The 56779-nt window shown below is 46.1% G+C and carries 60 protein-coding genes and 1 tRNA gene (1 of these 61 cut by a window edge); 39 read left to right on the top strand and 22 right to left on the bottom strand.

The features are described 5' to 3' along the window. On the top strand, window positions 1-562 hold the 3' portion of the coding sequence (gene dsbD, locus ICN30_RS03005) for a protein-disulfide reductase DsbD (RefSeq protein WP_216273169.1). It extends 1112 nt beyond the left edge of the window; only the last 562 of its 1674 coding nucleotides appear in the window; the start codon falls outside the window, past its left edge; its stop codon occupies window positions 560-562. A gap of 52 nt (window positions 563-614) precedes the next feature. Here the strand turns inward: dsbD and hemB are convergent, their stop codons facing one another. Both hemB and yihA read right to left on the bottom strand, forming a co-directional pair. After that, window positions 615-1634, bottom strand: coding sequence for a porphobilinogen synthase (gene hemB / locus ICN30_RS03000; RefSeq protein ID WP_370626579.1), 1020 nt, complete (start codon window positions 1632-1634; stop codon window positions 615-617). Further along, window positions 1618-2283 carry a ribosome biogenesis GTP-binding protein YihA/YsxC gene (gene yihA / locus ICN30_RS02995; RefSeq protein WP_216273166.1) on the bottom strand — a complete coding sequence of 222 codons (666 nt, stop codon included), beginning with the start codon at window positions 2281-2283 and terminating at the stop codon, window positions 1618-1620. Before yihA ends, hemB begins: the two co-directional genes overlap by 17 nt. Before the next feature lie 186 nt (window positions 2284-2469). Here yihA and ICN30_RS02990 point away from each other — a divergent pair, with 186 nt between their 5' ends. Next, a complete protein-coding gene (locus ICN30_RS02990) occupies window positions 2470-3132 on the top strand; it encodes a cytochrome c (RefSeq protein WP_370626580.1) in 663 nt (220 codons plus the stop codon). Between the two features lie 90 nt (window positions 3133-3222). Here the strand turns inward: ICN30_RS02990 and lysA are convergent, their stop codons facing one another. Further along, window positions 3223-4521: a diaminopimelate decarboxylase gene (gene lysA / locus ICN30_RS02985; RefSeq protein ID WP_216273161.1), complete on the bottom strand. Its 1299-nt coding sequence runs from the start codon at window positions 4519-4521 to the stop codon at window positions 3223-3225. Further along, the gene (locus ICN30_RS02980; RefSeq protein WP_216273159.1) at window positions 4521-4709 is read right to left on the bottom strand and encodes a lipoprotein; all 189 of its coding nucleotides are present in this window, start codon (window positions 4707-4709) and stop codon (window positions 4521-4523) included. Before ICN30_RS02980 ends, lysA begins: the two co-directional genes overlap by 1 nt. 47 nt (window positions 4710-4756) lie before the next feature. Here ICN30_RS02980 and cyaY point away from each other — a divergent pair, with 47 nt between their 5' ends. Continuing rightward, window positions 4757-5140, top strand: a complete 384-nt coding sequence (gene cyaY, locus ICN30_RS02975; protein WP_216273157.1) for an iron donor protein CyaY — start codon at window positions 4757-4759, stop codon at window positions 5138-5140. Between the two features lie 14 nt (window positions 5141-5154). On the opposite strand, the gene aroB is transcribed toward cyaY, so the two are convergent. The 4 genes from aroB to ICN30_RS02955 are packed head-to-tail and all read right to left on the bottom strand — an operon-like array spanning window position 5155 to window position 8656. Further along, the gene (gene aroB, locus ICN30_RS02970) at window positions 5155-6237 is read right to left on the bottom strand and encodes a 3-dehydroquinate synthase (protein ID WP_216273154.1); all 1083 of its coding nucleotides are present in this window, start codon (window positions 6235-6237) and stop codon (window positions 5155-5157) included. Window positions 6238-6245: 8 nt separating this feature from the next. Next, window positions 6246-6770 (bottom strand): shikimate kinase, encoded by a 525-nt coding sequence (locus tag ICN30_RS02965; RefSeq protein ID WP_370626577.1) that lies wholly within the window; start codon window positions 6768-6770, stop codon window positions 6246-6248. A gap of 12 nt (window positions 6771-6782) precedes the next feature. Then, window positions 6783-7895, bottom strand: coding sequence for a secretin and TonB N-terminal domain-containing protein (locus ICN30_RS02960; RefSeq protein WP_255533072.1), 1113 nt, complete (start codon window positions 7893-7895; stop codon window positions 6783-6785). Between the two features lie 5 nt (window positions 7896-7900). Beyond that, window positions 7901-8656 carry a hypothetical protein gene (locus tag ICN30_RS02955; RefSeq protein WP_216273152.1) on the bottom strand — a complete coding sequence of 252 codons (756 nt, stop codon included), beginning with the start codon at window positions 8654-8656 and terminating at the stop codon, window positions 7901-7903. Between the two features lie 65 nt (window positions 8657-8721). On the opposite strand from ICN30_RS02955, the gene ICN30_RS02950 reads away from it, so the two are divergent. The 16 genes from ICN30_RS02950 to hisD all read left to right on the top strand — a co-directional run bounded on the left by ICN30_RS02950 (window position 8722) and on the right by hisD (window position 27298). Beyond that, window positions 8722-11058, top strand: coding sequence for a penicillin-binding protein 1A (locus ICN30_RS02950; protein ID WP_216273150.1), 2337 nt, complete (start codon window positions 8722-8724; stop codon window positions 11056-11058). Window positions 11059-11070: 12 nt separating this feature from the next. Next, a complete protein-coding gene (locus ICN30_RS02945) occupies window positions 11071-11775 on the top strand; it encodes a transposase (protein WP_216273148.1) in 705 nt (234 codons plus the stop codon). Between the two features lie 194 nt (window positions 11776-11969). After that, window positions 11970-16715, top strand: coding sequence for a glutamate synthase-related protein (locus ICN30_RS02940; RefSeq protein WP_216273146.1), 4746 nt, complete (start codon window positions 11970-11972; stop codon window positions 16713-16715). Between the two features lie 38 nt (window positions 16716-16753). After that, on the top strand, window positions 16754-18217 hold the full coding sequence (locus ICN30_RS02935) for a glutamate synthase subunit beta (RefSeq protein ID WP_216273144.1): 1464 nt from the start codon (window positions 16754-16756) through the stop codon (window positions 18215-18217). Window positions 18218-18227: 10 nt separating this feature from the next. After that, the gene (locus ICN30_RS02930; protein ID WP_216863380.1) at window positions 18228-19094 is read left to right on the top strand and encodes an ABC transporter ATP-binding protein; all 867 of its coding nucleotides are present in this window, start codon (window positions 18228-18230) and stop codon (window positions 19092-19094) included. Beyond that, on the top strand, window positions 19091-19888 hold the full coding sequence (mlaE, locus tag ICN30_RS02925) for a lipid asymmetry maintenance ABC transporter permease subunit MlaE (protein ID WP_216273142.1): 798 nt from the start codon (window positions 19091-19093) through the stop codon (window positions 19886-19888). The genes ICN30_RS02930 and mlaE overlap by 4 nt, the downstream gene beginning before the upstream one ends. 21 nt (window positions 19889-19909) lie before the next feature. Next, complete coding sequence (mlaD, locus tag ICN30_RS02920; protein ID WP_216273141.1) at window positions 19910-20392, top strand: outer membrane lipid asymmetry maintenance protein MlaD; 483 nt, start codon at window positions 19910-19912, stop codon at window positions 20390-20392. Then, a complete protein-coding gene (locus tag ICN30_RS02915) occupies window positions 20392-21138 on the top strand; it encodes a VacJ family lipoprotein (RefSeq protein ID WP_216273139.1) in 747 nt (248 codons plus the stop codon). The genes mlaD and ICN30_RS02915 overlap by 1 nt, the downstream gene beginning before the upstream one ends. Window positions 21139-21211: 73 nt before the next feature. Beyond that, complete coding sequence (locus ICN30_RS02910; protein ID WP_216273137.1) at window positions 21212-21859, top strand: phospholipid-binding protein MlaC; 648 nt, start codon at window positions 21212-21214, stop codon at window positions 21857-21859. 33 nt (window positions 21860-21892) lie between these two features. After that, window positions 21893-22153 (top strand): lipid asymmetry maintenance protein MlaB, encoded by a 261-nt coding sequence (locus tag ICN30_RS02905; protein WP_216273136.1) that lies wholly within the window; start codon window positions 21893-21895, stop codon window positions 22151-22153. 1 nt (window position 22154) lies between these two features. Continuing rightward, a complete protein-coding gene (locus ICN30_RS02900; RefSeq protein ID WP_216273135.1) occupies window positions 22155-22907 on the top strand; it encodes an ABC transporter ATP-binding protein in 753 nt (250 codons plus the stop codon). Then, on the top strand, window positions 22904-23692 hold the full coding sequence (locus tag ICN30_RS02895; protein ID WP_216273134.1) for an ABC transporter permease: 789 nt from the start codon (window positions 22904-22906) through the stop codon (window positions 23690-23692). The genes ICN30_RS02900 and ICN30_RS02895 overlap by 4 nt, the downstream gene beginning before the upstream one ends. Before the next feature lie 68 nt (window positions 23693-23760). Next, window positions 23761-24009 carry a BolA family protein gene (locus tag ICN30_RS02890; RefSeq protein WP_215334184.1) on the top strand — a complete coding sequence of 83 codons (249 nt, stop codon included), beginning with the start codon at window positions 23761-23763 and terminating at the stop codon, window positions 24007-24009. A gap of 33 nt (window positions 24010-24042) precedes the next feature. Continuing rightward, window positions 24043-25317, top strand: coding sequence for a UDP-N-acetylglucosamine 1-carboxyvinyltransferase (gene murA / locus ICN30_RS02885; RefSeq protein ID WP_216273133.1), 1275 nt, complete (start codon window positions 24043-24045; stop codon window positions 25315-25317). Window positions 25318-25337: 20 nt separating this feature from the next. After that, entirely contained in the window at window positions 25338-25964 is a 627-nt protein-coding gene (gene hisG, locus ICN30_RS02880) for an ATP phosphoribosyltransferase (protein WP_216273132.1), read from the top strand. Window positions 25965-25975: 11 nt separating this feature from the next. Then, a complete protein-coding gene (gene hisD / locus ICN30_RS02875; RefSeq protein WP_216273131.1) occupies window positions 25976-27298 on the top strand; it encodes a histidinol dehydrogenase in 1323 nt (440 codons plus the stop codon). A 38-nt stretch (window positions 27299-27336) separates the two neighbouring features. Here hisD and hisC read toward each other — a convergent pair whose 3' ends face one another. Then, on the bottom strand, window positions 27337-28410 hold the full coding sequence (hisC, locus tag ICN30_RS02870; protein WP_216273129.1) for a histidinol-phosphate transaminase: 1074 nt from the start codon (window positions 28408-28410) through the stop codon (window positions 27337-27339). 126 nt (window positions 28411-28536) lie between these two features. Between hisC and hisB the strand changes: the two genes are divergently transcribed. The 10 genes from hisB to tatC all read left to right on the top strand — a co-directional run bounded on the left by hisB (window position 28537) and on the right by tatC (window position 34289). Then, complete coding sequence (gene hisB / locus ICN30_RS02865; RefSeq protein WP_216229523.1) at window positions 28537-29124, top strand: imidazoleglycerol-phosphate dehydratase HisB; 588 nt, start codon at window positions 28537-28539, stop codon at window positions 29122-29124. A 62-nt stretch (window positions 29125-29186) separates the two neighbouring features. Beyond that, a complete protein-coding gene (gene hisH / locus ICN30_RS02860; RefSeq protein ID WP_216273126.1) occupies window positions 29187-29849 on the top strand; it encodes an imidazole glycerol phosphate synthase subunit HisH in 663 nt (220 codons plus the stop codon). A 20-nt stretch (window positions 29850-29869) separates the two neighbouring features. Beyond that, window positions 29870-30631: a 1-(5-phosphoribosyl)-5-[(5-phosphoribosylamino)methylideneamino]imidazole-4-carboxamide isomerase gene (gene hisA, locus ICN30_RS02855; protein WP_216273125.1), complete on the top strand. Its 762-nt coding sequence runs from the start codon at window positions 29870-29872 to the stop codon at window positions 30629-30631. Window positions 30632-30642: 11 nt separating this feature from the next. Continuing rightward, entirely contained in the window at window positions 30643-31401 is a 759-nt protein-coding gene (hisF, locus tag ICN30_RS02850) for an imidazole glycerol phosphate synthase subunit HisF (RefSeq protein WP_216273123.1), read from the top strand. Between the two features lie 34 nt (window positions 31402-31435). Continuing rightward, a complete protein-coding gene (gene hisI, locus ICN30_RS02845; protein WP_255533070.1) occupies window positions 31436-31846 on the top strand; it encodes a phosphoribosyl-AMP cyclohydrolase in 411 nt (136 codons plus the stop codon). Window positions 31847-31890: 44 nt separating this feature from the next. Beyond that, on the top strand, window positions 31891-32292 hold the full coding sequence (locus tag ICN30_RS02840; RefSeq protein WP_216273121.1) for a phosphoribosyl-ATP diphosphatase: 402 nt from the start codon (window positions 31891-31893) through the stop codon (window positions 32290-32292). Window positions 32293-32336: 44 nt separating this feature from the next. Continuing rightward, window positions 32337-32693: an HIT domain-containing protein gene (locus ICN30_RS02835; RefSeq protein ID WP_216273119.1), complete on the top strand. Its 357-nt coding sequence runs from the start codon at window positions 32337-32339 to the stop codon at window positions 32691-32693. Between the two features lie 16 nt (window positions 32694-32709). Then, window positions 32710-32943, top strand: coding sequence for a Sec-independent protein translocase subunit TatA (gene tatA, locus ICN30_RS02830; RefSeq protein WP_216273117.1), 234 nt, complete (start codon window positions 32710-32712; stop codon window positions 32941-32943). A 28-nt stretch (window positions 32944-32971) separates the two neighbouring features. Then, window positions 32972-33448 (top strand): Sec-independent protein translocase protein TatB, encoded by a 477-nt coding sequence (tatB, locus tag ICN30_RS02825; RefSeq protein ID WP_216273114.1) that lies wholly within the window; start codon window positions 32972-32974, stop codon window positions 33446-33448. A gap of 28 nt (window positions 33449-33476) precedes the next feature. Continuing rightward, window positions 33477-34289 (top strand): twin-arginine translocase subunit TatC, encoded by an 813-nt coding sequence (gene tatC, locus ICN30_RS02820; RefSeq protein ID WP_216273112.1) that lies wholly within the window; start codon window positions 33477-33479, stop codon window positions 34287-34289. Here tatC and ICN30_RS02815 read toward each other — a convergent pair. Then, window positions 34274-35746: a tetratricopeptide repeat protein gene (locus tag ICN30_RS02815; RefSeq protein WP_216273111.1), complete on the bottom strand. Its 1473-nt coding sequence runs from the start codon at window positions 35744-35746 to the stop codon at window positions 34274-34276. The two genes, tatC and ICN30_RS02815, sit on opposite strands and share 16 nt — an antisense overlap. Before the next feature lie 208 nt (window positions 35747-35954). On the opposite strand from ICN30_RS02815, the gene ICN30_RS02810 reads away from it, so the two are divergent. Next, on the top strand, window positions 35955-37238 hold the full coding sequence (locus ICN30_RS02810; protein WP_216273109.1) for a porin: 1284 nt from the start codon (window positions 35955-35957) through the stop codon (window positions 37236-37238). Between the two features lie 94 nt (window positions 37239-37332). Here the strand turns inward: ICN30_RS02810 and ICN30_RS02805 are convergent, their stop codons facing one another. Both ICN30_RS02805 and mscL read right to left on the bottom strand, forming a co-directional pair. Further along, window positions 37333-38973, bottom strand: a complete 1641-nt coding sequence (locus ICN30_RS02805; protein WP_255533083.1) for a hypothetical protein — start codon at window positions 38971-38973, stop codon at window positions 37333-37335. 583 nt (window positions 38974-39556) lie between these two features. Beyond that, window positions 39557-39979, bottom strand: a complete 423-nt coding sequence (gene mscL, locus ICN30_RS02800; protein WP_216273104.1) for a large conductance mechanosensitive channel protein MscL — start codon at window positions 39977-39979, stop codon at window positions 39557-39559. Window positions 39980-40116: 137 nt separating this feature from the next. Between mscL and petA the strand changes: the two genes are divergently transcribed. The 6 genes from petA (at window position 40117) to ICN30_RS02770 (ending at window position 44151) form a co-directional block, all read left to right on the top strand. After that, window positions 40117-40719, top strand: a complete 603-nt coding sequence (gene petA, locus ICN30_RS02795) for a ubiquinol-cytochrome c reductase iron-sulfur subunit (RefSeq protein WP_216273102.1) — start codon at window positions 40117-40119, stop codon at window positions 40717-40719. 10 nt (window positions 40720-40729) lie between these two features. After that, a complete protein-coding gene (locus ICN30_RS02790) occupies window positions 40730-42130 on the top strand; it encodes a cytochrome bc complex cytochrome b subunit (RefSeq protein WP_216273100.1) in 1401 nt (466 codons plus the stop codon). A 29-nt stretch (window positions 42131-42159) separates the two neighbouring features. Beyond that, complete coding sequence (locus tag ICN30_RS02785; RefSeq protein WP_216273098.1) at window positions 42160-42933, top strand: cytochrome c1; 774 nt, start codon at window positions 42160-42162, stop codon at window positions 42931-42933. Window positions 42934-43012: 79 nt separating this feature from the next. Next, a complete protein-coding gene (locus ICN30_RS02780) occupies window positions 43013-43624 on the top strand; it encodes a glutathione S-transferase N-terminal domain-containing protein (RefSeq protein ID WP_216225766.1) in 612 nt (203 codons plus the stop codon). Window positions 43625-43655: 31 nt separating this feature from the next. Then, the gene (locus ICN30_RS02775) at window positions 43656-44057 is read left to right on the top strand and encodes a ClpXP protease specificity-enhancing factor (protein WP_216273096.1); all 402 of its coding nucleotides are present in this window, start codon (window positions 43656-43658) and stop codon (window positions 44055-44057) included. 18 nt (window positions 44058-44075) lie between these two features. Next, window positions 44076-44151 (top strand) — tRNA-Thr (locus ICN30_RS02770). Between the two features lie 75 nt (window positions 44152-44226). On the opposite strand, the gene ICN30_RS02765 is transcribed toward ICN30_RS02770, so the two are convergent. The 6 genes from ICN30_RS02765 to hemA form a co-directional block, all read right to left on the bottom strand. Further along, window positions 44227-45534 carry an MFS transporter gene (locus tag ICN30_RS02765; protein WP_216273094.1) on the bottom strand — a complete coding sequence of 436 codons (1308 nt, stop codon included), beginning with the start codon at window positions 45532-45534 and terminating at the stop codon, window positions 44227-44229. 18 nt (window positions 45535-45552) lie between these two features. Continuing rightward, complete coding sequence (rmuC, locus tag ICN30_RS02760) at window positions 45553-46827, bottom strand: DNA recombination protein RmuC (RefSeq protein ID WP_216273091.1); 1275 nt, start codon at window positions 46825-46827, stop codon at window positions 45553-45555. Between the two features lie 28 nt (window positions 46828-46855). Then, complete coding sequence (grxD, locus tag ICN30_RS02755; RefSeq protein ID WP_216273089.1) at window positions 46856-47164, bottom strand: Grx4 family monothiol glutaredoxin; 309 nt, start codon at window positions 47162-47164, stop codon at window positions 46856-46858. Window positions 47165-47259: 95 nt separating this feature from the next. Continuing rightward, the gene (gene prmC / locus ICN30_RS02750) at window positions 47260-48117 is read right to left on the bottom strand and encodes a peptide chain release factor N(5)-glutamine methyltransferase (RefSeq protein WP_216273088.1); all 858 of its coding nucleotides are present in this window, start codon (window positions 48115-48117) and stop codon (window positions 47260-47262) included. Between the two features lie 11 nt (window positions 48118-48128). Then, window positions 48129-49208: a peptide chain release factor 1 gene (prfA, locus tag ICN30_RS02745; RefSeq protein WP_216178803.1), complete on the bottom strand. Its 1080-nt coding sequence runs from the start codon at window positions 49206-49208 to the stop codon at window positions 48129-48131. After that, a complete protein-coding gene (gene hemA / locus ICN30_RS02740; RefSeq protein WP_216273086.1) occupies window positions 49209-50525 on the bottom strand; it encodes a glutamyl-tRNA reductase in 1317 nt (438 codons plus the stop codon). It lies immediately after the preceding gene. Between the two features lie 43 nt (window positions 50526-50568). Here hemA and ICN30_RS02735 point away from each other — a divergent pair, with 43 nt between their 5' ends. After that, complete coding sequence (locus tag ICN30_RS02735) at window positions 50569-50826, top strand: hypothetical protein (protein ID WP_216273084.1); 258 nt, start codon at window positions 50569-50571, stop codon at window positions 50824-50826. On the opposite strand, the gene ICN30_RS02730 is transcribed toward ICN30_RS02735, so the two are convergent. The 4 genes from ICN30_RS02730 to ICN30_RS02715 are packed head-to-tail and all read right to left on the bottom strand — an operon-like array spanning window position 50823 to window position 55379. Continuing rightward, window positions 50823-51599 carry a uracil-DNA glycosylase gene (locus ICN30_RS02730; RefSeq protein ID WP_216273082.1) on the bottom strand — a complete coding sequence of 259 codons (777 nt, stop codon included), beginning with the start codon at window positions 51597-51599 and terminating at the stop codon, window positions 50823-50825. The two genes, ICN30_RS02735 and ICN30_RS02730, sit on opposite strands and share 4 nt — an antisense overlap. Continuing rightward, complete coding sequence (locus tag ICN30_RS02725; protein ID WP_216273080.1) at window positions 51599-53383, bottom strand: M61 family metallopeptidase; 1785 nt, start codon at window positions 53381-53383, stop codon at window positions 51599-51601. The genes ICN30_RS02730 and ICN30_RS02725 overlap by 1 nt, the downstream gene beginning before the upstream one ends. Window positions 53384-53395: 12 nt before the next feature. Further along, window positions 53396-54121 (bottom strand): DsbC family protein, encoded by a 726-nt coding sequence (locus ICN30_RS02720; protein WP_216273078.1) that lies wholly within the window; start codon window positions 54119-54121, stop codon window positions 53396-53398. Next, window positions 54105-55379, bottom strand: coding sequence for an FAD-dependent monooxygenase (locus ICN30_RS02715; RefSeq protein ID WP_216273076.1), 1275 nt, complete (start codon window positions 55377-55379; stop codon window positions 54105-54107). Before ICN30_RS02715 ends, ICN30_RS02720 begins: the two co-directional genes overlap by 17 nt. Before the next feature lie 39 nt (window positions 55380-55418). On the opposite strand from ICN30_RS02715, the gene ychF reads away from it, so the two are divergent. Next, window positions 55419-56513 carry a redox-regulated ATPase YchF gene (gene ychF / locus ICN30_RS02710; RefSeq protein ID WP_216273074.1) on the top strand — a complete coding sequence of 365 codons (1095 nt, stop codon included), beginning with the start codon at window positions 55419-55421 and terminating at the stop codon, window positions 56511-56513. A gap of 85 nt (window positions 56514-56598) precedes the next feature. Further along, on the top strand, window positions 56599-56779 hold a 181-nt coding region (locus tag ICN30_RS02705; RefSeq protein WP_216273070.1), incomplete at its 3' end, for a transposase.

Below are 56779 nucleotides of genomic sequence, written 5' to 3'. Positions count from 1 at the left end.
GCCACTTCTCTTTATTGCTATAGAAGCGCGCATATTAATTCCATCAACTGGCATTTGGATGGTTTGGTTGCAAAGAACATTGGGTGTTTTATTGGTTGCTACTGCGGCATGGATTGCTTCACCGCTTTTACAGAATGGCAGCAGCGGCGTGACTACTACCGCTGCCAATGGCCAGCGCCAACATCAGATTGGAAATGCGAGTTTTGCTGTAATTGAATCTAGTGCGCAGTTAGAGCAATTCTTAGCTCAAGCAAAAGAACAAAAGAAATTGGTGCTCTTAGATTTTTATGCAGACTGGTGCATTTCTTGTAAGGAGATGGAAGTCAATACTTTCGCAAATCCTGAAGTGAATCAAGAGCTGCAGAAGTTTGTTTTGCTGCAAGCTGACGTTACAAAGAATAGCCCCGACAATCAGGCTTTATTGAAGCGCTTTGGATTATTTGGCCCACCCGGAATTTTGATCTTTGATCTCAATTCTGAAGAGTTAAAAGATCAACGGGTAATTGGCTATATGCCGCCACAGCGTTTTGCCGAGCGCTTGAAAAAAGTACTAGCAAATTAAATTACTCGAGACTGAATAAGTTTTTTACTTATTCAGTCCTCACCATCAAAAGTTATTTACTTGCTTTGATAAGGCGTGCAGCCTCGAGTGCGAAGTAAGTCAATATGCCATCTGCGCCAGCACGTTTAAATGCAAGCAAAGATTCCATCATCACAGCGTCGTGATCAAGCCAGCCGTTTTGTGCTGCAGCTTTGAGCATGGCGTACTCACCACTGACTTGGTATGCATAAGTCGGGTAATTAAATTCATCGCGGACTCTGCGCACGATATCTAGGTAAGGCATGCCAGGTTTGACCATCACCATATCAGCACCTTCGCTGATATCGAGAGCAACCTCCCGCAAAGCCTCATCAGTATTGGCGCAATCCATTTGGTAGGTTTTCTTATCAGCTTTACCTAAATTTTTTGCTGAACCTACTGCATCACGAAATGGTCCATAAAAAGCAGAGGCATATTTCGCGGAGTAAGCCATGATGCGAGTGTGAATGAGCTTCTTCTCTTCTAGCGCTTCACGAATTTTTCCGATACGACCATCCATCATGTCTGATGGTGCAACGATATCAACACCAGCTTGCGCTTGAGCAATAGCTTGTTGCACCAAGATTGCCGTAGTCTCATCATTCAGAATGCGACCTTGCTCATCTAAGACACCATCTTGACCATGACTTGTGTAAGGATCAAGTGCGACATCTGTCATGATGCCCAAATTAGGAAAGCGTTTCTTGAGTTCGCGTACTGCGGCCGGAATTAATCCATTGGGATTAAAAGCTTCTTTGCCATCAGGTGTTTTCAGAGATGCATCAATCACCGGAAAGAGTGCCATCACAGGAATGCCTAATGCAACGCATTCTTCGGCTACGCCAAAAAGTAAATCTAATGAAACACGATTCACGCCAGGCATTGAGGCAACAGCTTCTGATTTACCTTGGCCTTCAAGTAGGAACACTGGGTAGATCAAGTCATTGGCAGAAACGCTGTTCTCTTGCATTAGGCGACGCGACCAATCATCGCGACGCATGCGACGTGGGCGGTGCGCCGGAAAGTTCAACAAAGAGTTAGCTTGTGATTTCATCTTCTTGAGTCTCTGCTTCAAATAACCATTTAATAACAATATTGTCGGCCTCTTCAAGACCAATGCGCTTGGTGCTTGAAAATAATTGTGCCGTAAGTTGCTTGGATTCTCCATTCCCGTCGGGAAGTGCAGGGTCGTATTGCTGTAATTGTTTGCGGACAGCCTCAAGCACATGTTTACATTCACTTTTGTTGAGCTTGTCGCACTTGCTGAGCAAAACATGAATAGGTTTACCGGTCGGCACAAACCATTGGATCATTTGCTCGTCCAGCTCGGTAATGCCTCGCCTGGAGTCCACAATGAGGACCATGCCTACCAGTTGCTCCCGCTCCTGCAGGTAATCGCTTAGAAGGGTATTCCAGTGGTATTTGGTCTCATGATTGACGGCTGCATAGCCATAACCCGGTAAATCCACCAAATAGGCCAAAAGATCATCTTTTGCAAAAAGACCAAAATAGTTGATGTGCTGGGTACGTCCTGGCGTTTTACTGGCAAAAGCGAGGCGTTTTTGGTTACAAAGTACGTTAATTGCACTAGATTTGCCCGCATTTGAGCGCCCAGCAAAGGCTACCTCTCGGAGTGGAGTGGCAGGCAGGCAATGGGTATCATTGACTGTGGTCGCAAATCGGGCTTGAAAGAGTTTAGACATGTCCAGAAGCTATTGTAAAATCACGCAAAATCATGAAATATCTCATGGTGTTGGGTAAAAGGTTGTAAAAGTAGGGCCCAAACACTTTTAGGAATTTTTGCCAAGGTAAACATAATGCGTCAAACCTCTCAAATCTCCAAATTAACTAGCGTAAGCGCTAGCCTGGCCACTGGCTTATTACTGGCTATGACCAGCTTCTCTGGTGTGGTTAGCGCCGCAGATCCTGCGCCTGCTGCTGCCCCGATGGCGGAAGCCGCTGCTAAGCCAGCTGTTCCTGGCAAGCCTAAGGTCGACCCTGCTGTTGGTGAAGCGCTTTACTCTAATGGCGATGCTAGTCGTGGCGTTACTGCCTGCTTGACTTGTCATGGCCCTAAAGGTCAAAGTGCAACCGCTACTTGGCCTAAGTTGTCTGCTCAGCATGCAGCATACACAGCCAAGCAATTAAAGAACTTCAAGGATGGCACTCGTGCTAACCCGGTCATGATGGGAATGGCTGCTACCCTGACTGAGCAAGATATGAATAATATTTCTGCTTACTTGGCTAGTCAGCCAGTTTCACAGGGTGTTGCTCAGAACAAAGACACGATTGAATTAGGTCAAAGTATTTATCGTGGCGGTATCGCTGCTAAGGGCGTTCCAGCATGTGCAGCATGTCATAGCCCAACTGGTGCCGGCATCCCATCACAGTACCCACGCATGGGTGGTCAGTGGGCTGAGTACAACACTGCGCAGTTGCTAGCGTTCCGCGAAGGCACTCGTAAAAATAGCACTCAGATGACAACGATCGCAACTAAGCTTTCTGATCAAGAAATGAAAGCTGTTGCTGATTACATGGCTGGCTTGCATTAATAGTTACGTTCAGTACAAAACAAAAACCCCGCTGAAGTAGCGGGGTTTTTTATTACCTAGAAATTTACCTAAAGGCGTTATTAATTAAATTTAGTTTGGCAGGGTAGTTTCACTAGCAAAGAGATCGGCAACATTTTCACGTGCACGAATGACATATGCATTCTTGCCATCAACCATGATCTCAGCAGGTTTTGGCCGGGTGTTGTAATTGGATGCCATTACAAAACCATAAGCACCAGCAGATAAGATAGCCAGCAGATCACCCTCTTCAACTGCAAGCTTGCGATCTCTTCCGAGCCAGTCACCAGATTCGCATACAGGCCCAACGATGTCATAAGTAGAGCTTGCAACTTGTTTGGTTTGGACTGGAACGATTCCGTGATAAGCCTCGTATAGGGCTGGACGCATCAACTCAGTCATTGCTGCATCCACAATACAAAAGTTTTTCTCAGCACCGGGCTTGAGGTATTCCACTTGAGTCAGCAGCACGCCAGCATTGCCTACCAAGGATCTGCCGGGCTCTAAGACGATATCGAGGTGAGCAAAGCCGCGCTCAGCAACACGGTTGAGTAGGGTGTTGGTGAACTCAGTAATGTCAGGCGGGTTGTCATCGCCGTATGAAATGCCAAGGCCTCCACCTAAATCGAGATGATGAATCTCAATACCTTCTTTTTTCAATTGAGCAACTAGCTCGAGTACCTTATCAAGCGCATCAAGGTAGGGTGCGGTTGTGGTGATTTGTGAGCCAATATGACAATCAATACCAACTACATCAATTTGCGAAAGCAATGCAGCTTCACGATAGGTTTTTAGAACCTCGTGATAAGCAATGCCGAATTTATTTCCTTTTAATCCAGTAGAGATATATGGATGAGTTTGTGCATCCACATCGGGATTCACGCGCAAAGAAATCGGGGCGCGGCAATTGAGTTTTGTAGCAACGCGATTAATTTGATGTAGCTCAGCAATCGATTCCACATTGATGCATTTAACACCTGCTTGCAATGCTTGAGCGATTTCATGGGCGGATTTGCCAACACCTGCAAATACCAAACTCTTTGGATCTGCACCAACTGCCAGTGCGCGAGCTAATTCACCGCCGCTAACTAAGTCAAAGCCAGAGCCTAATTTTTTGAAGCAATCAATCACAGCTAAATTGCTATTGGCCTTCATGGCGTAATGAACGCGAGCACGTCTTTTGCCAGAAGAATCTACACAAGCTTTGTCATAGGCTTGATATGCCTCGGTTAACGCTTTTTTGCTATAGACATACAAAGGCGTGCCAAACTCTTTTGCCAAATCTGACAAAGGAATTTCTTCTGCATACCAATTGCCATTGCGTTCTGTAAATCCAGCTAGGTCAGGGAGTGGAATTGCTTTACTTGTCATTACTTGGCCGATGATGGGTTAGTTGCAGCAGGGCTTTGGGGTGGATAGAGCTTGCCTTTGGGTTCTGGCTCAGAGGGAGGGCTAGGCGCCGGTGGCACATTTGGCAAATATAAGGGCCCTCTTACCCCACACCCAACAAGGGATATTAGAAGGCTAATGCCAAGAGTTCTTTTAAGAATCGCTATCATGAATGTCTCTAAAACGAATGATTGAATATAGCATGCAGGACTCTAATATGAAGCCAGGCAATTTGACTGTGGAAACCATTGACGATAAGCAATTCCATCAGTTGGGCAGCAATTTATTACAGTCAATAGAAGTGGCCCTAGAGGCTGCAGACGATGCACTGGATTTAGACCTCGATGTAGAGCGCCAGGGCGGAAACGTGATTAATATTCGATTTAGGGATCGCAGCGTCATTGTGGTTAATACACAGCCACCTTTACATGAAATCTGGGTAGCGGCTAAATCTGGCGGTTATCACTATCGCTGGGCTGGAACTTTAGCTACGCCCCTATGGTTAGATACCAAAACAGGGCGCGAGCTTCTCGCTGATTTATCTGAATTTGCTAGCGCTCAGGCTGGGCAGGCGATTGCTATCAGTCTGATTCAAAAATAAAGCAAGCTAGATAATTAAACTGCCCCAGTCGCTGTTAGGGTCTCGATGACCTGAGCATCGGGAACACTCTTAATTTGCGCTTTGCCAATCTTTTCTAAAACGACGTAACGAATTTGACCGCCCTCAGTCTTTTTATCTACTTGCATTAATTCCATATAACGCTGGGCGCCAAACTTGGGTGGAACAATCGGCAGATTCATAGACTCAATAATTTGAGTTAAGCGATTAACTTCATCTTGAGTGATGAAGTTCAGACGTCGTGAGAGGTCTGCACCCATGACCATGCCGCAGCCAACAGCTTCACCATGTAACCACTCACCGTAACCCATGCCGGCCTCGATTGCGTGACCGAAGGTATGTCCAAAATTGAGAGTGGCACGGATGCCGCCTTCTCTTTCGTCTGCTGAAACAACAGCTGATTTAATTTCGCAAGAGCGTAATACTGCATGCGCCATTGCTGCGGTATCGCACGCTAGCAAAGCTTTTGCATTTGCTTCTATCCAGCTTAAGAATTCAGCATCTGCAATTGCGCCATGTTTGATCACTTCAGCTAGACCTGCAGAAAGCTCGCGGGCAGGCAATGTCTTCAAGGTATTGAGGTCGGCAATCACTGCTGCTGGCTGATGAAACGCCCCAATCATATTTTTTCCGAGTGGGTGGTTAATACCTGTCTTGCCACCGACAGAAGAGTCCACCTGGGCCAGCAAGGTTGTTGGCACTTGAATGAAGCGGATGCCGCGCATAAAGCTGGCAGCAGCAAACCCGGTCATGTCACCAATAACACCACCACCTAAAGCCACCAACATAGTTTGGCGATCAGCACCAAATTTAAGAAGGTCATCAAAAATCAATTGAAGATTTTTCCAGTCCTTATAAGACTCCCCATCAGGCAGCACAATCGTTCTGACGGGCTTACCGAGCTTCTCTAAAGTCTTGGTGAGACGCTCTGCATATAAAGGTGCAACTGTCGTATTGGTAACGATATAAATTGAGGTCGCTTTTTCGCAAGCGCTAAATAATTCTGGCTGATCTATTAAATCCGTACCGATATGAATGGGGTAGCTACGATTGCCTAGATCAACTTCTAATGTTTTCATGGATAAATTTATGCGGAGAGTTCGAGTTGCATGATGAGGGTATTGACTAGTTGATTGACGCTGGGCTTTCCAGTCTCAATTACATAGTCAGCGATTTCGCGATACAGGGGATCACGAATGGCGTATAGGTTTTCTAAAATCTTTTTTGCATCACCATTTTTAAGTAGCGGCCTACCTTCACCACCTTTAGTGCGATGCCATAGCTCCATCGGATTGGCGTGCAGATAAATTACTGTCCCTCTTTCGCTGAGGAGCTGACGATTCTCGGGCAGGAGTACGGCGCCACCACCAGTTGCCAAAATGACATCATGTTCAGCGGTAATATCCTTGATGGCTTGAGCCTCACGTTTGCGAAATCCATCCTCACCTTCCATTTCAAAGATGACGGGAATCTTGACTCCGCAACGATCTTCAATCACATGGTCGGCATCCAAAAATCGACGACCCAATTTCTTGGCCAGCAATTTGCCGACGGTCGACTTCCCGGCGCCCATAAGGCCAATCAGAAAGATATTGTTGGATGAAGAGTTCACCCTCCGATTTTATTAGTGTTTGTCCAGCACGGTGGGGGTTAAGAAGACTAATAGCTCAGTTTTATCTGCTAATTTGGATTTGTGTCGAAATAAATGGCCAATCAAGGGAATATCACCGAGAAGTGGAACCTTGATTTCATCATCGCGTTCGGTGGTTTGAAAAATACCTCCAATGATGGCTGTGCCCCCATTTTCAACGGTTACCTCGGAGCTGAGATTTTTGGTGTCAATGGCATAGCCCTGTTCGGTTTTCATGCCAATAGTGTCTTTATTGATCCCTACCAACATTGAGATCTTCCCGTCAGGATGAATCTTTGGCAAGACCTCTAGGCGTAAATTGGCTTTACGGAACTGTAATTTGCTCCCGCTTTGAGAGCTCACTTGATATGGCAGCTCAGTTCCCTGCTCAATTGTGGCTTTAACTTGATCGCCAGTCATGATCCGGGGGTTGGAGAGAATCTTGCCCTGACCATCAGATTCGAGGGCTGAAAGCTCTATTTGTAGTAGTCTGGCAGCATTCTTGGAAACCAGGGTTGCAGCCAAGGTGGCTGGGTTAAAGCCAGCTAAGCCAGTCCCTCCCAGATCAAGATTGGCGCTGGCGTTTTGATCTGGGCGATTGCCAATGCCATTGGCCTGGTATCCCAACTTCATTCCTAGTTCGCGGGCAAAGCGCTGATCCGCCTCGACGATGCGAGCCTCAATAAGGATCTGGCGAGGGCTATTAATGTGATCGCCCCCAAAAGGTAGGGCGGCATCCTCCCGTCGAAACTTTTGAAAACTCTGAATTTCTGCATGAGGGCCAATCCAGTAAATATCGCCATTTCGGACAAGCCTTAATCCCCGACTGGCAAGAATGGAATGGAGGGCAGTTTGCCAAGGGGTGTCCTTGAGATCGACCGAGATCTTGCCCTGAATAGATTCGCTGAGGAGGAAGTTGGTATTCCCCATTTTTGCCAAAACCTGCAAAAGTTCAGTCATTTCAATTTGGCTAAATTGCAGGCTAATACGATTATCTTTGAGGGTGGCCGAAGCGCTTCCTTCTGGAACATTTCCCAAGGCTGGGTTGATCAAAAAAACCACTACTAAGGCTAGCCGGGCGGCACGGGATTTTTGTAAGATATTCAATAAAGTTACTCTGATTGGGTTGACTTAAAAGTGATGGATTTACCTTTGGAGTGGGTCAAGATAGCCAGCTCTTTTTCAGCTTGAGTTAGGCGCCACTCGCCTAATACCAGATCCTGTTTGACCACCATCCTTGTGGACTTGCCGGTATGAAAAAAAGCGTGCTCCACTGCCCCCATACGGGTAATGCCCAAATACCTCCAACGACGAAGATCAGTCTCATGTGGGATGGCTGCTGGCTTGCTTTGAGGTGCCTGTATTGCTGGTTTTATCACTATTGAGTGAATACTCACTTCCATTTGATCTATTGCATCATATAGATAATCTCTCTCAGATGCCCATTCTCTTTGAGATAACTCAAAGTCTTTCTTGAGGGCGAATAGTTGATTCTGTAGGCTACTTATTTCACCTTCAGCACCAGATTTATTGGCGTCAAAATAGAAAAAGAGGCCGCCCCCGCAGATTAATAAGAGGGCGCCAAGGATCCAAATCGAGCTGAAATGAGGCCTATTTAACTCAAAGGATTTAGTCAGAAAAGACGGCTTTGGAGTCTTTGTTTTGGCCGCGAAATCTTCCCTGGGAGGGGAGGACGATTTTCGAATTCCGTGGGGATCTGGAATGGCGGGGTCATCCCCCAATTCACTCAGAATGTCATCAAAAGACTGGGGGGAAATGTGGCGTGGAGGCATGCCATATTGTTTGCCCTGCGGATAGTAAAAACGATCAGGGAAAGCGGAATTGAGCGTCAGAAAAATCCAAGCCAAAATCTTTCAAACAAGGGTTTTGGAGCTTTCGGGAAAAATGTATAAGCACCCTATAATTTGAATCTATGGCTCTACCCCCAAAAGACAAGCCGCCCTTAAATCGGCGGTTTAACCGACAGCCTGATAGACGTCCCGGTCAGCCTAGAGCGGAGCATGTCTCATCCAGAAAATCAGGAAGTAATCCCCTGATTAAGGCGCTGCTGATTATTAGCATGGTCTTTGCGGTGGTAATTACATTGTTACTGGGATATGCCTTCTTAATAGCAAAGCCGAATTTGCCGAAGATCTCGGCGCTGGTCGATTACAACCCCAAAACACCATTACGCATCTATACGGCCGATAAGGTCCTGATCGGTGAGTTTGGGGAGGAGCGCCGTAAGGTGATTCCTTTGAATGAAATCCCCATGAGTATGCGTAATGCCGTCTTAGCCATTGAGGACGATCGTTTTTACTCTCATGGCGGGGTGGACTACGTAGGCATTCTTAGAGCGGCCCTCACCAATTTACGTGGCAACCTCTCTCAGGGGGCCTCAACCATCACGATGCAGGTGGCCCGAAACTTCTTCCTGAGTAATGAAAAGACCTTTAGTCGCAAGATTTACGAAGTTCTCCTATCTTGGGAAATTGAGTCTCAATTAAGTAAAGACAAGATTCTTGAGATTTATATGAATCAGATCTTTTTGGGACAAAGGGCTTATGGATTTTCTAGTGCAGCCCAAATCTATTTCGGTAAAGAATTAAAAGACATCACTATTGCGGAGTCAGCGATGTTGGCTGGTTTGCCAAAAGCGCCATCTGCATATAACCCGGTAAGCAACTTCCGTCGTGCCAAGATTCGTCAGGAATACATTTTGCAGCGGATGCGCGATTTGTCGTATATCACTCCCGAGCAGTATCAAGTTGCTATGGCGGAAGAGTTGCACATCCGTGGTCTTGGAAATGAATTTAGTACCCGCGCTGATTTTGCTTCGGAGATGGTGCGTCAATTACTGTTTACGCAATACGGCGAAGCAATTTATTCCCAGGGTATCGATGTCTACACCACGATCCTGAAGGCGGATCAAGATGCGGCATATAAGGCAGTACGTCGCGGTATTTTTGAATATGACTTGCGTCACGCTTATCGTGGTCCAGAAGGATTTATTGATTTGCCAGAAGATCAAGTCAAGCGTCAGCGCGCAATTGATGAGGCCTTGTTGGCATACCCTCAGTTAGATGATTTGCAGTCCGGTGTTGTGCTCGATGTCAAGCCAAAAGAAATGCAAGTGATGATTTCAACGGGGGATACGATCACGCTGAAAGGTGAGGGTATGAAACTTGCTGCCGCCTCTTTAACGGATAGCACTCAACCCAAAAAACGTTTGCGTCCTGGAGCCATCATTAGATTGCTTTCGGATGGTGGCGTTTGGAAGTTAGCGCAATTACCCCAGGTTGAAGCAGCCTTTGTCTCTATGAATGCCGAGACGGGTGCGATACTTTCCTTGGTAGGTGGTTTTGATTTCCGTCGCAATCAATTTAATCACGTTACTCAGGCTCAGCGCCAGCCAGGATCTTCATTTAAGCCATTTATTTATGCGGCTGGAATTGAAAAAGGTTTTTCTCCAAGCACGATGGTGAACGATGCACCGCTGTCTATTGGAAGCATGGAAACCGGTAGCCAAGCTTGGGAGCCAAAGAACTATGATGGCAAGTATGAAGGCATGATGCGCTTGCGTACTGCTTTAGCTAAATCGAAGAACTTGGTATCTGTGCGACTCATTCGCGCAATTGGCCCATCCTACGCACAAGAATATATTCAGCGTTTTGGTTTTGAAAAGGAGAAGCATCCGCCTTACTTAACTATGGCTTTGGGTGCTGGCTCTGTAACGCCCCTGCAAATGGCATCCGCTTACAGCGTGTTTGCTAACGGCGGCTACCGCGTAGATCCATTCTTAATTAATAAAATGACGGATTCAAAAGGAACGGTTTTATTTGAAGCTAAGCCTACCCATGCCCGAGAAGACGCACCTCGCGTGCTGGATGCAAGAACGGCTTTTGTAATGGACAGCATGTTGCAAGAAGTGACAAAGACTGGAACCGCTGGAAGTGCGAGAGCGAAATTGGGTCGCAGTGATATCGCGGGCAAAACAGGTACAACCAATGATTCTCATGATGCTTGGTTCGCGGGATACAACCCAAAGGTAGTGGCTATTGCCTGGATTGGATTTGATAAACCGACAAGCTTAGGTGATCGTGAGACTGGCGGCGGTCTTGCTTTGCCCATGTGGATTTCTTATATGAGTACCGCTCTGAAAGATGAGCCACAACAAGGTCGTGAAGTGCCTGCGGGTGTAACTCAAGTTGATGGCGATTGGTTTATCCCAGAATTTTCCAATAACGGCGGTGTGCGCGAACTGCAGTAGTTCGTTTTAGCAATGGCAAGGCAAGCGCGCACCATTATTCCTGGCCAAGCAATGCATGTCATGGTTCGTGGCAATAATCGTGAAGTGCTTTTCTTTAATGATGCGGACCGCCGTATTTATCTAGATTGGCTGCGAGAAGCTGCAAAGCAATTTGGGAGTGCAGTCCACGCTTTTGCATTGATGCCTAATCATGTTCATCTACTGATCACTCCCCAAAACGCAGATTCGCTTTCTAAGACGATGCAATCTCTAGGTAGGCGTTATGCCCAGTATTTCAATCAACAACACAACCGTTCGGGAACTATTTGGGAGGGACGGTATCGCTCCTCGCTAATAGACCCAGACTATTTTTTGCGCTGCCAACGCTATATTGAGTTAAACCCCGTGAGAGCTGGTTTTGAATCTAGCCCCCAAGATTCAACGTGGACCAGTTTTGCATCCCATATTGGCGGCAATGCAGAGCCTTGGTTAGTTGATCACCAGCACTTTTGGAAATTGGGTAATACCCCTTTTGAGAGGCAAATGACTTGGGCGGGATTTGTGAAGGAGGGCGCTCCCCATTGGGAAGATCGTCAAATTACTGAGGCATTAGTCAGATCTAAGCCTTGGGTGAGCGATATTTACGCTAAAAAACTATTTAAAGATAATCCCGAGCAGACATTGATTCGCCATCGTGGCCGCCCTAAGAAAATAATATCAATTAATTCAGTAACTTAGATCATATTCTGAGGATTTGGTAAGTTGCTCTTTTGCCATGAAGTAACGACTCTGTCCCTTTTATAGCAATTCATCTTGGTGCTGACCCAATTTAAATGGGACAGACTCATTTTATTTCTATTGCATCAGCATGGGTATTCACCTATATTGGATCCTCCAAAAGTAATCAGGCCCCAAGGGCACACGGAAATACCATGACTACACAAATGAATACAGATCTTCGTCCAATCGCACAGGGTCTCTACGATCCACAAAATGAGCATGATGCTTGCGGCGTCGGATTCGTCGCTCACATCAAGGGCAAGAAGTCACATGAGATTGTTGCTCAAGGATTGAAAATTCTTGAGAACTTAGACCACCGGGGTGCTGTTGGTGCTGACCCATTGATGGGTGACGGCGCTGGAATTTTGATTCAAGTTCCAGATACTTTGTATCGCGAAGAAATGGCTAAGCAAGGTATCGAGTTGCCACCATTCGGTGAGTACGGCGTCGGCATGATTTTCTTGCCTAAGGAGCATGCATCCCGTTTAGCTTGCGAACAAGAATTGGAGCGTACTGTTCGTCTAGAAGGTCAGGTTGTATTGGGATGGAGAGATGTACCTATTGATGTGAAGTTGCCAATGTCTCCAACTGTACAAATGACAGAGCCATTTATCCGTCAAATTTTTATTGGACGTGGCCGTGACATCATGACGACCGATGCTCTTGAGCGTAAGTTATATGTGATTCGTAAAACTGCAAGTCATGCAATTCAAGATTTACATTTGAAGCATGGCAAAGAATATTTTGTTGCATCAATGTCTGCTCGCACCATTGTTTACAAGGGTTTGCTGTTAGCCAACCAAGTGGGCGCGTACTACAAAGATTTGCAAGATCCACGCACTGTATCTGCATTGGCATTGGTGCATCAACGCTTCTCAACAAATACTTTCCCAGCATGGGAATTGGCCCACCCATACCGCATGATTGCGCACAATGGTGAGATCAACACAGTTAAAGGTAACGTCAACTGGGTAAATGCACGCGAAGGCGCTATCAGCTCTCCAGTTTTGGGCGACGATCTTAAAAAATTATGGCCACTAATTTATCCAGGGCAATCTGACACAGCTTGTTTTGATAACTGCTTAGAGTTATTGGTGATGTCAGGTTATCCGCTGGCACAAGCCATGATGATGATGATTCCAGAGGCATGGGAACAACATGCATTGATGGATGAAAACCGCCGTGCATTCTACGAATACCATGCAGCAATGATGGAGCCATGGGATGGCCCAGCTGCGATGGCGTTTACAGACGGCCGCCAGATTGGTGCCACTCTTGACCGTAATGGTTTGCGTCCAGCGCGCTACTACGTGACTGATGATGACTTGGTCATTATGGGTTCAGAAGCTGGTGTATTGCCGATTCCAGAGAGCAAGATTGTTCAAAAATGGCGCTTGCAACCAGGCAAGATGTTCATGATTGATATGGAGCAGGGTCGCATTATTGATGATGTTGAATTAAAGGATGCTGTCTCCAAAGCGAAGCCATATAAGAGCTGGATTGATGCAGTGCGCGTTAAGCTCGACGAAGTTGATGCAAGCAAAGATGACTTAGTGGATGAAAAAACCACGATTCGTCCAGCAGCTAAATTATTGGATCGCCAGCAGGCTTTTGGTTACACCCAAGAAGATATTAAGTACCTCATGGCGCCAATGGCCATGAATGGCGAAGAGGCAATTGGATCAATGGGTAACGATAGCCCATTGGCCGTACTCTCTAATAAGAACAAGCCACTCTATAACTACTTCAAGCAATTGTTTGCGCAGGTGACCAATCCTCCGATTGACTCCATCCGCGAAAACATGGTGATGTCTTTAGTGTCTTTCATCGGACCTAAGCCGAATTTGTTGGATACCAACAATATCAACCCACCAATGCGCCTGGAAGTAAGTCAGCCGATTTTAGATTTTGACGACATGACCAAAATTCGTCATATCGGCCATTACACCAACGGCAAGTTCCGCTCATATGAGTTGGATATTTGCTATCCAGCATCTTGGGGCAAAGCAGGTATCGAAGCTCGCTTAGCATCTTTGTGTGCCGAAGCAGCTGATGCGGTTCGCTCTGGTTACAACATCTTGATTGTGAGCGATCGTCAGGTTGATGAGCAGCACGTGGCAATCCCTGCGTTGTTGGCAACTTCAGCGATTCATCAGCACTTGGTGGAAAAAGGTTTACGTACTAGCGTTGGCCTCGTTGTTGAAACTGGTAGCGCGCGTGAGACACATCACTTCGCACTCTTGGCTGGCTATGGCGCTGAAGCAGTTCATCCGTACTTAGCAATGGAAACTTTGGCTGAAATGGCTAAAGGTTTGTCTGGCGATTTGTCAGCAGAAAAAGCTGTAAAGAATTTTGTCAAAGCGGTTGGTAAGGGCTTGCAAAAAGTGATGTCCAAAATGGGTATCTCTACTTACATGTCTTACACCGGCTCACAGATTTTTGAAGCGATTGGTTTAAATAAAGACGTTATTGATCATTACTTCAAAGGCACTCCATCGAATGTGGGTGGTATTGGTGTATTCGAAGTCGCTGAAGAAGCGTTGCGTATGCATCAGTCTGCATTTGGTAATGACCCAGTGCTAACTAATATGCTCGAAGCTGGTGGTGAGTATGCCTTCCGTATTCGTGGTGAGAACCATATGTGGACTCCAGATACGATTGCGAAGTTGCAGCACTCCACTCGTATTGGTATCGACAAGGGTTATCAAACCTACAAAGAGTACGCCAACATCATTAATGACCAAACTAAGCGTCAGATGACATTGCGCGGCTTGTTTGAGTTCAAGATTGATCCAGCTAAAGCAATTCCTTTGGATGAAGTTGAATCTGCAAAAGAAATCGTCAAACGTTTTGCAACAGGCGCGATGTCTTTAGGTTCGATCTCTACTGAAGCGCATGCTACTTTGGCAATTGCTATGAACCGTATTGGCGGTAAGTCCAATACCGGTGAGGGTGGTGAAGATCCAAATCGTTATGTAAATGAGCTCAAAGGCATTCCTATTAAGAAGGGCGAAACGCTAGCGAGCATTTTGGGTGATGATGTTGTTGAAGCAAACATTCCTTTGCTCGATGGCGATTCATTGCGCTCCAGAATTAAGCAGGTTGCTTCAGGTCGTTTTGGTGTCACTACTGAATACCTGCGCTCTGCTGATCAGATTCAGATCAAGATGGCTCAAGGTGCTAAGCCTGGTGAAGGCGGTCAATTGCCAGGTGGCAAAGTGTCCGATTACATCGGTAAGCTACGTTTCTCTGTGCCAGGTGTTGGTTTGATTTCTCCTCCACCACACCACGATATTTACTCTATTGAAGATATTGCCCAGTTGATTCACGATCTGAAGAACGTGAATCCAGCTGCTGATGTATCTGTGAAATTAGTGTCTGAAGTGGGTGTTGGTACGATTGCTGCCGGTGTTGCCAAAGCGAAAGCGGATCACGTTGTGATCGCTGGACATGACGGCGGTACAGGCGCATCACCACTGTCTTCTATTAAGCATGCTGGCTCCCCATGGGAATTGGGCTTGGCTGAAACTCAACAAACATTAGTGCTCAATGGTTTGCGTAGCCGTATTCGTGTGCAAGCCGACGGTCAAATGAAAACTGGTCGTGACGTCGTGATCGGCGCCTTGTTGGGCGCGGATGAGTTTGGTTTTGCAACAGCTCCATTGGTGGTTGAGGGTTGCATCATGATGCGTAAGTGTCATTTGAATACCTGCCCAGTTGGTGTTGCAACACAAGATCCAGAATTGCGTAAAAAGTTCTCTGGTAAGCCAGAGCACGTTGTGAACTTCTTCTTCTTTATTGCGGAAGAAGTAAGCGAGATCATGGCTCAGCTCGGTATTCGTAAGTTTGATGATTTGATCGGTCGTGTTGACTTCTTGGATACCCGCAAAGGTATTGAGAACTGGAAAGTGCATGGCTTGGATTTCAGTAAGATTTTTGCTGAACCTAACGTAGCCAAAGATGTTCCGCGTTACCAGATCCTCACTCAAGAGCATGGCTTAAGTAGTGCGCTCGATAACATTTTGATTGAGAAGAGTGAGCCAGCGTTACAACGTGGCGAGAAGGTCTCTTTCATTGTTCCAGTGAAGAACGTGAACCGTACGGTTGGCGCAATGCTTTCCGGAGAAATCGCTCAGCGTTATGGCCATGCTGGTTTGCCTGATGACACCATTCATATTCAATTGAATGGCACTGCTGGTCAAAGTTTCGCAGCCTTCTTGGCGCGCGGTATTACCTTGGACTTGGTTGGCGACGGTAACGACTATGTTGGAAAAGGCTTATCTGGTGGACGTGTGATAGTGCGTGCTCCACATGAGTTCCGTGGCGATACAGCCAAGAACATCATTGTTGGTAATACTGTTCTCTACGGGGCAATCGGCGGCGAAGCATTCTTCAACGGCGTTGCTGGCGAGCGTTTTGCAGTGCGTAACTCTGGCGCCACAACAGTAGTTGAAGGCACCGGCGATCACGGTTGTGAATACATGACTGGCGGTACTGTGGTTGTGTTGGGTGCAACTGGCCGTAACTTTGCAGCAGGTATGAGCGGCGGTATTGCTTATGTTTATGACGAAGATGGCCTCTTTGAGAAGCGTTGCAATACCAGCATGGCGACTTTGGAAAAAGTATTGCCATCCGCCGAACAGATTGCCAAGATGCCTCAGTCACAGTGGCATGCCCCTGTTGATGTGAAGGATGGTGGCGAGCGTATGACTGATGAGCAAATTCTGAAGGACTTGATCGAGCGTCATTTCCGCCACACCGGTTCAGAGCGTGCAAAAGCACTCTTGGCTGATTGGGAAAATGCCCGCGGTCGTTTTGTGAAAGTGCTGCCTACTGAGTACAAACGTGCTCTGGGTGAGCTGTGGGAAAAGGCGCAAAACAAAACTGTTGCAGCTTAATCAATATAGTTATTAAGAAAAGATACTAAGGATTCGATATGGGTAAGGTCACTGGATTTATGGAGTTTGAGCGCGTAGATGAAACCTACGAAGCTCCCGTTAAACGCCTCCATCACTACAAAGAGTTCGTTGCGGCATTAACGGATGAAGAGGCCAAAATACAGGGCGCGCGCTGTATGGATTGTGGTATTCCGTTTTGCAATAACGGTTGCCCTGTTAATAACATCATTCCTGATTTCAATGACTTGGTATTTCATAGTGATTGGAAGAATGCGTTAGATGTTTTGCAATCCACAAATAACTTCCCTGAGTTCACTGGCCGTATCTGCCCAGCACCTTGCGAAGCTGCATGCACCCTAGGAATTAATAGTGACGCCGTTGGCATTAAGTCAATCGAGCACGCCATTATTGATAAAGGTTGGGAGAATGGCTGGGTCAAGCCGCAGCCATCCAAAACCAAGACCGGCAAGAAAGTTGCCGTTGTTGGCGGCGGCCCTGCAGGTATGGCGACTGCACAGCAATTGGCGCGCGTGGGTCATGACGTTACAGTATTTGAAAAGAATGATCGTGTCGGCGGATTATTGCGCTACGGCATTCCTGATTTCAAGATGGAAAAATGGTTGATCGATCGTCGTGTTGAGCAGATGCAGGCTGAAGGCGTGAAGTTTGAGACTGGCGTATTTGTGGGTAAAGAAGCGATTGGTGCTGAAGTAAAAAACTATTCCACAAAAACCGTTTCACCTGATCAGTTGATGAAAGATTTTGACGCTGTTGTGATTAGCGGTGGATCTGAGCAGCCACGTGACTTGCCAGTCCCAGGTCGCGAGTTGAAGGGCGTTCACTATGCCTTGGAATTCTTGATCCCACAGAATAAGGAAAACGCTGGCGATTTCAAAAACGAAATTTCTGCAGCTGGTAAGCATGTAGTAGTAATTGGCGGTGGTGATACTGGATCTGATTGCGTAGGAACATCCAATCGTCATGGCGCTGCCAAGATTACTCAGTTTGAATTGTTGCCGCAGCCACCAGAAACGGAAAACAAACCTTTGGTATGGCCTTACTGGCCAACTAAGTTGCGTACATCCTCTTCGCACGAAGAGGGTTGTGAGCGTGATTGGTCTGTTGCTACAAAGCGTTTTGAAGGTAAAGACGGCAAATTAGAGAAATTAATCTGTGTGCGTTTGGAGTGGAAAGACGGCAAGATGTCAGAAATGCCAAATTCTGAATTCGAGATTAAGGCAGATTTAGTGTTCTTGGCCATGGGATTTGTATCGCCTGCAGCTCAGGTTCTCAATGCCTTTGGTGTTGAAAAAGACGCTCGCGGCAATGCAAAAGCCACAGTTGACGGCCAAAATGCCTATCAAACTAACGTTCCAAAGGTATTTGCTGCCGGCGATATGCGCCGTGGACAATCTTTGGTGGTTTGGGCGATTCGTGAAGGTCGTCAAGCCGCTCAGGCAGTTGATGAGTATTTAATGGGGTCTTCTGTTCTGCCGCGATAATATCGAGGATATGAACAGTAGCCACTCAAACTCGGTGGAAGTGAAGCAAAAAACCTCTAGCGGTGGCCATGGCGAAGTTGTAGTTCAAATTAAGGACGTCAACTTTTCATACGCCCCTGGGGAGCGGCAAATTCTATCTGGTCTCAATATGGAGTTCCGTCGTGGCCAAGTCGTTGCGGTGATGGGCGGCTCCGGTTGCGGCAAGACAACTATTCTGAGACTGATTGGTGGCCAGTTCACCGCTCAATCTGGTCAAGTTTTATTCGAAGGTCATGATATTGGCAAAATGAATGGCACTGAATTGATGGCAGCCCGTCGCCGCATGGGAATGCTGTTTCAGTTTGGTGCACTCTTTACCGACCTGAGTGTTTTTGAAAATGTCGCCTTTCCTTTGCGTGAGCACACCAATTTAAGTGAAGAGCTATTGCGCTCTTTGGTACTCATGAAACTCAATGCGGTTGGCTTGCGTGGCGCACGCGATTTGATGCCTTCACAGATTTCTGGTGGTATGGCACGCCGTGTTGCTCTAGCAAGAGCGATTGCGCTTGATCCACCGTTGATCATGTACGACGAGCCGTTTGCTGGCTTGGATCCGATTTCATTGGGAATTACTGCACGGTTGATTCGCGATCTGAATCAAGCCTTGGGTGCAACGAGCTTATTGGTTACGCATGATGTTGAAGAGACATTTGAAATTGCCGATTACGTTTATTTCATTGCTAATGGTCGCATTGGTGCAGAAGGTACGCCAGAAGAGTTGAGCCGATCAAGCGATCCTTTTGTGCGTCAATTCCTGGATGCTTCACCGGATGGCCCTGTGCCGTTTCATTACCCAGGACAAAGCCTTGCAGAAGATTTTGGGGTGAGCGTGAAATGAGTGTGCTTAATAAGGCCTTAGATCTTTTCGGCGACCTCGGTTTTTTTGTTCGTCGCAACTTAACGAGTCTTGGGCTGGCTGCACGCATGTTTGCTGCAGTGATTTGGCGCTCGGGATTTTTATTAAAAAGACCTCGCTTAGTTTCTGATCAGATTCTATTTGTCGGAAATCACTCATTTGTGATCATTGCGGTATCTGGTTTATTTGTAGGATTTGTTTTGGGCTTGCAGGGTTATTACACACTTAACCGTTATGGCTCTGAACAGGCTCTAGGTTTATTGGTTGCGCTATCGCTCACTCGTGAATTAGGCCCAGTAATTACTGCTCTCCTATTTGCTGGTCGCGCTGGTACATCCCTTACTGCAGAGATTGGGTTGATGAAAGCCGGTGAGCAGCTCAGTGCTATGGAAATGATGGCGGTAGATCCATTGAGTCGGGTGATTGCTCCGCGCTTATGGGCTGGCATTATTGCGATGCCGATTTTGGCAACGATCTTTACGGCTGTTGGTGTGATGGGCGGCTACTTTGTTGGGGTTCCTTTAATTGGGGTCGATTCAGGCGCCTTCTGGTCTCAGATGCAGGGCGGGGTAGATCTCTTCTCTGATATTGGCAATGGGCTGATTAAAAGTCTGGTGTTTGGTGTAGCGGTGACCTTTATAGCCCTGTATCAAGGCTATGAGGCAAAACCTACGCCTGAGGGCGTATCGCAAGCCACCACCAGAACAGTGGTGATTTCCTCCTTATCGGTTTTAGCATTGGACTTCTTGCTGACCGCGATGATGTTCTCGAATTAGAAAGAATAAACTGGGACTCTTATGAGAAAAAGTGCAATTGATGTTTGGGTCGGGATCTTTGTAGCCATTGGCTTATTGGCTGCTTTGTTTCTAGCATTGAAGGTCGGCAATATGAATGCCGTTTCCTTTGCACCTACTTACAAAATTTCTGCACGCTTTGACAATATCGGTGGATTAAAGCCACGTGCACCAGTAAAAAGTGCCGGGGTAGTTGTTGGCCGTATTGCCAATATTTCTTTTGATGACAAGACTTATCAGGCAACCGTCACTATGACGATTGAAGATACTTATAAGTTCCCTAAGGATTCTTCCGCAAAGATTTTGACTTCTGGTTTATTGGGCGAGCAATACATTGGACTTGAGGCCGGTGGCTCCGATGATATGTTGACTGCTGGAGATAAGATTACTCAGACTCAGTCTGCAGTGGTTTTGGAAAACCTCATTAGCCAGTTCTTGTACAACAAGGCGGCCGATAGCGGTAAAGATAAGGGCGCTGAAAAGTAATGCAATGGCTTATCAAACTCAAACGTCTTGTGCTGCTTGGCTTGGTGGCTGGCATGGTAGGTTGCGCCTCTATTCCTGCGGGAGTAGAGCCTTCCCCACATGATCCTTGGGAGCCGTTCAACCGCTCTGTTTTTGAGTTCAATGAAGGTTTAGATGCCTACGTGCTAAAGCCGGTGGTTGCTGGCTACCGCTTTGTATTGCCAGAATTTGTACGTGACGGCATTTATAACTTCTTTAGTAACTACAGCGACATCTACACTGCATTACAGAATCTTTTGCAGGGCAAACCAGGCGATGCTTTTAGCGATTTGATGCGGGTGGTAGTCAATACCACTTTTGGTTTGGGTGGTTTGATTGATATGGCTACACCTGGCGGGCTACCAAAGCATAAAGAAGACTGGGGTCAAACCTTTGGTGTTTGGGGTATTCCGTCTGGCCCCTATGTCGTTTTGCCATTCTTTGGACCAAGTAGTGTGCGCGATACCTTTGGTACTGCAGCTGATTTGGAGTCTGACTACCTATTTGGCTATGTCAAAGATATTGGTCTGCGAAATAGCATTACTGGCTTGCGGGTAGTCAATGCTCGTAATACTTATTACGAAGCAGGCGATCTATTGGATGGAGCTGCAATCGATAAATATAGCTTTATGCGAGATGCCTATATTCAGCGACGTGAGTATCAGATTAATGAAGGGCGTGAAGACGAGGAGGTATTAATGCCTCCTTATCAAAATCCCTATGAATAAAGGCCCTCAAGCCTAGCCTAGTTTCCTTAAAGAGCTAAAATGAGCTCTAATGACCAGTCATAATCGAGGACACATGAAAAGCCATAACACTATTCAAAAATACTGCGCAGCATTGCTATCAAGCTTGTTTTTGTTTGCAGGCAGTGCTTTTGCTCAAGCAGTTGATCAGTCCACGCCAGATGGCTTGATTAAGGCTGTGGTTTCTGATGTGATGGCTTCCGTGAAGTCTGATCCCGAAATTCAAAAAGGGAATATTCCACGCATTGTGGATTTGGTGGATAAGAAAATTGTTCCCTATACCGACATGCGTCGTACTACTGAAATGGCGATGGGGCCAAATTGGAAAAAAGCGACCCCAGAACAGCAGGCCCAATTGGTTAGCGAGTTTAAAAATTTATTAATTCGCACTTACTCAGGCGCTTTAAGCCAACTGCGCGATCAAACTATTCAATACAAGCCTTTGCGTGCTGCTCCAGACGATAAAGAAGTGGTTGTAAAGACTGTAGTGATTGGCCGTGGCGATCCTATTCCGCTTGACTATCGCTTAGAGAAAACTGCTAACGGCTGGAAAGTCTATGACATGAACATCATGGGCGTTTGGTTGGTCGAGGCCTATCGCAATCAGTTTGCGAATCAAATTAGCCAGAATGGTGTTGATGGTTTAGTGAAGTTCTTGCAAGATCGCAACAAACAGCTTGCTGCTGCAAAGCCAGCAAACTAAAGATCACGTAGATTTAGTAAAGATAAATAGCAAATGCCATTTTTATTGCCCGCTTCAGTGACACAAGATAATGTGTTGCAGTTAGAAAAAGATGGCTTACTGAATTTAGCTGCACTCAGAACGGTTGACTGCGTCAATCTCAAAGATTTTGATTCCACGGTGTTAACTGTTTTATTGGCATGGCAGAAAAAATTACAAGCTGATGGTCAGCAGATTTCTGTGCAAAATGCCCCTGAAAAATTAACGGTATTGGCTGGCGTATATGGTGTTGCTGAGTTGCTAGGTTTGTCATAGCATGCACGCTGCAATATCGATTAAAAATGTATCAAAAAATTATGGCGCGCTTCAGGCGCTAGATGATGTCTCTTTATCAATTGAGCAAGGCGAGTTCTTTGGCTTACTTGGCCCCAACGGCGCCGGTAAGACTACGCTCATATCTATTCTGGCTGGCTTGGTTACTGCAGATAGTGGGCACGCTGCAATCATGGGTGCCGATGTGCAAAGCCAGTTTCGTGAGGCTCGCCGGATGCTCGGAGTGGTTCCGCAGGAGTTGGTATTTGATCCCTTCTTTACTGTAAGAGAGACGCTGCAATTTCAGTCTGGTTATTTTGGCATTCGTCATAATGATGCGTGGATCGACGAGATCATGGCGAACTTGGATCTCACTGGTAAGGCTGATAGCAATATGCGCTCTCTCTCTGGCGGCATGAAGCGTCGAGTGTTGGTTGCTCAGGCATTGGTTCATAGGCCACCAGTCATTATTTTGGATGAGCCTACAGCTGGTGTTGATGTGGAATTGCGCCAATCTCTGTGGCAATTTATCAGTCGCCTAAATCAAGATGGGCACACCATTGTCCTAACAACCCATTACCTTGAAGAAGCTGAGGCCCTGTGTCAGCGTATTGCCATGCTCAAGCAAGGAAAGATTGTTGCTTTGGACACAACCGCAAATTTACTGAGTCAATATGGCTCAGTGAAAAAAGATGGAGAAGGCAAGACAGATCTCGAGGATGTGTTTGTCAACATCATGTCCGGGGGTGCTCGATGAAGCCCGCTTTGAATAAGCTGCCAATCTCTTATGGCAGCGGCTTTCCAACCCTATTGCGAAAAGAAATTAAGCGCTTTTATAAAGTAGCTTTCCAGACGGTCGCTGCACCAGTGCTTACCGCTGTTTTGTATTTAATGATTTTCGGTCACGTGCTTGAGGGCAAGGAAGTGTATGGTCGTCTCAATTACACGGCTTTCTTGATTCCTGGCTTAGTCATGATGAGTGTGTTGCAAAACGCTTTTGCAAATACTTCCTCATCACTCATTCAGTCGAAGGTGACTGGTAATCTCGTTTTTGTCCTGCTAGCCCCTTTTAGTCATTTAGAGTTTTACGCTGCCTATGTCTTGGCTGCTGTGTTCCGTGGAATCGTCGTAGGCTCTGGTGTATTGATCATTACTGCATGGTTCGCTATGCCATCCTTTGAATACCCTTTATGGATCATGACATTCGCTCTTTTGGGTGCTGCAATTTTAGGAAGCATGGGTTTAATTGCTGGTATATGGGCTGATAAATACGATCAATTAGCAGCCTTCCAGAATTTCATCATCATGCCAGCGACTATGTTGTCAGGTGTTTTTTATTCCATTCACTCTCTGCCTGCAGCATGGCAGGTGGTATCTCACTTCAATCCATTCTTCTACATGATTGATGGTTTCCGTTATGGCTTCTTTGGAGTGTCAGATATTTCCCCTTGGGATAGTTTGGTAATTGTGGCTTGTTTCTTTGTTGTGGTCTCTGCTATCGCTTTGCGTTTACTGCAAAAAGGCTACAAGCTCAGGAGCTAAGTGCCATTGAACTTGCCTCAAAATTCGTATTAGAGAATCGTTAAGAAATTAGAAATCAGGAGATTGTGATGTTGCCAACCCCAGAACAAATTGAAGGCTATATTCAGCAAGGCCTCGCATGTACTCATGTGAAAGTTGAAGGTGATGGGCAGCACTTCTTTGCAACGATTGTGAGTCCGGAGTTTGAAGGCAAGCGTTTGATCCAGCGTCATCAGTTGGTATATGGTGCAATGGGCGATCGCATGAAAGCGGAAGTTCATGCTTTATCAATCAAAGCGTTTACTCCTGAAGAATTCGCACAAAATACCCCAACATAAAATACGGCATTAGCTTTTTACTGGAATAGATTCATGGATAAATTACGAATGGTTGGCGGCACTCCGCTTAAGGGCGAAGTGGTGATTGCTGGAGCTAAGAATGCAGCGCTACCAATTTTGTGCGCTTGCTTGCTAACAGATCAACCAATTACTTTACGTAATGTTCCAGATTTGCAAGATGTACGGACCATGCTCAAGCTCCTCCAAGAAATTGGAGTGACTGTTACGTTTCCAGATGCAAATGATCGCAATCATGTTGTGCTCAATGCGGCCAATATTAAGAGCTCTGAAGCAACCTACGAGATGGTGAAAACCATGCGTGCCTCTATTCTGGTTTTGGGCCCCTTGCTCGCCAGAATGCATAGCGCCAAGGTTTCTCTACCAGGTGGCTGCGCTATTGGTGCACGCCCAGTGGACCAGCACATCAAAGGTCTAAAGGCCATGGGTGCAACGATCAAGATTAAGAGTGGCTACATTCAGGCAGAAACAAAATCCGCTACGGGTCGTCTGCAAGGCGCTTCCATCTTGACTGACATGATCACCGTAACTGGTACAGAGAATTTATTGATGGCCGCTACTTTGGCATCAGGTACAACGATTTTAGAGAATGCAGCGCGCGAGCCTGAAGTAGGGGACTTGGCTGAGTTGCTCGTCAAAATGGGCGCGAAGATTACTGGTATTGGTACTGATCGCTTGGTTATTGAAGGTGTTGAAAAGCTCCACAGCGCAGAACATGCCGTCATTGCAGACCGTATTGAGGCAGGCACATTCTTGTGTGCAGTCGCTGCTGCTGGTGGGGAGGTGCTGGTGAAGCACTGTCGCCCAGATACATTGGATGCCGTGATCGTCAAACTCAAAGAAGCTGGCTTAGAAATGGAAGTGGGGCCTGACTGGATTAAAGCTTCTATGAATGGTCGTCCTAAGGCGGTTAGTTTCCGCACTTCTGAATATCCAGCCTTCCCAACGGATATGCAGGCCCAACTGATGGCAGTTAACGCGATTGCCCAGGGAAACGCCACGATTACAGAAACCATCTTTGAAAACCGCTTTATGCACGTTCAGGAGATGAATCGTCTTGGGGCTGATATCGCAATTGAGGGTAATACTGCTATTGCCCAGGGTGTTGAGAAGCTATCTGGCGCTATCGTGATGGCTACCGATTTACGCGCATCTGCTAGCTTGGTAATTGCTGGTTTGGCTGCCCAAGGCGAAACCCAGGTAGACCGAATTTATCACCTAGATCGTGGATATGACCGCATGGAGCAAAAGTTGACCCTCTTAGGTGCCAACATTCAGCGAATCAAGTAAGCCTGATGGATAATTAGTCCATGAAGTTAACTTTAGCCCTCTCGAAGGGGCGCATCTTCGAAGAAACCGCTGAGATCTTATCTAAGATCGGTATTCGTCCGCTTGAGGACCCAGAAAAGTCACGCAAACTCATTATTGAGACATCCAACCCAGATGTGCGTCTGATTATTGTGCGCGCATCTGATGTACCAACATACGTTCAGTTTGGTGGTGCCGATTTTGGAGTGGCCGGCCTGGATGTGTTGATGGAAAACGGTACCGATGGCCTATATGTTCCATTTGATCTGAACATCGCTAAATGCCGTATGTCAGTGGCTGTCAAAGAAGGTTTTGATTACGCAGCCGCTGTAAAGCAAGGCTCTCGTTTAAAAGTTGCCACTAAGTATGTCAATTGCGCACGTGAACACTTTGCTAATAAAGGCGTGCACATCGATACGATTCATTTATATGGCTCGATGGAGTTGGCTCCCTTGGTTGGTTTGGCGGATGCGATTGTGGATTTAGTTTCTACAGGCAACACTTTGCGTGCGAATGGCCTAGTTGAAGTTGAGCCTATCGCCGACATCAGTGCGCGCTTGGTGGTTAATCAAGCTTCGTATAAACGGAAGCGCGCTCAGCTCCAGCCATTCTTTGAATTGTTGAAGTAAAGAAAATTCACATGTCAGCGCAAGTCAACGTCAAACGCCTTAATAGCAAAGATGCAGGGTTTAAAGAAACTCTGCTCTCTAGCCTTTCTTTGCCAATGGCAGATGACGAGGCGATTGATGCCGCAGTAGTCAAAATTTTGGCGCAAGTAAAAGCGCATGGTGATACTGCAGTACTAGATTTCACAAAGCAGTTTGATCGTTTAAATGTGGCTAGTGTTGCTGAGCTGCAGATTTCTCAGGAAGAATTAAAAAAAGCCTACGAAGGCTTATCAGCCGAACAAAAAAATGCTTTGGATATTGCCGCGCAAAGAGTGCGTGCGTATCACGAGAAGCAAAAGATCGAAGCGGGTTGTCACTCTTGGGAGTATGAAGAGGCTGATGGCACACGCTTGGGTCAAAAAGTCACAGCCTTAGACCGCGTGGGTATTTATGTTCCAGGCGGTAAAGCAGCATATCCATCTTCTGTATTGATGAATGCGATTCCCGCAAAAGTGGCTGGCGTCAAAGATGTCGTCATGGTGGTGCCCACTCCCGATGGCGCTCGTAATCCTTTGGTCTTGGCTGCCGCCTATTTATCTGGCGTTGATCGCGTCTTTACGATTGGTGGTGCGCAAGCCGTTGGTGCTTTAGCTTATGGCACGCAGACTATTCCGCCGGTAGATAAGATTGTTGGTCCTGGTAATGCCTATGTAGCAGCCGCCAAGCGAAGAGTCTTTGGTACTGTTGGTATTGACATGATCGCTGGCCCATCAGAAATTTTGGTTCTTTGCGATGGTTCTAGCAACCCAGATTGGATTGCGATGGATTTGTTTTCTCAGGCGGAACACGATGAGTTAGCGCAATCTATTCTGCTTTGTCCAGATGAGAAGTTTATTGAGCAAGTGCAATCAAGCATTAACAAGCTATTGCCTGAGATGCCAAGAAAAAAAGTGATTGAAGCATCACTCTCTAATCGCGCTTTATTAATTCAGGTTAACGATATGGGTGAGGCTTGTGAGATTGCTAATGCGATTGCTGCTGAGCATTTAGAAATTTGTGCAACTGAGCCACGCAAGTGGGCTGAGTTAATTCGTCATGCTGGCGCTATCTTTATGGGTAACTACACTAGTGAATCTCTTGGTGATTATTGTGCAGGTCCAAACCACGTTTTACCAACAGCACGCACTGCACGCTTCTCTTCGCCATTGGGTGTTTATGACTTTATCAAGCGTTCGAGCATGATTGAAGTGAGTGAAGCAGGCGCTCAAACGCTAGGTGCTGTAGCTAGCACTCTCGCACATGGTGAAGGCCTAACGGCTCACGCTCGTGCGGCTGAGATGCGCCTTAAAAAATAATCCGAATCTCGGTTTACAAAAAATAACTTCAGTAAGGTTTAGGCGCTAGCCAGAATTTCTTTCAGAGCTGCAATCAATTCATTGGTTTGTTCATCTGTACCGATGGTGATACGCAGAAATTCTTCAATGCGTGGCGACTTAAAGTGACGCACAATAATTCCACGATCGCGTAAAGCTTGATACAGCTTTGCTCCAGCATGTTTAGGATGGCGCGTAAAAATAAAGTTGGCTGTTGAAGGCAGCGTATCAAAACCCAATGAGGCTAATTCAGCAACTAGGCGTTCGCGAGTTTGAATCACTTTTTTGCTTGTGGATTCCAAATGCGCTTGATCTTGTATTGCTGCAATCGCTCCAGCTTGAGCTAAGCGGCCTAGCGGATAGGAGTTAAAGCTGTTCTTGACTCGCTCCAGACCTTCAATGAGAGCTGGGTGCCCCACTGCAAATCCAACGCGTAATCCCGCTAGGGCGCGTGACTTGGATAGGGTGTGAACGACTAAGAGGTTTTCTGGGCAAGCACTGCCGCGAAGAAGGGGGATGCAGGACTCAGTTCCGTAATCTACATAGGCTTCGTCAATGACCACTACTGAATCTGTATTTCTGCTGAGCAGGGCTTCGATATCTGAGCGTGGAATGGCGCGACCAGTTGGGGCATTTGGGTTGGGAAAAATAATCCCGCCATTCGGGGCCTTGAAATTCTCTGTCTGAATTTCAAAATCAGGGCCTAAGGGCACTGTTTGATAGTCAATTCCAAACAATTTGCAGTAGACCGGATAGAAGCTATAGGTGATGTCTGGGAGCTGGATGGCCTTAGCTTGCTTGAGTAGGCCTAAAAATACGTGGGCCAGGACTTCGTCGGAGCCATTACCCAAAAAGACTTGTTTTGGGTCTAAGCCGTATAAATCGGCAATTGCCTTCTTAAGGGCTACTCCTTCAGGATCTGGATAAAGCCTTAAATCATCCGTGTTTTGCTGATTTATGGCGGATAGGGCCTTAGGAGAAGGGCCGTAGGGACTTTCATTCGTATTAAGCTTTACCAGCCGCTCCATTTGCGGTTGCTCCCCAGGGACGTAAGGGGTGAGGGTCTGAACAACGGGGCTCCAAAAGCGGCTCATGAGGGACTCTAGTCAAAAATCAGCAAAAGTGAATAAACGCTAGCAATCAAAATCGGCATTTATATCTGTATTAGGAATGATATTATGAGGCTTCAATCAACACTTCGCCTCGCGGCGCACTGAAGCATGCGGCAAGCCGACGTTACCCGAAACACTTCGGAAACCAAAATTCAAATTGCCATCAATTTAGATGGCACAGGTAAAGCTGAGCTAGCCTCTGGCGTACCCTTTCTAGACCATATGTTGGATCAAATTGCCCGTCACGGCATGATCGATCTCAAAGTGATTGCTAAAGGCGACACCCATATTGATGACCACCATACCGTTGAGGATGTGGGCATTACCCTGGGTCAAGCATTTGCAAAGGCAGTTGGCGATAAAGCGGGGATTACTCGCTATGGCCATTCTTATGTGCCTTTGGATGAGACCCTTTCCCGTGTAGTGATCGATTTTTCTGGTCGCCCAGGCTTGGAGTTCAACGTTCCATTTACCCGTGCACGCGTGGGTGACTTTGACGTGGATCTCAGCATCGAGTTCTTCCGTGGTTTTGTAAACCACGCCGGAGTGACTTTGCACATCGATAACTTACGTGGCATTAACGCTCATCACCAGATTGAAACTGTGTTCAAGGCCTTTGGCCGTGCATTGCGCATGGCTTTAGAGTTGGATCCACGCGCTTCCGGTGTTGTTCCTTCCACTAAGGGCAGCCTCTAATCTAGAAAATTTCTAGTGTTGAGTAGAAGACTGTCAACAAACTACAGAACATAGGCTAACAATTGGCGCAAACCATTGCGATCGTTGATTACGGAATGGGCAATCTCCGTTCTGTATATCAAGCCTTTCATCACGTGGCTCCCGATGCCAATGTAGTGATTGCGCATACTCCTGAAGAAATCATTTCCGCAGAGCGCGTAGTGCTTCCAGGTCAAGGCGCCATGCCCGATTGCATGAAGCATCTCGAAGAGTCTGGTTTATTGGAGGCGCTGATAGATGCCGCCAAAAATAAACCCCTTTTAGGTGTTTGCGTGGGTGAGCAAATGTTGTTTGATCAAAGTGCAGAAGTAAGAACAAGCGCTAATACCGCCTGGACACCTTGCTTGGGATTAATTCCGGGTGAAGTTCGGCGTTTTGAATTGGCCGGCAAATTACAGCCAGATGGCTCTGCGTACAAAGTGCCCCATATGGGTTGGAATCAAGTGCGTCAGGATCGCCAGCACCCAATATGGGATGGCATTCCAGATTTGACCAGTTTTTATTTTGTACACAGCTACTATGTTGTGCCGCAGCGCAAAGAAGATATTGCAGGCTCAACTGAATATGGCGATTGGTTTACTTCTGCGGTTGCAAGGGATAATATTTTTGCAACGCAATTTCATCCCGAAAAAAGTGCAGAATACGGATTAAAGCTCTACAAAAATTTTGTTTCTTGGCAACCTTAATACTTTTCTAACCTACCGCTATGCTGCTGATTCCCGCGATTGACTTAAAAGATGGTCACTGTGTTCGACTCGAACAAGGTGACATGGATAAAGCCACTGTTTTTTCTGAAGATCCAGGGGCAATGGCTGCACATTGGATTAGCAAGGGCGCGCGTCGTTTACATCTCGTAGATTTGAATGGGGCATTTGCCGGAAAACTTAAAAATGAATCTGCAATCAAATCTATTTTGAAAGCAGTGGGCGATGAGATTCCAGTTCAATTGGGTGGAGGCATCCGCGATCTCGAAACGATTGAACGTTTATTGGATGACGGTATTAGTACGGTGATTATTGGTACTGCTGCTGTGAAAAGTCCCGGCTTTGTGCAAGACGCTTGTACCGCTTTTCCTGGCCACATCATGGTGGGCTTAGATGCGCGCGATGGCAAAGTGGCAACGGATGGCTGGAGTAAGATTACTGGCCATGAAGTGATTGATCTTGCTAAAAAGTTTGAAGATTACGGCGTTGAAGCAATCATCTATACCGACATTGGTCGCGATGGCATGATGAAGGGTATTAATATGGATGCCACAGTTAAATTGGCGCAAGCTATTCGGATTCCAGTGATTGCAAGCGGCGGGTTATCTAATAATCAAGATATTGAAGCCTTGTGTGAGGCTGAAGCTGAAGGTGTTATGGGCGTAATTGCGGGCCGCTCAATTTATGCCGGTGATTTAGATTTAACAGCGGCACAAAAATATGCCGATGAGTTAACTCTGAAGTTCGCCAAGAAAACTTTTTAGAGTGACCATCAGTGCTAACTAAGAGAATCATTCCCTGCTTGGATGTTACGGCAGGGCGCGTTGTCAAAGGCGTGAACTTTGTTGGTCTGCGTGATGCGGGTGATCCTGTGGAGATTGCAAAGCGCTACGATACTCAAGGCGCTGATGAACTCACCTTCTTAGACATTACAGCCACATCTGATGGGCGCGATCTCATACTGCACATCATTGAAGATGTTGCCTCCCAAGTATTTATTCCTTTAACTGTTGGTGGTGGTGTTCGTGCGGTAGCGGATGTGCGTCGCTTACTCAATGCTGGTGCCGATAAGGTCAGTATGAACTCCTCTGCTGTAGCAAATCCAGATTTAGTTTCTGATGCGGCGGCGTATTACGGCTCGCAGTGCATCGTGGTTGCCATTGATGCTAAAAAAACTGAAGCCGGCAACTGGGAAGTATTTACGCATGGCGGACGGACTGCGACTGGCATGGATGTAGTGGCATGGGCTTCTGAAGTAGCTAAGCGTGGCGCTGGAGAAATTCTGCTCACGAGTATGAATCGCGATGGCAGTAAAGATGGTTTTGATCTTGAATTAACTGCTGCTGTGAGTGATGCGGTGAGTGTGCCAGTGATTGCTTCTGGTGGAGTGGGTAATTTGCAGCACTTAGTTGATGGTATTACCAAAGGTCATGCTGATGCAGTTCTTGCAGCCAGCATTTTTCATTATGGTGAATACACTGTTGGCCAAGCAAAACAATATATGGCGAGCCAAGGTATCCCTGTTCGTATTTGAGCGAACATGGAACTAATAAGAGAATCATACGAAGATGACCATGAAAAATACCTTCACCCCAATTGACTCTTTAGAGGCTGGAGCATGGCTTGATGCCGTTACTTGGAATGAGCAAGGCTTGGTTCCAGTGATTGCTCAGGAAGAGGGTAGTAAAGATATTTTGATGATGGCCTGGATGAATCGCGATGCTTTGTTGGCTACTCTGCGTTTAGGCGAGGCGGTGTATTGGACTCGCTCAAGACAAAAGCTGTGGCACAAGGGTGAAGAATCTGGCCACACCCAAAAGGTAAAAGAAATTCGCCTTGACTGTGATGGGGATACGATTTTGCTCATGGTTGAGCAAAAAGATGGCATTGCTTGTCATACCGGCGAACACAGTTGCTTCTTTATGCGCTGGGATTCTGGTAAATCTACTTGGGTAGATGAGTCCCAGGGTCACAAATAGGACTCTCTTAGTCTTTCTGGCAATAAAAGACATAAAATCGCCTTATGACTAGTTCAGTACAAAACCCTTCTAATTTAGACTCTGCCTTGGCTCATTTGGCCGATGTAGTGGATCAGCGACGTGATGCTTTTAAGGCTGGCCAAGCAGATCCAAAGACTTCTTATACCGCTTTGCTTTTCTCCAAAGGGGATGACGGGATCCTCAAGAAGATTGGCGAAGAGGCTACCGAAGCCGTCATGGCAGCCAAGGATGCGCGTAACGCCAATCTAGCCCCAGAGCAGCAAAAGCTCTTGGTAGGTGAGATGGCCGACCTTTGGTTTCATTGCCTGATTGCCCTGTCACAGTTTGGTTTGCGCCCGGAGGATGTGGTGGCTGAGCTCAATCGCCGTTTAGGGACCTCTGGCATTGAAGAGAAGGCGGCTAGAAAAGCTGCTGGCCAAGAGTAAATAGATAAAAACTCGATTAATTCATCAAAAGTAGAGGCGAAAGCGTGAGCCACGATCCGAATTGCTTGTTTTGTAAGATTTCTAAAGGCGAAATCCCCTCCCACAAGGTGTATGAGGATGAGGAGATTTACGCTTTTAAGGATATCAATCCAGCCGCGCCCATCCATTTTTTAATGATTCCTAAAAAACACATCCCCATGCTGGAGTCTGCAGAAGTGGTGGATGCTCCATTGCTAGGTAGAATGATGGAATTAGCACCGCGTCTCGCCAAAGAGCAGGGTTGCCGTCCTGGAAAAGATGGTGGCTTTAGATTGGTTGTGAATAATGGTGCAGATGGTGGGCAAGAGGTTTATCACTTGCATTTGCATGTGATGGGCGGTCCGCGCCCCTGGAAAAAATAGTCCAAGGAGATTAAAAATGGGTTCATTTAGCATTTGGCATTGGTTGATAGTTTTGGTAATCGTGATGTTGGTATTTGGTACCAAAAAATTACGCAATATCGGTACTGATTTAGGTGGCGCTGTTAAGGGCTTCAAAGATGGCATGAAGACACCTGAGGAATCACAAGATAAAACTGCTGATCAAATTCAGAGCACTGCTGTATCAACAGAAAAAACTGTCGATGTTCAAGCAAAAGACATCAATAAATAATTATTGATGGAAATAATGCGCAGCTGCAATGATTGATCTCGGAGTTTCAAAGCTTGCACTCATTGCAGTAGTTGCATTGGTGGTGGTTGGTCCCGAGCGCCTTCCAAAGGTTGCTCGCATGGCGGGTAATTTATTCGGACGTGCGCAGCGCTATATGGCGGATGTGAAGTCTGAAGTTAGTCGTCAGATGGAAGTAGAAGAATTCAAGAAACTTCGCGAAGAAAGTGCTTCGGTTTTTAAAGAGGTGGAAAACAGTATTCAATCTACTGTTAACGAAGCAAACGCAAATCTTAGCGATCAAGCCGACATCTTTGAGAATAATTTCACGAGAGCCCCTCTTGATGAAAAAGAAGTATTTCGTAAGTCTATGCGTCAGGGTCGCAAGAGCTGGGGTGTGAGGCGCGCAGCTAGGCCGGTCTGGTTTAAGCATTCCACTGGTATGCGTACAAGAGTTCAGTCTGGCGCTGCACGCATGAAGCGCTTTCATCACACCGCTGGCAAATAAGCCAAAAGAAAAGTAAAAACCTTTAATAATGACTCAAAATAATTCAACTGAAGATTCAGGTTTACAAGAATCTTTCTTGTCTCATTTATTTGAGTTGCGCGATCGCATTATTAAAGCAGCATTAGCCATCATTGTTGTATTTTTTTGTCTAGTCTATTGGGCGCCGGATATTTTTCATTTGTTTGCGCAACCACTTCTTAAGGCTTTGCCGGCAGGCGGGAAGATGATCGTCACTGACGTGACAGGTTCATTCTTTGTGCCCATGAAAGTCACCATGCTGGTGGCGTTCTTAATTGCCTTGCCTGTAGTGATGTATCAGTTGTGGGCATTTATTGCTCCGGGTCTCTATCAGCATGAGCGTAAGTTAATAGTGCCTTTGGTTATCAGTAGCTATAGCTTATTCATTTTTGGCATGGCCTTTGCTTACTTCTTGGTGTTTCCAACAGTATTTCAATTCATGGCAAGTTACAACGCGCCGTTGGGTGCGGAGATGTCTACCGACATTGATAACTACCTAAGTTTTGCGATGACCACATTCTTGGCTTTTGGCATTACCTTTGAAGTTCCGGTGGTCGTGGTCGTCTTGGTTCGCATGGGTATGGTTCCCTTAGCCAAGTTAAGGGAAATTCGTCCCTATGTAATTGTTGGCGCTTTTGTAATTTCAGCAATCGTTACGCCACCTGATGTGTTATCTCAATTGCTTTTGGCTGTGCCAATGAGCTTGCTCTATGAGTTAGGACTTTTGATAGCGCGCTTTTACGTGCCTAAGCCATCGGATGAGGATGTTGATGCTGCTAAGGATGGCGACTCCAAGGCCCCTGATACTCAAGCAACTGCTTGATCCTGGGAGAAGGTGGCAGTAAGCCATTCCGTTACTCTATCGAATCGATAGCGTCTTTGTCTAAGATTTCCCTCTACACCCGATTCACTGCTAGCAAAAACTTTACCCGCTGCAAGTAGGGAGCGACGCTGCTGCGTGGTATCTATTTGAATTAGTCTAGGCAGTATTTTTGGTAGCTCATGACGAATATCAACTACAACACAGTGTTCATGTTGAAGCTGACCAATTTCGCACAGTAGTAGCTCTGCCTTACTGAGATTAAATTGATTGGCAATGATGAGCCGATGGCATAACAAAATCCACTCTTCGTCTAATTTGTATTCAGCGTGATGATTTAACGCTTTTTCAGCGTAAGAGGCTAATGTAAACCAATCATTATCTTTTGGGCTGGAAGCATTCTCTAAGATTTTTGAAAGTAATTCTTTTGCTTCGGGTACACCTTGTTGGTGGGCTTGCCAAACCCAATAGGAAGCTTGAAGTCCGCGAACTTTTTCTTCAACCTTCTCTCGTTTGCGCCATGAGTTAGCACCTCGCCTATATTGGGCTTGAGCATGACCTAAATCTGCTGCCCGATTAAAGCAGTGATCACTTTCATTTGCGTTATACCCAGAAAACTGAGGGCGGCGATAAATTTCGCCAAGGGCAAACCAAGCATCTGAATCACCATCTTTTGCCGCAAGCTCTAACCAGTAGGCAGCCTTCTTAAGAGATGCATTGGATTTTCCAATGACAGCTCTAGCAGGATTCTCATGGCTGGCTACCTCGTCAAACTGAGCCAGTTTCAGGCCAAGGGTTAATTTGGCAACAGTTAGACCTAACTCGGCAGCTTGCGACAGTGCATCTTCATTTTTTTCAGTGAGCCAAGCATTCCAAAGTGAAGATAGCGCTTCGTCTTTTGGTTGTAATTTAATGAGTAGGTCTTTTGCGGAATTGGTAAAGGGTGTTTCTGCATCAGCCAGTTGAAGCAGAAATTCCTTGGCTTTTTTTTGAAGGAGTAAAAAATCAACGCCGCTCTCCTGTCTCAAGAGCCAATGATTAAGCTCTCCCTGTAGATTTTTTTTACTTGGATCTAGTAATAATTCTGCGAGCTGCCATTGCGCAGCTGAACTTGCAGGCATGTTTGCATGCGCCAGATCCCAAAACAATTTCCACCCAAAATGGAAGGCTGGGGAATTAAAGGTTGCGCCCAGTGGGATGGCTGAAACCTTTTCATACATCTCCAAAATTTCTGGGGGAGGTGTCTCAGGATGGGTAATTTCCGCACCACTTGAGCTTGCAACTCCAAGCAACTGATTTTTAAGGGATAAATACGATTTCTCCAGCCAAATCAATGCGTTAGACGGCTGTATTGGAGTATTAAATGCACCGGTTAGGTAGGCTGAGGCTAAATTTTGTTGTGCTGAAACATCACCCATACGGGCTAATTGAAGGATTTTTAAGAATTCACGGCTTGCCATGTGACAATTTTGGCACTCAAGCCCCTAAAAAGACAGAAATCAAAGCGCTTGTTGCCCTGATACAACGAAGAAAGCCAAAAAACAGCCTTTTGACAAGCAAAAAGAGCTCCTAAATACCCTTACCCCCAGCCTAGCGGGGCAAAACAAGCAAAATTCGTAGGTCCCAGTTTTATTTGGGCATTACTTTCAATTTATGGAGATTTAAAGAATGAAAAAATCGCTATTCGCAATCGCTGCAGTAACAGCATTTGCTGGTGCAGCTCAAGCTCAGTCCAGCGTGACTGTTTATGGTCTTTTAGATGTTGGTTATGTTGGTGGTAACGATCGTCTTGCCAATGTTCCAAACACATTGAATCCTCAAGCATCACGTGTTGCAGGAACTCCTGCAGGTGCCGTGCAAAAAGGCAACCTCAACTCATTCTCATCATCCGCTGAATCTACTTCACGTATTGGCTTCAAGGGTAATGAAGATTTAGGCGGCGGTTTGTCTGCATTCTTTACTGTTGAGCTTGGCTTAACTCCTGATGGCCAACAGGCTGTCAACTCAGGTACAACACAAAACCGTCAAACATTTGTTGGTTTGAAGAAGAATGGTATCGGTTCTGGTTCTATTGGTACTCAGTACACAATCGTTCAACAGCAAGTTGCTGCAACTGACCCTGGCAATACCAACAACATCGCTGGTAATTTGATTTACCCAGCTGCTACTGGTTCAAATGGTAGCCAAAGCAATTCAATAGGCGCCGCTTACACAGTTCGTACGAATAACCAACTTCAATTGAACAGCGATAGTTTTGCTGGTTTCAAAGTGAATGCTATGGCAGTAATGAACAACAAAAATACAACTGAGTTCGATGGTACAGGCCCTGCAGGTACAACTACAGTAACTGGTGGTTTAAACAACCAAAATGGTTGGGGCTTAGGCGCGAACTACACATGGAATAAACTGTATGTAACAGCTAACTACCAAGCGCTTTCATCTAAGCAAGATGGTGTAACAATTACTAACGCTACTGGTATCGCTGTTCCTGGAACTGCTGGCGCGCCAACAGTAGGCTATGTAGGTGGTGCTTCCACTCCTGGTGTCAACGTTAAAGACAACCAGTGGTATGCAGCTGCTACTTATGACTTCGGTATTTTGAAGGCTTATGCTCAGTACATCAACCGTAAAGTGACTTCACAGTTGAACGACGGTTACTACCTCAAGCGTACAGCTCAGCAGATTGGTGTTCGTAGCTACATCACTCCAGCGGTTGAAGTATGGGCATCTGGTGGTTTGGGACGTTACACAGGCTTTGGTGCTAACACAGCAAACTTGACAGCATGGCAGTTGGGTTCTAACTACTGGTTGAGCAAGCGTACAAACTTGTACGCGATCTACGGTATGGCTGGAACTTCAAACACTTCATTCCCAACTACTGCTAATCCAAATCCTAACCCATCATCATCAAACATTAGCAACTACGCTATTGGCGTACGTCACACTTTCTAATTTAATGCTAGCGTAAGCTAGTGGAGAATTAGTTTGGTATTAAATTAACCCACTGTGGCAACACAGTGGGTTTTTTCTTTGCAGGATCGGGTCTTTAAGTTTGCTTATGCTGATAATCAGTGCTAGCAATGTCATCTGTGGGTAGCTTTGCTTCATATCGCTGATGAGCGGTACTGAATGCTTGCTCCAAATGTTTTACGAATAGCTTTGTATTAAATAGCGGTTCTGTTAAGCGGTTAGCAGCTAACTTATTCTTGAGCCCATTGAGTTTGGTTTGATTGTTTGCTAATTCAATTGCTTGGGCCTCATAGTCTTCAATGGAGTGATGAATGAGTTCTGCGAGTTTAAGGTTGATCAGTAGGCTAGATGCTACTCGACTGGAAAACGACTCTCCCTGAAGCGTGATTACCGGAACACCCATCCAGAGAGAATCACTTGCAGTGGTTCCTGCGTTATAGGGGTAGGTATCTAAAAACAAGTCGGCAATTGCGTATTGCGCCAAATAGTCTGATCTAGGAAGATGGCTTGTAAAAATTAGCCTGGCGGAATCGATGCCGTATTCAACAGCCAGGGTTTGAAGATTTTCAGTTGCCCATGGATTTTCTGAATACAGTAGAAGAACAGAGTTTTCTACTTTACGCAGGATATTCAGCCAGCTATGAAATATAGACTCCGTAATCTTATAAACATTGTTTAGATTGCAAAACACAAACTGATTTTCAGAAATGCCGAGATCTGATTTTCTAAAGCTTTTTTCTCCTGAGCTACGCTGTGAATCGTTGGACTGATAGCTAGGTAAATATATTATTTTTTCAGAATAAAACTTTCTAAGGTTTTTGGGAATGATGACTTCATCAGCAATTAAGTAGTCCATCCACTCAGATCCCATTGTCCCTAAAAAGCCAATATAGCTAATTTGAATCGGGGCAGCCCTTAAAGAAAAGATTTCAGATCGTGCATTTTCGGTGTAACCACAGAGGTCTACCGCTATATCAATCTGAGCCTCTCTTGCCATGAGGCAAATCTCATAAGAGGTTTTGTCTGCAACATCGACAAAATTATCAAACGCGGCCTCTAGCCTTTTGCGCATAGCGTCTTTGGTTTTTTTCCCAAATGAGAATGCGTAAATTTCAAATCGATCGCGATCATGTAGTTCAAATAATTCTGCGGTTAAAAACGAAACTGGGTGCTCATGAAAGTCAGGCGAAAAATAGGCAATTCGAATTTTTTTATTAGAGTAATAAGGTATTGGCTCTAGGGAGTTATTCTGGGGGTATCTAGCTTTGGCATATATTGCTGCCGCCTTTTGAATCAAGGCTGGAAAGTCCAATAGCGCCATCAGCGGAAAGGGCGCTATGATTTTTTGCCCCCTTTCAATACCCTCTTGTAACATTTGCAATGTTTCTTGCGCATTCTCCCAATTGCACATGCGCATTTTGATAAATCGACAGTCCCCATATAAAAAATCAATATTCGGATCCTGTTTGTAGGCCACTTCAAAACAGTCCAGCGCATCGTCATATTTTTTAAACACCGCTAAATCAATGGCTAAGTTGATCCAGGCCATAGTGAAAGCTGGATCAAGATTCACGGCTTTTTGGTAAAAGGTGATGGCCTGCTCAAATGCATACTGCTCATCGCAGAGTCTGCCCAAGTTGTAAAACAAGTCCGCGGACTGATCGTTTACCTTTGCAGCCTTGAGAAATTGTTCTTTAGCCTTGCCGATATTACCCATCAGTGCAAACGTTGCCCCTAGGTCGTGCAAAGCCTCAAAGCAATGGGGGCTTTGTTGTAGCGATCCCTCAAAAGCATTCGCAGCGAGTGGGTACTGCCCAATACTTAAATATAAGGATCCCAAATCGTATTGCAGAATGGGTGAATGGATGCCTTGCTCAGAGCAGTATTGAAGAAGATGGATAGCTTGATTTTTGTCAGGCAGGCTATCGCATGTCAACCTAATCAAGTGAATTGCTTTTGGATTGTTAACTTCAAGCTTCAGCAGTTCAATTAATTTCTGAATTCCAGGAGTTATCTGCTGAGCTCTCAGGAATCCTAGGGCCTCATCGAGCATTTTGTTGGCTTGTGCTTCATTCATGGCTGTATTTTAGGTGGGTCATTGCATGATCTTTATAGTTCATAGCAGCATTGAGGACTTTACAAAGATGAATTCTTTGGGGCCCCGAACAGCGCTCATCGAGAGCCAAAGAATGCTTATTGATGACTTTGGCTGGCTGGAGGTACTCTCAAGAAAATAGGCACTCACTGCCTATTTTTCATCGCGGACTCAAAAGCTGGCACCACCTACAAGTTGGTCGACCTTATTTTTTGAGGCTATCCCTAATCTCGCGCAGCAGAATTGTGTCTTCGGGTTCTGGCGTTGCCTGAGGTGCATCCATTTCGCGCACTCGGTTCACCACCTTTACCATTTGGAATATGACAAAGGCTAGTAGGATGAAGTTAATGGAAATGGTAATGAAGTTGCCGTAGGCAAAAATAGGTACTCCGGCCTTTTTTAAAGCATCAAAAGTTCTGGGTACCCCTTCAGGAACATTGCCAAGTACTAAAAATAAGTTTGTGAAATCAATATGCCCCCCTAGAAGCGTCGAAATCACAGGCATCACGATGTCATTTACTAGGGAATCGACAATTTTCCCGAAAGCGCCACCAATAATTACGCCAACCGCCAAGTCAATTACATTGCCCTTGACAGCGAAGTCCCGAAATTCCTTTAAAACCGCCATAAATGCCTTCCTTTGCGTTTAGATTGAGATTAACTCAAGATTAACCCCATAACTTGCTTGCATACCCCACTTTTTACTTTAAAATCTTACCTTTAAGCAATTTCCATCTATAAATGCTCTATCGAGGAATTCTGTAAATGAGTGACAAGCCCTGTATGGATAAAGATCGTCGTAACTGGTTGATCGCAACTTCGGCGGTTGGTGGCGTAGGTGCGGCCGCAGCCCTTTACCCTTTTGTGGACAGTTTTGAGCCTTCCGAGCGCGCTAAGGCCGCTGGAGCCGCTGTTGAGATCGATATCGCTGGCATGCAGCCAGATGAGATGCGCATGGTTGAGTGGCGTGGTAAGCCTGTTTGGGTGGTACGTCGCACGCCTGAGCAAGTTGCTGAGCTTTCAAAAATCGACTCTGAGCTTGCAGACCCTGATTCTTTAAGGGATCCAGCCCAATTTACTCCTCCATATGCGCAGAATCAATGGCGCTCTATTAAGCCCGAATACCTTGTTGTTGTGGGTATTTGCACTCATCTAGGTTGCTCCCCTACAGCTAAGTTTGAGGCAGGCCCTCAACCTTCTTTACCAAATACTTGGCCAGGTGGCTTCCTTTGCCCATGTCACGGATCTACCTTTGATATGGCAGGCCGTGTATTTAAGAACAAACCAGCACCAGACAACATGGAAGTACCGCCGCATATGTATTTGAGCGATACCAAGATTCTGGTTGGTGAAGATAAGAAGGCCTAAGGAGAGATAAATGGCATTTCACGAAAAAGAAGTCTCGGCAGACGCTCCTGTAGCCCAGAAGGTGCTAGCTTGGGTTGATTCCCGTTTTCCGCTTACATCCTCGATTAAAGCCCATTTAACCGAGTATTACGCCCCTAAAAACCTCAATTTTTGGTATTTCTTTGGTTCTTTGGCCATTGTTGTGCTCGCATTGCAGATCATTACCGGTATTTTCTTGGTGATGAACTATAAGCCTGATGCCGCCAAGGCATTTGAGTCTGTTGAGTACATCATGCGCGAAGTGCCATGGGGCTGGTTGATTCGTTATCTCCACTCAACTGGCGCCTCTATGTTCTTCGTAGTGGTCTACCTGCATATGTTCCGTGGTTTGATCTATGGCTCATATCGCAAGCCACGTGAGTTGATTTGGGTTTTTGGTTGCGCAATTTTCTTGTGCTTAATGGGTGAGGCCTTCTTTGGCTACTTGCTCCCATGGGGTCAAATGTCCTACTGGGGCGCTCAAGTAATCGTGAACTTGTTCTCTGCAATTCCTTTGATTGGTCCAGACCTCTCATTGTGGTTGCGTGGCGACTACGTAGTTGGCGATGCCACATTGAACCGTTTCTTTGCATTCCACGTCATCGCAATCCCATTGGTATTGATTGGTTTGGTTGCTGCTCACATCATTGCCTTACATGAAGTTGGCTCGAACAATCCGGATGGCGTTGAAATCAAAGAAACAGTTGATGAAAAAGGCATTCCATTAGACGGCATTCCTTTCCACCCTTACTACACCGTTCATGATGTATTTGGTTTGGGCGTGTTCTTGATGGTGTTCGCATGTATTGTGTTCTTCGCACCTGAGATGGGCGGTTACTTCTTGGAAGCCAATAACTTCATCCCTGCAAATCCATTTGTGACTCCAACACATATTGCGCCGGTTTGGTATTTCACACCGTTCTACTCTATGTTGCGTGCAACTACTTCAAACTTCTTGTTGCCGTTGTGGATTTTCTTGGCAGTGATTTTGGGAATGTTTGCTCTCAAATCAAAAGACGTCAAAGTTAAAGGCGCATGCGCTGCTATTGCCCTGGTTTTGGCTGCTGGCTTCTATGCATTTGATGCGAAGTTCTGGGGTGTTGTGATCATGGGTGGTTCAGTTGTGATCATGTTTTTCTTGCCTTGGTTGGATCATTCACCAGTGAAGTCCATTCGCTATCGTCCACAGTTCCATAAATATATTTATGGCGTGTTTGTAGTGAGCTTTGTGGTCTTGGGTTACTTAGGTATCGAGCCACCATCACCAGTATTTGAAAAGATTTCTCAGATTTGCACTATTTATTATCTGGGCTTCTTCTTGGCAATGCCGTTCTGGAGCAAGCTTGGTACGTTCAAGCCTGTTCCAAAGCGCGTTACTTTTAAGTCCCATTAATTCAGACACCCGAGAAATTAGGAACTAGTATGAAACGAATTTTGCAAACTTTGATGGGCGTCTGCCAAGCAACTGTTTTAGTTGCTGCCCTTGGGCTTAGCGTCAGCGCTAATGCTAATGAAGGCGGCTTCCCATTGGATGCGGCGCCAAACCGTGTGAGCAATAATGCTTCATTGCAGAACGGTGCCAAGTTATTTGTTAACTATTGCTTGAACTGCCATGCAGCTTCAAGCATGCGTTACAACCGTATGCGCGATATCGGTTTGACGGATCAGCAAATCAAAGATAACTTGATTTTGACCGACGCAAAAGTTGGCGATCTGATGACGATCTCCATGACGCCAAAAGAAGGTAAAGCATTCTTTGGTAAGACTCCTCCTGACTTATCTGTAGAGGCACGTGCACGTGGTACTGATTGGCTCTACACCTATTTCCGCACTTTCTACAAAGATGACACAACTCAAACCGGTTGGAATAACTTGGTGTATCCAAACGTCGGTATGCCACACGTTCTCTGGCAGTTGCAGGGTGAGCGCGCTGCGAAGTTTGAAGAGCGCAAAGATCCGCACGACGAAAGTCGCACAGAAAAAGTATTCGTAGGTTTCGAACAATTAACGCCTGGAACGATGAAGCCGCAAGAGTATGACGACAATATCGCTGACTTAGTTGCATTTATGTCTTGGATGGCTGAGCCAGTTCAGCTTGAGCGTAAGCGTCTCGGTGTTGTAGTGCTCATCTTCCTCGCAATCTTCACGCTATTAGCGTGGCGTTTGAATAAGGCTTACTGGAAAGATATTCATTAAGCCAAAGTTGTTAGAGATTTAAAGTCGCAGTGGTTAGTGCGTTTGTTGTATTGAAGTAGATATTTAAGGAAATAAATCTATGATGGTGTTGTACTCGGGCACAAACTGCCCATTCTCGCAACGCTGCCGTTTGGTGCTTTTCGAAAAAGGCATGGACTTTGAGATCCGCGATGTGGACTTGTTTAACAAGCCAGAAGACATCTCGGTTATGAATCCTTATGGCCAAGTTCCCATCTTGGTTGAGCGTGATTTGATTTTGTATGAGTCAAACATCATCAATGAATATATTGACGAGCGTTTTCCTCATCCACAATTGATGCCGCCCGATCCTGTTGCTCGCGCACGTGCACGCCTCTTCCTCTTTAACTTTGAAAAAGAGTTATTTGTGCACGTTGCAGCCTTGGAAAATGAAAAAGGTAAAGCAGCAGAGAAGTCTCATGAAAAAGCGCGTTTAGCTATTCGTGACCGCTTAACTCAGCTAGCCCCTATTTTTGTTAAGAATAAGTACATGCTGGGCGAAGAGTTTTCAATGCTTGACGTTGCTATCGCACCTTTATTGTGGCGTTTAGAGCATTACGGCATTGATCTCTCCCGTAATGCTGCTGCCTTATTGAAATACGCTGAGCGTATTTTCAGTAGGCCTGCATATATTGAGGCTTTAACTCCTTCAGAAAAGGTAATGCGTCGCTAAGCGGCTCATTTTCCATGCTGGCAAGATGAGCATGTCTGATATCCCAAGTAATAAACCCTACCTAATCCGTGCTCTACATCAGTGGTGCACGGATTTTGGTTTTACGCCCTTCATGGCGGTCTTTGTGGACTCTAGTGTTGAAGTGCCTATGGAGTTTGTGAAGAAAGATGAAATCGTTTTAAACCTCTCTCTAGAGGCCTGCCATCAATTGAACCTAGATAATGACTGGATTAGTTTTCAGGCAAGGTTTGGCGGAATTCCAAGAAAAATTATGGTTCCAGTAAGCCATGTATTAGCTATCTATGCCCGAGAAAATGGTCAGGGAATGTCCTTTCCTTTTGATGCTAGCCAGACTATTACCCCGAAGCAGGCGAGTCCTGAAGCTGCCGAAAAGCCAAAAGCTGGCAGACCTTCCTTGACGATTGTGAAATAGGTTAAAATATTATCCGTTGCCCCTTTAGCTCATCTGGTAGAGCAACTGATTTGTAATCAGTAGGTGGTCTGTTCGAGTCGGACAAGGGGCACCAAAAATTTAAAACCTAAATTCTCACGAGTTTAGGTTTTTTCATTTCCTGGCTTATATTTTTTGCCGCTGACTCGCTTTAATTAAGCAGATTCGTTTTTCTAGTTTCCGGCAAATAGAGCGCTGCCACCACGGCGCCACTAGCTAAAAAAATAGTTGGGTACCAAAGGCCCGCAAGATTGCTGCCCCATTCTTGATTTAACCAAGTAATAATTAATGGTAGAAGGCCGCCAATCCAGCCTGCTGCTAAGTTGTGCGGAAGTGTAGCTGCGCTATTTCTAGATTTTGCTGGAAAGAGTTCTGCAAGTAGTGCGGTTTGTGGGCCAACGACAAGCGCCAGAATGGCAGATAGTCCAATTAATACCCCAGCAATTGTGAGTGGTGAGTTAACGCTTAAATGTTGTAGTAAGTTAAATACTGGCAGAATCAGTATGGCCCCCAAGATCAGTCCACTGACAATCACAGGCTTTCTACCAATCTTGTCAGATAGCCACCCTGCAAATATCGTGAAGGGTAATAGTGCAAGCGTTGCATACACACTTAGCTGATCTACTAACTGAGGGGGTAATTTAACTGAAGTCTTTAGAAAGATTCCTGTATAAACTTGAACGCAGAAGAAAAGAACTGCGCCACCAGCTGAGACACAGAAAAAAAGCAGGAACATTCTTTTCCTCGTTTCAGCATCTTTGAGGTTGTCTCGCAAGGGACTTTTGGATTGAGCCTCTTTTTGGCTTAGCTGTAAATAGATTGGCGTTTCCTCTAAAGCCATACGAGCTTTAAATGCGAGCAATAGTAGGATAAGTGAAACCCAAAATGGCACTCGCCAACCCCATGATAGAAATTCTTCTTGAGTTAAATAGCTTTGAAGCAATGCAATTTGTAACGTAGAAACTAGGATGCCCAGTGGCCCCATTAATTGCAGGAAGCTCGTTTTAAAGCCTCGATTAGAGTCACCAGCATGCTCTGTTAGGTAGACAGCGCTGCCGCCAATTTCACCACCAGCAGATAGACCTTGTAGAAGTCTTAAGGTCACCAGTAGGATGGGTGCCCAGATTCCGATCTGTGCATAGGTTGGCAAAAATCCAACGCAGACTGTGGCAATCCCCATCAGGGTAATAGTGATCATGAAGACAGGGCGTCGGCCAATGCGATCGCCGATGCTGCCGAAAATAGCCGCTCCAATAGGCCTGACCACCATGCCAACACCGAAGGTTGCAAGGCTGGCCAAGAGGCCGGTACTGGGATCGCTCGATGGAAAGAAAAGGGGGCCAAAAACTACCGCCAGAGTGGCGAAGGTCAGAAAGTCATACCACTCTAGAAAGGTGCCAAAGCAGGCTGCAATAGCTACTTTTTTATAGGAATGCGATGAAACTTTTGCATCTGACATGCTGAGATCAGTCAATTTTTATTCAGTATCTGTAGACGATTCAATCAGCGGTGCAGATAGATTTTTGCTGGGCTTAACGCCAAGCTCACGCACCTTCTCGGCAGTGCGAATGAGATTGCCTTTGCCAGATTTGAGTTTATTGAAAGCATCGTGATAACTCGTTTGAGCTTGATCTAAACGTTGACCTAATTTTTCAAGGTCATCCACAAAACCGACGAATTTATCGTAGAGGGTGCCGCATTGCTTTGCAATTTCTAGGGCGTTACGGTTTTGGTGATCTTGACGCCATAAGTGAGCAACAGTGCGCAGTGTAGCCATTAAGGTACTTGGGCACACCAGCACAATATTTTTAGCTAAGGCTTCTTGATAGAGGTTTGGTGCAGTTTTCAGCGCCAATAGGAAGGCGGGTTCAATTGGAACAAACATCAACACAAAATCTACAGAACCGATGCCATATAAAGAGCTATAGTTTTTACTCGATAGGCCTTGGATATGTTGTCGAAGAGATTGAATATGGGCTGCTAACTCTTGCTCTGAGACTGTTGGATCAGTTGCTTCGGCATGGCGTGAATACGCAGTAATGGAAACCTTGCTATCAACAACGAGACTTCTACCTTCTGGTAGCTTCACGACTACATCTGGTTGCAAACGTGAGCCATCAGTTTGGGTGTGGCTATCTTGAACCAAATACTCTTCACCTTTTCGTAGTCCTGAAGATTCGAGAATAGACTCTAGAACTAACTCGCCCCAATTGCCTTGTACCTTGGAGTCACCTTTGAGTGCTTGAGTTAGAGAGCGTGTTTCATCAGACATGCGCAGGTTGAGATTGGCGAGACGCTCGATCTCGCTTTTAAGTGCAAAGCGCTCGCGTGCTTCATTGCCATAAGAAGTATTTACCTGCTCTTTAAATTCTGAAAGCTTAGTTTGCAGTGGCTTGAGTAAGGCGTCTAGATTAGCAACATTCTGTTCGGTAAAGCGCTTAGATTTATCTTCTAGAATTTCGTTGGCTAGATTTTTGAATTGGCTAGTCAATGCTTCTTTAGCTTCATTGAGAGACTCAATTCTTCCTAAGCCCTGCTTACGTTCAGAATCTAGTGCGGCCTCAAGGCGAATAGCATTCTGAAGTGCCTGATCACGCTCTGCGCGAAGACTGGTAGCTAATGCAGCATCAGTTTGATTCTGTTGCTCAGCGCGACTGAGTGCGGAGCGCAAATTGACTGCATATACTAAAAGGCCTGCACATAAACCCAATGGCAAACCAAACAGAAGCAGAGAGCTTAAATCAAAAGTCACAAATTCAGCCTATTAGATCAGTGAAATCTTAGGCTTGAACTAATTTTTGTAATTCACCACTTTGAAACATTTCAGTCATGATGTCAGAGCCGCCAATAAATTCACCATTGATATAAAGCTGAGGAATAGTTGGCCAATTAGCAAATTCTTTAATGCCTTGACGAATTTCTGCATCTTCTAATACGTTAACGGTATGAAGTTTATCTACGCCGCAGGTGCGCAAAATATTGACTGCATTTCCGGAAAAGCCACACTGAGGAAACTGAGCATTACCCTTCATAAACAATACAACAGGATGACTGCTAACGATTTCTTGAATTCTTGCTTGGGTATTCATAATTTTTTCCTAAATTGATTCTGTAAGGTCATCTTGAACTGCAACTAACAATGAGAGTAATTTTAAGGCTATCCGGAGAAAAGGGTTAATTCCCCTCAGGGGTTTTTAAGGCTTTTTCTGCCAGATGCTGCGCGACAGTGGCCAGCCAAATCATGATGAACTTGCACGTCTATTAGGCCCGCATCTTTCATGAGCACCACCACTGCTTCGGATTGATCATAGCCATGCTCGACAGCAATTAAGCCCCCAGACTTCAGGAAGTTACCCGCCTTTGAAATGATTGCTTGAAGGCAGCTAAGACCGCTACCGTAGTCGGTTAGAGCGGATTCGGGCTCAAACCTCAAGTCCCCTTGCCCGAGGTGAGGGTCCTGACTGGCGATATAAGGTGGATTGCTGACAATGACATCAAACTGATCTTGTTGGCTAATAGCCTCATACCAGCTACCTTGCTCAAATTGGATTTGGGCGCTTAGAGCAAGAGATTGGGCATTCTGTTTTGCAATGTCCAGAGCTTCAGGGGATTGATCCGTTGCAATCAGTGAAGCCAGGGTTGTGGAGCTTGCGATGGATAGGGCGATGGCACCAGAGCCGGTACCCAAATCCAATACCTTGGCAGCTCTGTTGAGTTTGGTAATTTCGGCAAGAGCAATCTCTACTAGGAGCTCCGTTTCTGGGCGGGGAATAAGTACTCCAGGGCTAACAAGTAATTCAATATTGTGAAAGCCCTTCTTGCCCAATATGTAGGCGATAGGCTCACCATTTACTCTTCTGGAGACGAGATTTTCCCACTCCTCAAAAGCTTGCTCATTCAGCCTCATATCGTCGCGGGATAGGAGGGCGGAGCGTGGGAGTTGGTAGTGCATCTCTAGTAAATGGGCCAGCAGTATGCGCGCCTCACTGGCTGGCAATGTGCAGTTGCTAATTAATTCACGTAAAGACTGGCTGACACTCATCCTGATTGAGATTAATTGTCACCAAGAGCTGCAAGCAGTTCTGCTTGATGCTCGGATGCCAGGGCATTGCAGAGGTCGTCGAGATCACCATCCATCATGGCATCGATTTTGTAGAGCGTGAGATTAATGCGGTGATCAGTAATGCGACCCTGTGGAAAGTTGTAGGTCCGAATGCGATCGCTGCGATCGCCGGAGCCAATGAGAGACTTTCTTGTTTGGGCTTCGAGCTGATGCTTTTCACGTTCGCGTGCATCCATGATGCGTGAGACCAGCACCTTCATTGCTTGCTCACGATTGCGATGCTGACTGCGATCGTCTTGGCACTCTACTACGGTGCCAGTCGGTAAGTGCGTGATACGTACTGCAGAATCTGTTTTATTAATATGCTGACCACCGGCGCCTGAAGCTCTAAAAGTATCAATGCGAAGTTCAGCGGGATTAATTTTGACTGCCTCTAGTTCATCTGCCTCTGGCATAACTGCTACCGTGCAAGCCGAAGTATGAATACGACCCTGAGTTTCCGTTTGAGGTACACGTTGTACGCGGTGTCCACCGGATTCAAACTTGAGGCGCGAGTAAACGGATTGACCGACTAGGCGTAGGACAACTTCTTTATATCCACCAAGATCAGACTCAGCAGCATTCACCACTTCTACTTTCCAGCCTTGGCGCTCAGCAAAGCGCGTATACATGCGAAGTAAGTCACCTGCAAATAACGCACTCTCATCACCGCCAGTACCCGCACGAATTTCCAAGAAGACATTGCGTTCATCGTTAACATCTTTGGGGAGCAAGAGTTTTTGTAGGACGCCTTCAAGCTCTTCCATGGTGGCTTGAGCTTGCTTTTGTTCTTCATCAGCAAAGTCCTTCATCTCAGGATCTTTACGCATCTCTTCGGCGGCCTGTGCATCGGCCTCGGCTTGTTTGTATAGGCCAAATTGCTCTACTACCATCGCAATATCCGAATGCTCACGTGTAAGCTTCCGGTAGTTGTCCATGTCTTTGGTGGACTCTTCGGTGGTTAATAGGGAGTTAAGTTCGGCTAAGCGCGTGTCTAGGTGGTCTAGCTTAGCCCGCATGCTGGGCTTCATCTAATGGTCTTCTGGCTTGGAGTGCGAGGCGAATAATTTAGGAAGCAACTTAATCAGGGCGTCACGCTCAGCGCCATTCGAGTGTTGTAAAGCATGCAATGAGCCATGTAAGAACTTGTTGGTTAAGCCCTGGGCCATGGCATTGAGAACCTCTTGAGGATCATCGCCACGCATCAATCGTTTCATGGCGCGATCGAGCTCTAACTGTCTTAGATGTTCACCTTGTTGTTGGATATCTTGAATGAGTGGAACAGTTTTCCGGCCCTGCATCCAGTGCATGAAATTACCAACGCGATCTTCAATGATTGCTTCAGCTTGGCTCACGGCGGCTTGACGTAAAGAAGCGCCTGTTTGAATCATCACGCCTAAATCATCGACTGTATAAAGATAGATATCATTTAAGCGAGCAATCTCTGGTTCAAAGTCACGAGGTACCGCTAAATCAATCATCACCATGGGTTTATGACGACGTTGTTTCAGCGCGCTCTCCACCATACCTAGGCCGATGATCGGCAGTGAGGATGCGGTGCTTGAAACGATGATATCAAATTCATGAAGACGTGAGGGAAGTTCGGATAATTTAAATGACTCTGCTTCAACGTCTTGAATCGATATCGAGTCTGCTAATTCTTGTCCACGTTCAATAGTGCGATTAGCAATGGCAACAGACTTAGGTTTGCGTGCAACAAAATGGGTTGCGCACAAAGTGATCATGTCGCCAGCGCCGATAAACAGAACACGTTGTTCGGCAATACTTTCAAAAATACGTTCCGCCAAGCGAACTGAAGCGGCCGCCATTGAAATCGAATGGGCGCCAATTTCTGTGGAGCCGCGAACTTCTTTTGCAACAGCAAAGGTTTTCTGAAAGAGCTGGTTGAGATAGGTCCCAAGGACACCTGCATCATTTGCGGTGCGTACAGCATCTTTCATCTGACCCAAAATTTGGGTTTCACCAATCACCATCGAATCTAATCCACAGGCTACCCTAAAAGCATGACGTACCGCATCCGATTGCGGTAGTGAATAAATATGCGGCTCCAAACTGCTGGGAGCAACTTGTTGAGTTTTTGCCAACCAATCAAAAGTGGCTTCATGCAAAAGACTAGCCGCATCTGCATCATTAGCGGCGCAATACACCTCTGTGCGATTGCAGGTAGATAAAATTGTGGCTTCAGGCAGCCCGGCCTGATTCGCGCCAACCAAATGCTGGCGAAGATCGTGCAACGCTTCTTGAAGAAATTCAGGGTCAAAGGCAACCTTTTCCCGAATGGCGACCGGCGCTGTGTGATGATTGATGCCGAGTGTCAACAACTTCATAATGGTGATTATAGATTTGATGGCAGCAATAATGGGGGTAGCAATGGGGTTTTTAGCTTTTCTGGTGATTGGTGGTTTAACTGGCGTATTCGCCTTAGCTTTTTACCCAGGAGAGCGTAAAGCTAGGCCCAAGGCCAAGAAATTCCTCATGGCTGCCTTGATAGGCTCCATAGCTGCCCTAGCTAGCTCTTATATAGGGCAATTTGCGGGTTTATTTCAGTCTGGACAGATGCTTGAGTGGCTAAGCGCCATAGTGGCCTCTTGCCTTGTAGGCTGCCTCTATGCGGCAGCAAATAACTAGTTAAATAAATTGGCCTGAGGGGTGGCGCTGGTGTTTTGTCCGCTTGGGATCGCCCAGCGAATAGGTGTTTCATGGTGCTCCACCAGCCATTCATTAGCCTTAGTGAAATGCCCGCAACTTGCCATCCCCCCAGGTTCCAGAAATGGCCGATCTGTTTTGTAGACCCCAAGCCCAGAGGGGTGGGAGGATTGCAGAATTAATTGATCTGGCGCTACCTCAATCAGGGGTAACTTGGACTGGGCATGACCACCCCATAGCATCCAGACTAAATGGGGCTTTTGCAGAGCTAAGGCGCTAATCAGTCTATCGATCAGGGATTTCCAACCTAGGTTTGTATGGCTGCCAGCCTCTCCCAATTTGACGCTGAGGGCGGTATTGAGCAACAGCACGCCTTGCTGAGCCCAGGTATGAAGATCACCGTTAGGAAGGGCGCCAAACCCTTCCAGCGCTAGGGCTTTACTGATATTGCGTAAGGAGCTGGGAAATTGCCGAGAATTAGTCGGAATATCGCTCGGGATGGAAAAAGCTAAGCCTTGAGCCAGCCCAGGAGAGTGGTAGGGATCCTGTCCCAAAATGACGACCTTGACCTTGTTAAGCGGGGTTAATGTCAGCGCTTTGAAGAAATTCTGGGGTTCAGGGCAAATCCTTGCTGTGTCCTTATTCAACTCCGCCCTGAGATTGGTCTGTAGTTGTTGCCACTCAGGGGATTCAAAATAATCGCCGAGTAGGGCGCGCCAGTCCTCAGGAATATCAGCAGCAGAAAACGAATGCATCACTCAGCTGGAATGAGGGTGTACTGGCTTGGTATCTGATCATCCTCAAGAATGGTCATGCACTCGTGCTCCAGATCATCTCGATAAAAACAAATCTGAATGACTTGTCCTGATATCAAGCTAGATAAGACCTTGTCCCATCGAGCAGCAGTAATCCGTTCACCGTTAATACTGGCCAAAATATCTCCAGTTGCCAGACCTGCTAATTGCGCAGCTCCGCCATCCAGTACGTGCGTCACCTTTAGCCAGCCATTCGCATCGCTAGTACGCAATCCTAATTGCAACTTAATTTGCTCAAGCTTCGAGTGAGTTTTTTGTTTAACTGAAATGATCTTCGAATTAATCCACTTCTGAATAGGAATATCTTCAACACCAAAAATATAGCGAGACTTAAATTCATTCCAAGTTTTATTAAATCCTGTGCCCATAAGTGTTTGCATTAAGTCATCAAGACCATCTTCAGCAATTCCATCAAGCGTGACTCCATGCGTTTGCCAGATGAGGCGCATCAAATCATCCAAGGATTGACGGTTGTTACTGAATGCGCGAATCTTGAGATCCAAACCCAAGGCAAGCAATGCACCCTTACCGTAATAACTCACCACGGCATTCGGAGTATTCTCATCCGCTTGGTAATACTTAGTCCAGGCATCAAAAGAGCTATCGGCCAGGCTTTGCTTGAGTCTGCCTGGCCCACGCAAAATGCTATTCCAGTTATTGGCGACTAGCTTGAGATAGGTTTTGAGATCAATGCTTTTACTGCGGAATAATTGCAGATCATCGTAGTAGCTCGTAAAGCCTTCAAATAGCCACAGTAAGCGGGTATGGTTTCTGCGATCGAGTTGATAAGGTTGAAATGCTTTGGGCTGAATTCGCTTAACTAACCAAGCATGAAAATACTCATGACTACAAAGACCTAAAAACTCGCGGTAGGATGCTTCATCCAATGGGGCATTGACTTGGGGAATCTGATCACGACGGCATAGAAGTGCAGTGCTATTGCGATGTTCAAGTCCGCCATATCCAGAAAGAACTGCATTGACCAAAAATAAATAATTATGGAAAGGCGCCTTCTTTGTCTTGGGCTCAAAGAGATTAATTGTGCAATTGCAGATGGCCTGAAGATCGGTTGCTAAACGCTCTAGATCAATTTCATGAATGCAGCCCTGAATCGCCATGCTGTGCGATACGCCATTGGATTTCCAATGGGCAATTTGAAATTCTCCCATCGCAATCGGGTGATCTAGCAAGTCATCATAATTTTTGGCGAGATAAAAGCCGTAACCTTGACTATCTACCTTGGCTGCTTGCAGGCCTGTCTGAACAGTCCAAGAATTCGCGCAAGTATCTTTAGGTGGAATTAATACTAAGGCGCATGGCAAAGACTCTTGACCTTTGACTGCCAAACATAAGCTACTTGGATTGATAAACGCACGCTCGGTATCTAGATAGGCGGCGCGCACCGAAGTATCAAATGCGTATACCGTGGTGAGAATTTCTACTGCACCAGCCACCTTGGGCAAGCGCCACTGATCGTTATCGATTCGCTCTAGGACGAGTGCCTCATGCAGGTTATTGACTGCAAAGGCTTCAATGGTTTCGATTTGCTTGCTGAAGTCTCTTATCAAATAGCTACCCGGAATCCATGCGGGCATTTGCAGAATCTGCCCATTCGGCAATGGGTTCTCAATACGCAACTTCACATGAAGGCGATGACCATGAAGATCTGCGGCCCAAATGGTGTATTGGATTGCAGGTAGATCAGAAGTATTTAACTCGTTCATAAGCTTGACCCATTACTTCAGACTGTTAAATTTCTTTTCAATGTCGGTGATTTGAACGGCACCCGGAAAGCGGCTGCCATCAGTAAAGAAAATAGTTGGGGTGCCAGTAATGCCATAGGTTTTGGCAAAGGCCATATTCTTGTCTAAAGGAGTGGTGCAGTCGCTTTTGCCACTCGGTGCAATTCCATTGATCATCCAATCAATGTAAGCCTTCTGTGGATCGGCAGAGCACCAAATTTGTTTAGACTTCTGCGCGGAGTCTGGCGACAAAATCGGAATTAAGTAGGTATAGACAGTAACGTTATCTAATTGCTGTAAGGATTTTTCCAAGCGCTTGCAGTAACCACAATTAGGGTCAGAGAAAATTGCCAGCTGTCGACTTCCATTGCCGCGCACTGCTTTTAAGGCATTTGCTGGAGTGAGCTCGGACCATTTAATGCGATTCAGGTCCGCTTGTTTTTGTTCAGTAATATTTTTTCCTGTGGCGATCTCAATGATTTCACCCTGGATTAAATATTTGCTGCTCGCATCGGTGTAAAACACATCATTGCCTACCAACACCTCGTATATGCCGGGAATAGGTGACGGGGAAACACTTTTAATTTTGGCATTGGCGCCAATCTTCTTTTGTAATTCAGTTCGGACCTGTTGTTCCGATTGTGCATTGACTGTTCCCACTAGCAGGGTGAGAGAGCAAGCTAAAGCAATAATAGAAAATAATTTATTCAAAATCAGCATCTCCAAGGGCGCGCTCAATGAGACGCCGTTTAATAAAGTGACTACGATTGACGAGGCCTAAACCCCAATTGCGCAATTGCTTCTCTGTGCCACTACTGGCTGAGAATAACTTCTTGAGCTTGTCTGTCACCCAGAGCAGCGCGCTGGTATCGCCTTGACGCTGACGTTCATAACGACGCAACAATACTTTGTCGTTTGGTAGGCGGAAAGATTCTCGCTTGCTCAAAATATGCAGCAGGGTTGCTACATCCCTGAGTCCCAAGTTCAAGCCTTGCCCTGCCAAAGGATGCATGACATGTGCGGCATCCCCAATCAGCACAACTTTGGGGTTCTCATCGGGCCCGATAAACCGATTCGCCCGAATTCTTCTGAGAGGAAACGCGGCTGGTATTGAATTGAGTTTGAATGATCCAAGTTGCTTCACTATTTCCCCATTAGCAATTGAGGAAAACTTTTCAGTCCATGCTGCTTGATCTAGTTTTAAAAGTTCGGCAGCATTTTCTGGCGAAGTTGACCACACCATAGAGGCCTGTTTATTTGGTAATGGCAACATCGCTACGATATCTCCACCCGGCAAAAACCATTGGTAAGCGGTTTCCAAATGCGCGCTACTGCAAATCCAATTGGCTACTACAGCACTTTGTGAATAACTTTCTTCTTTTGTAGAAATACCCAGCTCAGCACGTATGGGTGAATTAGCTCCGTCAGCAGCAATAACGAGTTGAGCGCGTATGGTGGATCCATTCGTGAGATGGAGGGTTACTCCATCCAAATCCACTTGAATATTTTCTACTGCGTCATTAATGCGCTCTAGCTTATTTTGGAAGCGTGAGGCTTGATCTAGGGTGTGTTCGATTACATTCGATTCGCCAATCCAGGCCAACTGGGGTGTGCCCGCCTCAAAAGCAGATAGGTGCAGCTGATCATGTTTTTCTCCACGATCGCCAAAAATTCGCATATCTCTAACAGGCTGCATTCGACTGTGATCAACGGCATCCCAAATCTGAAGATGGGTTAACAGTTTTTGGGTGCTGGGAGAGAAAGCGTAAATGCGTTGCCCCCATTGCCCCCCATGGGGAGCAGGAACAGCTTGCCCTAAGTCGGGGGCGATTTGAATGGTTTGCAGACCAAGCTGAGCCAGACCTAAGGCGCAGGCCTTACCCGCTATACCTCCGCCCACTACAGCGACGTCGATTGTCCGCATTTGAGGGGTATTTTTGGGCAATTTTGCCGAGTTATTTTGGAGAACTTCTGACATATCTCGATGATATCGAAACTAGCCCTTTACAATACGGCTATGTCTTTGAAATGTGGCATCGTCGGCCTGCCTAACGTCGGCAAATCTACCCTCTTTAACGCGCTTACCAAGGCTGGAATCGCGGCGGAAAACTATCCTTTCTGCACGATCGAGCCTAATGTGGGTGTGGTCGAGGTTCCTGACCCCCGTCTTGCCGCTTTGGCTGAGATCGTGAAGCCTGAGCGCATCCTGCCCGCAGCAGTCGAATTTGTCGATATTGCAGGTTTGGTGGCTGGAGCCTCCAAAGGTGAGGGTCTAGGAAATCAATTTTTAGCGAATATTCGCGAAACTGACGCTATTACTCATGTGGTGCGCTGTTTTGAGGATGCGAACGTGATTCACGTAGCGGGCAAGATCGACCCGATCTCCGATATCGCTGTGATCGACACTGAGCTAGCCTTATCTGATTTAACTACCGTGGAAAAAACTCTGCAGCGTTCTAGTAAGGCCGCTAAGTCAGGAAACGACAAAGAGGCAGCTGCTTTGGTGGCTGTGTTAACTAAGGTGCAAGCCCATTTGGATCAAGCTCAGCCAGTACGTAGCCTGAAACTGACTGACGAAGAAAATCTACTTTTGAAGCCTTTGTGTCTAATCACAGCAAAGCCAGCGATGTATATCGCCAACGTCAAGGAAGATGGCTTCGACAATAATCCGCATTTAGAGGCAGTGATTCAGCACGCAGCTAAAGAGGGTGCTCCAGTGGTTGCTGTTTGCGCAGCAATCGAGGCAGAAATCGCTGATTTAGATGATGCTGACAAGATTGAGTTCTTGGCAGATCTCGGCATGGAAGAGTCTGGATTAGACCGTGTGATTCGTGCGGGCTATAAGTTATTGGGCTTGCAGACCTACTTTACGGCTGGCGTTAAAGAGGTTCGTGCCTGGACAATTCATCAAGGCGATACTGCTCCGCAGGCTGCAGGAGTGATCCATACTGACTTTGAGCGTGGCTTTATTCGCGCGCAAACCATTGCTTTTGAAGACTTCATTCAATTTAAGGGTGAGTCTGGCGCCAAAGAGGCTGGGAAAATGCGCGCGGAAGGCAAAGAGTATGTTGTTAAAGACGGTGACGTCTTAAACTTCCTATTTAACGTCTAAACCAGCCCCACTAAATAAAAAAGCCCTTACTATGAACTGACCCACAAAAGTTGGACACCCAATCCAACCAAAAGGGGTCAGCTTCATGAGCAAACACAGTGCGCAGTTCAAGCTAAAAGTAGTTAATGATTATCTAGGGGGTGGAGGCTACCTGAGGGTAGCTAATCATTACGGCATCAATACCACCGATGTCCGCAAATGGGTTTTGACCCATAAACTACATGGAGTATCTGCCCTGCAAAAGAGGGGTTATCAACAGTACACCC

It is taken from the genome of Polynucleobacter sp. 31A-FELB, assembly GCF_018882405.1.
Classification (GTDB): domain Bacteria; phylum Pseudomonadota; class Gammaproteobacteria; order Burkholderiales; family Burkholderiaceae; genus Polynucleobacter.
This window is presented reverse-complemented; position numbering and strand designations above follow the sequence as displayed.

What these genes read in the sequence shown, in the direction of transcription:
- ICN30_RS02780 (WP_216225766.1), top strand. Translation starts at nt 43,013, where the DNA reads ATGATGGTGTTGTACTCGGGCACAAACTGCCCATTCTCGCAACGCTGC.
- prfA (WP_216178803.1), bottom strand. Translation starts at nt 49,208, where the DNA reads ATGAAGCCCAGCATGCGGGCTAAGCTAGACCACCTAGACACGCGCTTA.
- ICN30_RS02935 (WP_216273144.1), top strand. Translation starts at nt 16,754, where the DNA reads ATGGGTAAGGTCACTGGATTTATGGAGTTTGAGCGCGTAGATGAAACC.
- ICN30_RS02910 (WP_216273137.1), top strand. Translation starts at nt 21,212, where the DNA reads ATGAAAAGCCATAACACTATTCAAAAATACTGCGCAGCATTGCTATCA.
- ICN30_RS02785 (WP_216273098.1), top strand. Translation starts at nt 42,160, where the DNA reads ATGAAACGAATTTTGCAAACTTTGATGGGCGTCTGCCAAGCAACTGTT.
- ICN30_RS02900 (WP_216273135.1), top strand. Translation starts at nt 22,155, where the DNA reads ATGCACGCTGCAATATCGATTAAAAATGTATCAAAAAATTATGGCGCG.
- ICN30_RS02890 (WP_215334184.1), top strand. Translation starts at nt 23,761, where the DNA reads ATGTTGCCAACCCCAGAACAAATTGAAGGCTATATTCAGCAAGGCCTC.
- tatA (WP_216273117.1), top strand. Translation starts at nt 32,710, where the DNA reads ATGGGTTCATTTAGCATTTGGCATTGGTTGATAGTTTTGGTAATCGTG.
- ICN30_RS02725 (WP_216273080.1), bottom strand. Translation starts at nt 53,383, where the DNA reads ATGAACGAGTTAAATACTTCTGATCTACCTGCAATCCAATACACCATT.
- ICN30_RS02730 (WP_216273082.1), bottom strand. Translation starts at nt 51,599, where the DNA reads ATGCATTCGTTTTCTGCTGCTGATATTCCTGAGGACTGGCGCGCCCTA.
- ICN30_RS02735 (WP_216273084.1), top strand. Translation starts at nt 50,569, where the DNA reads ATGGGGTTTTTAGCTTTTCTGGTGATTGGTGGTTTAACTGGCGTATTC.
- ICN30_RS02790 (WP_216273100.1), top strand. Translation starts at nt 40,730, where the DNA reads ATGGCATTTCACGAAAAAGAAGTCTCGGCAGACGCTCCTGTAGCCCAG.
- ICN30_RS02840 (WP_216273121.1), top strand. Translation starts at nt 31,891, where the DNA reads ATGACTAGTTCAGTACAAAACCCTTCTAATTTAGACTCTGCCTTGGCT.
- ICN30_RS02945 (WP_216273148.1), top strand. Translation starts at nt 11,071, where the DNA reads ATGGCAAGGCAAGCGCGCACCATTATTCCTGGCCAAGCAATGCATGTC.
- hisI (WP_255533070.1), top strand. Translation starts at nt 31,436, where the DNA reads ATGACCATGAAAAATACCTTCACCCCAATTGACTCTTTAGAGGCTGGA.
- hisB (WP_216229523.1), top strand. Translation starts at nt 28,537, where the DNA reads ATGCGGCAAGCCGACGTTACCCGAAACACTTCGGAAACCAAAATTCAA.
- tatB (WP_216273114.1), top strand. Translation starts at nt 32,972, where the DNA reads ATGATTGATCTCGGAGTTTCAAAGCTTGCACTCATTGCAGTAGTTGCA.
- ychF (WP_216273074.1), top strand. Translation starts at nt 55,419, where the DNA reads ATGTCTTTGAAATGTGGCATCGTCGGCCTGCCTAACGTCGGCAAATCT.
- ICN30_RS02805 (WP_255533083.1), bottom strand. Translation starts at nt 38,973, where the DNA reads ATGGGTAATATCGGCAAGGCTAAAGAACAATTTCTCAAGGCTGCAAAG.
- grxD (WP_216273089.1), bottom strand. Translation starts at nt 47,164, where the DNA reads ATGAATACCCAAGCAAGAATTCAAGAAATCGTTAGCAGTCATCCTGTT.
- ICN30_RS02990 (WP_370626580.1), top strand. Translation starts at nt 2,470, where the DNA reads ATGACCAGCTTCTCTGGTGTGGTTAGCGCCGCAGATCCTGCGCCTGCT.
- ICN30_RS02905 (WP_216273136.1), top strand. Translation starts at nt 21,893, where the DNA reads ATGCCATTTTTATTGCCCGCTTCAGTGACACAAGATAATGTGTTGCAG.
- murA (WP_216273133.1), top strand. Translation starts at nt 24,043, where the DNA reads ATGGATAAATTACGAATGGTTGGCGGCACTCCGCTTAAGGGCGAAGTG.
- hisA (WP_216273125.1), top strand. Translation starts at nt 29,870, where the DNA reads ATGCTGCTGATTCCCGCGATTGACTTAAAAGATGGTCACTGTGTTCGA.
- aroB (WP_216273154.1), bottom strand. Translation starts at nt 6,237, where the DNA reads ATGAAAACATTAGAAGTTGATCTAGGCAATCGTAGCTACCCCATTCAT.
- hisC (WP_216273129.1), bottom strand. Translation starts at nt 28,410, where the DNA reads ATGAGCCGCTTTTGGAGCCCCGTTGTTCAGACCCTCACCCCTTACGTC.
- ICN30_RS02895 (WP_216273134.1), top strand. Translation starts at nt 22,904, where the DNA reads ATGAAGCCCGCTTTGAATAAGCTGCCAATCTCTTATGGCAGCGGCTTT.
- prmC (WP_216273088.1), bottom strand. Translation starts at nt 48,117, where the DNA reads ATGAGTGTCAGCCAGTCTTTACGTGAATTAATTAGCAACTGCACATTG.
- ICN30_RS02720 (WP_216273078.1), bottom strand. Translation starts at nt 54,121, where the DNA reads ATGCTGATTTTGAATAAATTATTTTCTATTATTGCTTTAGCTTGCTCT.
- ICN30_RS02915 (WP_216273139.1), top strand. Translation starts at nt 20,392, where the DNA reads ATGCAATGGCTTATCAAACTCAAACGTCTTGTGCTGCTTGGCTTGGTG.
- hisG (WP_216273132.1), top strand. Translation starts at nt 25,338, where the DNA reads ATGAAGTTAACTTTAGCCCTCTCGAAGGGGCGCATCTTCGAAGAAACC.
- mlaD (WP_216273141.1), top strand. Translation starts at nt 19,910, where the DNA reads ATGAGAAAAAGTGCAATTGATGTTTGGGTCGGGATCTTTGTAGCCATT.
- ICN30_RS02765 (WP_216273094.1), bottom strand. Translation starts at nt 45,534, where the DNA reads ATGTCAGATGCAAAAGTTTCATCGCATTCCTATAAAAAAGTAGCTATT.
- hisD (WP_216273131.1), top strand. Translation starts at nt 25,976, where the DNA reads ATGTCAGCGCAAGTCAACGTCAAACGCCTTAATAGCAAAGATGCAGGG.
- mlaE (WP_216273142.1), top strand. Translation starts at nt 19,091, where the DNA reads ATGAGTGTGCTTAATAAGGCCTTAGATCTTTTCGGCGACCTCGGTTTT.
- cyaY (WP_216273157.1), top strand. Translation starts at nt 4,757, where the DNA reads ATGAAGCCAGGCAATTTGACTGTGGAAACCATTGACGATAAGCAATTC.
- ICN30_RS02940 (WP_216273146.1), top strand. Translation starts at nt 11,970, where the DNA reads ATGACTACACAAATGAATACAGATCTTCGTCCAATCGCACAGGGTCTC.
- lysA (WP_216273161.1), bottom strand. Translation starts at nt 4,521, where the DNA reads ATGACAAGTAAAGCAATTCCACTCCCTGACCTAGCTGGATTTACAGAA.
- ICN30_RS02950 (WP_216273150.1), top strand. Translation starts at nt 8,722, where the DNA reads ATGGCTCTACCCCCAAAAGACAAGCCGCCCTTAAATCGGCGGTTTAAC.
- ICN30_RS02930 (WP_216863380.1), top strand. Translation starts at nt 18,228, where the DNA reads ATGAACAGTAGCCACTCAAACTCGGTGGAAGTGAAGCAAAAAACCTCT.
- tatC (WP_216273112.1), top strand. Translation starts at nt 33,477, where the DNA reads ATGACTCAAAATAATTCAACTGAAGATTCAGGTTTACAAGAATCTTTC.
- ICN30_RS02810 (WP_216273109.1), top strand. Translation starts at nt 35,955, where the DNA reads ATGAAAAAATCGCTATTCGCAATCGCTGCAGTAACAGCATTTGCTGGT.
- ICN30_RS02775 (WP_216273096.1), top strand. Translation starts at nt 43,656, where the DNA reads ATGTCTGATATCCCAAGTAATAAACCCTACCTAATCCGTGCTCTACAT.
- hemB (WP_370626579.1), bottom strand. Translation starts at nt 1,634, where the DNA reads ATGAAATCACAAGCTAACTCTTTGTTGAACTTTCCGGCGCACCGCCCA.
- ICN30_RS02715 (WP_216273076.1), bottom strand. Translation starts at nt 55,379, where the DNA reads ATGTCAGAAGTTCTCCAAAATAACTCGGCAAAATTGCCCAAAAATACC.
- petA (WP_216273102.1), top strand. Translation starts at nt 40,117, where the DNA reads ATGAGTGACAAGCCCTGTATGGATAAAGATCGTCGTAACTGGTTGATC.
- hemA (WP_216273086.1), bottom strand. Translation starts at nt 50,525, where the DNA reads ATGAAGTTGTTGACACTCGGCATCAATCATCACACAGCGCCGGTCGCC.
- ICN30_RS02980 (WP_216273159.1), bottom strand. Translation starts at nt 4,709, where the DNA reads ATGATAGCGATTCTTAAAAGAACTCTTGGCATTAGCCTTCTAATATCC.
- ICN30_RS02815 (WP_216273111.1), bottom strand. Translation starts at nt 35,746, where the DNA reads ATGGCAAGCCGTGAATTCTTAAAAATCCTTCAATTAGCCCGTATGGGT.
- mscL (WP_216273104.1), bottom strand. Translation starts at nt 39,979, where the DNA reads ATGGCGGTTTTAAAGGAATTTCGGGACTTCGCTGTCAAGGGCAATGTA.
- yihA (WP_216273166.1), bottom strand. Translation starts at nt 2,283, where the DNA reads ATGTCTAAACTCTTTCAAGCCCGATTTGCGACCACAGTCAATGATACC.